The following is a 44,548-nucleotide window of genomic DNA, read 5'->3' on the forward strand; positions in this document are numbered from 1 at the left end:
ACGAGAATTTCTTCTCATTAATGTCTCAATTACTTGAGACGCTTCAATCACTCGTTGTTCAGTTTTCAAAGGACAATTTGTAAGTTTCTATCGTACTTTGTCGCTTCGCCTCGTTTAGCGGCGACTTGACTACTATACCACATTTGGACTTAGTAATGCAAGTACTTTTTTTCAAGCGCTCCTTTCGTTGTTAGCGGCTTGTCCTTTGTTAGCAACTTGCCTTCCGAAGGGGCGAAAATTAATTTACCATGAAACCTATTATGAAGTCAACCCTTTTGCCTATTGGAAAAACATGACTGGCTCTAACGCCTTATTTATCAAGGTTTTTGAAGCATCAAAAAAAGAAAAAGGCCGCCTGTAAGGGCCGCCTGACTTCCTCAACCCGTTTCGGTTGAAGTTAATTTTTGAATAACGTATACCGCAGCAAAAGCTGTGAACATTCCGCGTCCGCAGGAACAGCCACTTCTTTGACCAATGTTTTTTTGACGAGTTTATTAAGAAGCTGATGAAGATTGTTACCCAGAATTTGAATTTCGGGCTGTTCCAGAAGTTCATTCGCACTCCACGGTTCCGGCCTTGAGTCCAGACGCTGGATGAGCGGCTTGCAGCAGCGCTCCATTTTGGACATGACCGAAAATTCGCATGCCAGAAGAACAAGCTGGATTCTTTGTTTCAACGTTTCCTTGCTCGTAGTCAGCTCTTCATACAATTTGTATACGCCGCTGTTTATTGAACGGACTTGATTCCAGACCGCTTCCTGGACAGTTTCCCCTTCTTCGATGATGACAATGCGTGCCCAGTGCTGCAAAGCTTCCAGCACGTTCTGGTAAGCGTCGAGCAGATGTTCCTCGAGTATGTAGGATTTGCTTTTCAAATACTTGTTCAGAAAAAGCGAGAATTCCGACAGCAGCTGGCGGTCGCGCAGCTCTTCCGGCAGAGAAGGCGTACGCTCCCGAGAGTCTTCCAAATACAATTGACGATCCAATTGGATCTCCCCTTTCAAAGACCGTTAACGATATTCGATCTAATCGCTGCAGCAGCCCTGTTCAAATACGGACGAATTCAACCATCTTCCTTGTATACGATGATTGTCTTCTATATAATGATGTATGGAGTTGTAAGTGTCCGGATGATTGGTAGTAAACCAGCAGAAGGATCGCACATCCTTCTGTGATGAAAGCAACCTGCTGCGGATAGCGAGACGAATTACCACGCTGTAACGGAGTCCGGGAAATACGCGCAAAGATAGATAACCTCCCCGCAAAAGTATTCGCAGAGTCTCCGAAGCCATCATTCGTTCGTTAGAAAAGTAATTCTACTTTCCTCAGCCGTTTCCTGCTTACATGAGAACGAATTGTGTTTTAATTCCGAAAATGCCTGTAGAAAGAGGGGAACACCGTTGCTTTTAAAATCAAGTAAAATCAATGAATTCCGCTTATGGGGTCTGCTGCTGACCATGGGCGGCATGCTTATTATGATCATCGGCCTGGCCGGAGTCGTGTTCGACTGGGGCGCCGTCGGGCGAATTATTGCCGTTATCTTCTTGATTCTCGGGATGATCAGCATGCTCGGAAGTATGGCCATTTACTTCTGGGCGGGCATGATGTCAACCTCCGCCGTGGCGCTCGATTGCCCTGAGTGCGGCAAAAGAACGAAGATGATCGGTAAAACGGACCGCTGCATGTTCTGCAAAACGATTTTGACGGTCGATCCTTCGATGGCACCCGCGGAAGCCGAAATCTCGGATGAAGGAAATATCCGCCAGCCGGAAACCGGTTCTGCCCCGACCGCAATCGACTCATCTAAAAGTTAATGTAAAAAAGCTGCCTTCCATTACGGATGACAGCTTTTTTTGTAGGAATTTAATGATTGCGGGCGGTGCGGCCAGCGTGCGGAATTTTAAACTTGCATGGATTCAAACTTCACCAATAAAGCTCGACGGCCTAACCCTACTTCAGGGCATCGGCCATGACCTTCCATATAGCCGGTTCTTCAAAACCGCGCCGCCAAGAAGCGACCCCCGCCAATTTGTATTTACTCACAATCTCCAGACGAGCTTTCACAGACGTTTCGTCCTCCAGCCAGATCCGGTTAAGTTTTCCGTCTTCTTTGTATTCGACGTAATTTTGTCCGGTATCTTCATGAAATTCGGGAGTCAGGCCCTTCTCCTGTATAATCTTGCGGGGCTTCTCCATAAATACAGCCTTCGAGCTGACTTTCGTACCGTCATCCTTCTGTTCTTCGGTCCAGATGCGCGTATAAAAAGGAATGCCCAACACAAGCTTGGAAGGCGGTACTTTGTCTTCATCCAGAATCTGCTTAAGAGAACGCTCCACCCATGGGAGAGACGCGACTGAGCCCGACTTCGGACTCGACGCCCAGTGCTCGTCATAGGCCATGAGCATCATGTAGTCCACGGCAGCGGCCAGAGCCGGCCGGTCATATACACGGCTCCAGGCATCGCTGCCCGATTTTGCCGTTACGTCGATGGACAGAATCAGTCCCCGCTCATGGAGCAGCGGAGCCATTTCTCTCACGAACTGGACCAGATTAGGCCCGTCCGATTTGTTCATATTCTCAAAATCAATGTTGATGCCCTGCAAATTATACTGCTTTGTAAAAGTCAGAAGCTGGTTGATCATGTTCAGCCGGGTTTCATAACTTTCCAGCGCCTTGCCCGTCATTTTCGGTTCAAAAGAGTTGTCGAAAAGGGCCCAGATCTGGTAATTGCGGCCGTGCGCCCATTTGATGTAATCGGAGTCGGCCTGATTCTTGATGGTCCCCTTCTCGTCAGCGAGATGAAACCAGGTAGGGCTCACAACATTGAGGCCGGGCATCTCAGGAATGGAGGCCGTTTTGGGCGTTGCCGCGACGACATGTTCCCATGTCATGTTGAGCTTGCCTTGGGGTTTCCATCGCGGCTTCGCGGCGAGAGGCTGAAATTCGGGAATCTCCTCCCCTTTTTCTTCCGTCACAAGAGAGGCCTTAACGAAACCGGCACGTCCGCCGGTCTGCTGAACTTTGTACCAGCCGTTCTGTTCGCCCCAAATCATAACACGCTCGCCATCCCCCAAGTTGCCCGTGATCGGATCACGAATCGAGCTGCCGCTGCGCAGTTCGCCACCTTCTTTTCCGCGAAATGTCCCCCAGCGTATCTTCTCCCCGGGATTAAAAAGCGATACGGCGCCGGTTACCGCATCCTCCCTGACTTGTATTCCGTACAGCTCCTTAAGAACGGAAACGGGTACGTAGAACTCTTTCCCCTGCTTTGTCATGGGCGATACAAGGGGGATTTCTTTGAGGTTCCGGGACGCGGAGGCCTTGTCGGCCTGAAGCCGCACTACGGCCTGTTCCGTCGTCAAAATAACGGAATTGCCGGAAGCCTCGCTGCGGACAGCCGGATCGATCCACTCGGCTATGAGTCCCAAAGGGAGTTTCATGGCTTCTCGGGACCCCAAGGCGGAGCTTTCGTAAGCTTCCCCCTGATAGAACACCGGCTTGTCCAGTTTAGCGTAAAAAGGCGTTATAAGATTGTTATTGGGCAGCCGGTTCATGACCAGATAAGCGATGGCCGCCAGTACGATAAGCAAGAGAATAAAAGAACGGAACCGGCTCTTTTTGCGCTTCGAGCCGTGCATGTAGGGCTGCTTCAAAAGCTTCTGCACATCCTTTCAGAAAAAAGAAAAACGTATCGGCACGCCCGATAACGAAGAGCGGCTAATACGTTCGCGTAATTACGTGTATGGAAGTTTGAAAACGACGAATCAATGCGTCGCCTTGCCTACACAATCCGGACAAAGTCCGACGACTTCAAGCCGGTGCCCGCCTACCCTAAAGCCGGTTTGCTGAGCGGCAACGTGCTCGACATCAACGATGGGCGAGTAATCAAAATCGGATATCTTGCCGCAGACTTGGCAACGGGCATGATAATGATCGGACAGATCGGCATCGAAACGGCTGGAATCGTCCCCGTAGGTTAATTCCCGTACTAACCCCGCGTCTATGAACACTTTCAGGTTGTTGTAAACCGTGGCCACGCTCATATTCGGAAATTTGGATTCCAACGCCTTGTAAATCTCATCAGCCGTAGGGTGGTTGAAGGAGTCGAACAAGTACGTCAAAATCGCGTACCGCTGCGGAGTCATGCGAACACCTGTCGTTTTAAGTTTGGCAAGCGCTTCTTCCAAATGTTCGGACATGATTCTCACCACCTGTTAGTAAGGGGCAGTACTGTGTACTCGGTGGACACAGATACAACCTTTCTTCTATTGTACGTGTGAGAAATTGCACTTGTCAACGCCTGATGCAGGCGGGATGCGTTTAATTTATCGTTTCCAGGGAAATCTCGCCATCCGTCCGGATCGCAAGAATATGTTCGCCGCTTCCCACAGTACCGCTCAGTTTCTCCTCCTCCAGCCGGACCGGGAGCCCCGTATGAAGTACCCTCGCGGAGCCTTGAACCTTAAAGCCCGCTTCCCCGGGGAGGCGGATCGTAATCCGGCCGTTATCGGTGCTGGCCTGCCAATCTCCGGCCATTTCGGCGGATTCGAGCCGTACCGCGCCGTTCTCGGTATGCGCTTCGACGCGGCCGGAGACATTTTTGATTGTTATACTGCCGTTGTCGGTACGAGCCACCGCGTCCCCTTTAATCGAGGAAAGGCTGACTTTACCATTGGAGGCGGCAACGTTAACCCCCGCTCCCGTGTCCCGCACAACGACCTCGCCGTTGACAGATTGCGCTTTAACGGCTCCCGAGATGGAACCGGCACTGATTTTACCGTTCTCCGTAACCGCTTCAACGTTTCCCTGAATATCGGTTAATTCCATTGATCCGTTGCTCGTATGCGCGGAAAACAGGTTGAGGGTCCGAAGGCCTGCCGCGCGAATGGAGCCATTTTCCGTTTCGGCCAAATAATCGAGAGACGCCGTTCGCGGCAGCGTAACGGTAATATCTATTCTCGCTTTATTTTTGACAAACCAGGCCTTCGTATATTCTTCCCCGACCGCTTTAAGCGTTAATTCAGCCCCTTGGATGCTCTGCTCGACATGTGAAGCATCCGCGATTTTGCGGGCTTCTTGCTCATCGTCGTCATTCACCCAGACCGTTGCCTGTATCCGGACGGCATCCCCGTCTCCAGCAGCCAGCTCAATGCGGCCGTTCGTGTTGATTGCGTGAATTCGGGTTACCGCGGGATCCAGGGTGAACTCCGCCGGTTCCTTATCAAAGCTGCGGCCCTGCACCGCACCGACATTGAAGTTGAACGCGGACAGCAGCCCCTGGCTGAATCCCTGGGAGCCGGCGACAACGGCACAGATCACCACCGAGAAAAAAATAGCCACCGGGTCCAGCTTGACGGCCGTTTCCCGGGACTTTGACAGAAATTGCAGCACGATCAATTCCAGCCCTGCGGCCACAAACAAAAAGGGCCACCATTTTATCAGCTGCCCCACCATATGGGTGCCTGCGGCCCGGTCCAGAAGCATGGATACGCCAACAGTGACAAACAGCACCGCTGCCGTAAATCTTCCCGCTTTAATCAATCCGATCACCCGATCTATTGTTTTCTTTTCGTTTCCCAGACAAAGAGAGCAATTCCGCCGATAATCAAAACGATCGCTCCGAAATAAGAGCCGAACAGCTTAAAGAATGATTCCAGCCAAACCGGTTTGCTGCTGGCCAGAAAAAGGAATCCGCCCGCCGCAATCAGCAGGATACCCAAGTTTCCGCCTTTAGCCAGCTTTTGCAGAGGATCGGTCAACTCCTCGGATTCTCCGTAAAAACGGCGGCGGTTTACGATATCCGTAAGCTGCAAGGCTTCAAATACGTTGTAGAAGTAAATGACCGGCAGAATGAGCGAGAACAGCGTGATCATGGCCACGTTCGTTCCTTCATCCCGTGTTGCGAATAGCACAATCGCGAAAATATCCATAATGACGAGCATCATGATAAACAATCCGCGCTGCATCATTCCCACATAAAATTGGCCGGTTCCCGGCATCATCAGGGAAAGGAGCATGGCCAGCCATTTCTTCTTGGGCGGCTGTTGAAAATACGGGGGATATGGCGGCGCGCCGTAAGGGGAGCCAGGCGGATAATTCCGCCGCTGCTCCTCGTAAAAGTGCGGATCTTTCAAGTCATCCATCTCGGGCGAACCTCCTGGGGTGTAAGAGAATTGTTGAGACATTCCGTACCTCCTTGCTGCATGGTCGTTCATGCACGTTATCCTATTCTGTTGGACAAATGTTGGACGAATTCGGACCAGTCGGCCACATGTGAATTCAAAAGTTTCAAAAGCCCGGAGTTGATAAATATATAAGTAGCCGCTGTGGCGACAAAAAGATTGACGAGTTCCGAATGCCTTCGTTTCTTCGGCGCTAAGGGCCGAAATCCAGGCACGGTATTCCCCGCGGCGACATCCTTCATCACCCGGTCGGTGAAATTGGCGGAAGGTTGGAGCAACTTCATGCCGTTTAGTTCGGCTTGGAGTGCGGGCGGAAGTTCCGGGCTATTGTGAAGCGCGTGAAGCCGGGGCGGACTGGGACGTCTGGGCGTTTGTTCGGGCATCTGGATACACCTCCAACCATTTTTCTTTAAGCATGGCTTTGCCGCGGTATAAGCGCGTCTCGATTGTCTTTAAGGGAAGATCGGTCACATCCGATATTTCCTGGTACGACAATTGTTTGAAGTGATAAAGATACATCACCAGTTTGTATTTCTCCGGCATTTGGGCGATCATCCGGTGGAGGGAGTCGCTCTCTTCATGACGGATCGCCTGCTGTTCGGGCTCGGTCCTGCGGTCGGCCAACCAGGTCTTGAGCTTGTCGAGCAGCGGAACGACAGGACGCCTGCGCTGGGCGCGGCGGTAATCGGTAACGAGGTTAACGGTCATCCGGTACAGCCATGTCGTGAACTTGCTCTCCCCTCTGAAATGGGATAAAGAGCGGTACAGCTTCAGAAACACTTCCTGGGACAAGTCTTCGGCGGTTTCGCGATGGTTCACCATGCGGTAAATCAGCGTATACACGTAGCTTTTGTGCCGATCGACCAATACGCGATAAGCTTCCGCTTGACCCCGGTTAATCTGCTCCACCAGCTGTTCGTCAGTCAGGTGCTCCATTGCTTCACCGCCCTTTCTCTTGTGCCCTCTTTACTATAACGCGCTTAACATCCGATTTACATATCTTTTGACGATACTAAAAAGATTCCCCCTTCAAATCGGATAAAAAAAGAAAAAGCAGGGCTGATTCGCCCCGCTTGACGTTTCCGATTATTCCATGGTTACTCCCACCACGCCGTCCAGATGACGGATATCATCCAGCAGCAGAGGAACCAGGTGGTAATCCGGTATGATGACATTCAGATAGATCATAACCGTCTGCCGCTCCTCTCTTTCTTCTTCATCCACGCCGAATTTGCGTATCTGCACTTTATTCTTTTCGAGGATGTCGGAGATTTTACCGAGATTGCCGGGCCGGTCCAGTGCATGAACACGGATCAGATGGCGTTTCTTGGCGCCGAAATATTTGTGCTCGATTTTATTTAAAATCCACAGAGAAAGGACGACCATGATCGTGGATAGGATGGCCGCGTAGTAAAACCCGGCTCCCGCTGCGAGGCCGATTGCCGCAACGACCCAAAGCGAGGCTGCCGTCGTAAGCCCCGAAACGGAAAAGCCGTTGCGTATGATCGTTCCGGCGCCAAGGAAACCGATGCCGCTGACTACTTGCGCCGCAAGCCGGGAAGGGTCCATACGGACATTCAATTCTTTGGAAAACGCGCTGAATCCGTAGATGGAGAGCAGCATGATCAAAGCGGAACCGACACAGACCAGGATATGCGTCCGGAAGCCGGCCGCCTGGTTGCTCAGTTCCCGTTCGAAGCCGATCAATCCTCCAAGCACCAATGCCAAAATCAGTCTAATCGTCAAATCGAACTGCCCGATAACCCAAGGATCATTCAACTTCGTTCCCACGCTCCTTAACTTTTCGCAACATGTCCCTGTTTCTGTTTCATTGTATGCCCCGAATTTTTTCAAATGTCACCAAAGCGATGGAAGGGGCAATCGTGCGTTTGCCGGTCCGGTGAAAACCGAATTTCTCGTAAAGACGGACGGCGGGCAGGTTCGCTTCTCCCGTAGACACGACAAATCGGCCCGCCTGCGGGTTGATCGTGAGCGCATGCCGAATCAATGCGGAGGCGATTCCCTGGCGGAAATGACGGGGGTGGACCATCAACCGCGTAATCGTCAGTTCCGTTCCTTTTTCTTCCCAAGCGATTGCGCCCGCGAGTTCTTCCCGCCCCTCCTCCCGGTCATTGACATAATACCCCGTAAACGTCTCTTTGGAACATCGCAGGGTTAACGGGCTATCCCTAAGAGGCGGAATGTCTTTGTACCCGATTAACTCGGCCTCCACGAGATAAGCGGTTGTCTGCAATGCAAGCAGCTCCAGCACGGCTTGAACATCGTCCAGAGGGATTTGTCTCATCATCGTTTTCATCTCCTCATGCCCGTTTAATACCCTTCATATTATAAAAAAACGGCATATCCTGATGGACATGCCGTTCGTTGTGCCTAAAATTCTTTCGCTGTTCGGCTTATTGCGCCTGCAAAGTCTCCACGATGAGCTTGTTGACCAAGCCTGGATTGGCTTTGCCTTTCGTTTCTTTCATAACCTGGCCGACGAGGAAGCCGACCGCCTTCTCTTTGCCCGCTTTATAATCGGCTACGGATTGCGGATTGCCTGCCACAACCTGCTCGACTACGGATTTGATGGCGCCTTCGTCACTGATCTGAACAAGCCCCTTCTCTTCGACAATCTGCTGTGGCGCTTTGCCACTTTCGATCATCTCTTTAAAAACGGTTTTGGCGATTTTGTTGGAAATGGTGCCTTTTTCGATCAGACCGATCATTTCACCGAGTCCTTGACCGGTTATTCGGATTTCGCCGAAATCGAGTCCGCCGGCATTGAGATACCCGAGAAGGTCGCCCATGATCCAGTTGGAAACAGCCTTCGCGTCGGACGTATATTTCAAGCTTTCCTCGAAGAAATCGGCCATCTTCATGGAAGCGGTAATCACCTCGGCATCGTAGCTCGGAAGACCGTACTCGCTTACGTAGCGTGCTTTACGGGCATCCGGAAGCTCCGGAATCGACGATTTTACGCGCTCTTTCCAGGCGGCATCGATATGCAGGTTCACGAGATCCGGGTCCGGGAAATAGCGGTAATCATGCGATTCTTCCTTGCCCCGCATGGAAATCGTTTTGCCTTGGCCTTCATCCCAGCGGCGTGTTTCTTGGACGACCTCGCCTCCGCCGTCCAGCACTTCCGCCTGGCGGATTTCTTCATATTCGAGACCGCGCTGTACGCCGCGGAAGGAGTTCATGTTCTTAAGCTCCGCGCGTGTGCCGAATTTCTCCTGGCCTACCGGACGGATAGAGATGTTGGCGTCGCAGCGCAGAGAACCTTCTTCCATCTTGACGTCGGAAACGTCGCAGTAAAGCATGATGGCGCGAAGTTTCTCCAGATACGCACGAGCTTCTTCCGGAGAGCGGAGATCCGGCTCGGAGACGATCTCGACCAGCGGCGTTCCGACCCGGTTGAAGTCAACGAGCGAAGCGTAACCGCCGTCGACGTGAGTCAGCTTGCCCGCATCTTCTTCCAGATGCAACCGGGTGATGCCGATACGTTTCGTCTCCCCGCCCACTTCAATGTCGATCCAGCCGTTCTCGCCGATCGGCTTGTCGAACTGGGAAATCTGGTACGCCTTGGGCGAATCCGGATAGAAATAGTTTTTGCGGTCGAATTTCGTCACGTCCGCGATCTCGCAGTTCAAAGCCATGGCGGCTTTCATCGCATATTCGACAGCCTGCCGGTTAAGTACCGGCAGAACGCCGGGATGCCCGAGACAGACCGGGCACGTATGCGTGTTCGGAGGCGCGCCGAACGAGGTGGAGCAGCCGCAGAAGATTTTGGAATTTGTATGCAGTTCAACGTGAACTTCAAGCCCGATCACGGTTTCGTATTTCGTTTCAGTCGCTGACAAAAAGATCCCTCCTGTTACGCGTTATAGCTGCGGACGCTGCTTGTGATAATCGGTGTTCTGCTCGAAAGCGTGAGCTACGCGCAGCACGGTGGACTCGTCCAGCGCCTTCCCGATAATTTGCAGTCCTACAGGCAGGCCAGAGGCCAGACCACACGGTACGCTGATGGCCGGAATACCTGCCAGGTTGACCGGGATGGTCAAAATATCGTTCAAATACATCGTAAGCGGATCGCCTACCTGCTCTCCCAGACGGAACGCCGTCGTAGGAGCCGTAGGGCCGATCACGACATCGTAGTTTGCGAAAACTTGATCGAAATCCTGCTTGATCAGCGTGCGGACTTTCTGCGCCTTCAGATAATAGGCGTCATAATAGCCGGAGCTGAGCGCGTAAGTCCCGAGCATAATCCGGCGTTTCACTTCCGGACCGAAACCTTCGCTTCTGGACATATGATACATTTCCAGCAGGTTGTTCGCGTTGTCCGTGCGGACGCCGTAGCGGACGCCGTCGTAACGCGCGAGGTTAGAGGACGCTTCCGACGAAGCGAGCAGATAGTACGCCGCGACGGCATACTCGGAATGCGGCAGGGAAACTTCCTCGACCACCGCTCCCAGCCCTTCCAGCACACGGAGCGCTTCCAGGATCTTCTCCTTCACCTGAGGGTCGACACCGGCACCCAGGTATTCCTTCGGCACCGCGATGCGGAGCCCTTTGACGTCGCCGGTCAATGCGGAGACGTAATCGGGAATCTCCACGTTCGCCGACGTGGAGTCCTGCGGATCGTGGCCCGCAATCGACTGCAGGACGTAAGCGGAGTCTTCGACGTTCTTCGTGAGCGGACCGATCTGGTCCAGCGAAGAGGCGAACGCGACAAGTCCGAACCGGGACACGAGCCCATAGGTCGGCTTCAAGCCGACTACGCCGCAGTAGGCGGCCGGCTGGCGGATCGAGCCGCCAGTGTCGGAGCCCAGCGAGAAATACACCTCGCCGGCAGCCACGGAAGCCGCAGAGCCCCCGCTGGAACCGCCGGGTACGCGGTCGAGATCCCACGGGTTGCGTGTCACGTGGAACGCGGAGTTCTCGTTGGAGCCGCCCATGGCAAACTCGTCCATGTTCAGCTTGCCGACGGGAAGCGCCTGGGCTTCCTTCAGCTTGCGCATTACAGTCGCATCGTACACGGGCGTGTAGTTCGACAGGAACTTGCTCGCGCACGTGGTCGTGACGCCTTCGGTCACGATGTTATCCTTGATGCCTGCAGGCAGACCGAACAGGATTCCCCGGGATTCTCCCGCGGCAATCTGCTCGTCCAGCGCCTTGGCAGAGCGGCGGGCATTTTCCTCGTCGAGCTTAAGGAACGCTTTTACTTTGCCGTCCACTTCGGCGATCCGCTTGTAAGACTGATCGACCAGCTCCGCGACGGATACTTTTTTATCCAGAAGCTGTGTATGTAATTCTTGTAATCTCAACTCAAATAGCGACAACGTAAGGTGCCTCCCTTCAAATAACAGACAACCGTGCAAACTCCAAGATCTGGTTAAACGTTCTTATTACTCCATAACGGCGGGCACTTTGAACTGCCCGTCTTCTTCTTCCGGAGCGTTCAGCATCACTTTGTCCAAAGGCAAGGACGGACGGACTTCATCCTCCCGCGTCACGTTCTTGACGGACATGGCATGACTCGTCGGCTCCACATGTTCCGTATCCAGCTTTCCAAGCTGTTCGGCGTATTTCAAAATAGCGTTAAGCTGCTCCGTAAACTGTTCCTTCTCTTCGGCAGAAAGATCAAGGCGGGCCAGCTTGGCCACGTGTTCGACATCCTTAATAGTAATGCTCACAGACGATTCGCACCTCTCTTTGTATGTACACGCCAAATTCATTCTACCTATTATAGCCTAGTTATTTTTTGATCTCAATTGATTCGCGGCCGAAACCGCAGAAATAACCCGAATTTTGCGGTTTTTCGGTAACCGCGGGAATGCAAAAGTCAAACCGCAAAAAGAGCCTCTTCCGGGTCAACTAAGACGGAAAGGCTCTGTTTGCAATCTTTTGTACGGGAAACAAGCCCCGAAGCTCTTCAAACGATCATCTATATCCAAGCGCGAAGGTTCACCTGTTTGATGAAATCCTCGGCGCTTTGAACTTCTTTGCTCTTCTCTGCAACGATTTCAACCGATTCGCCGTTCATCACTCGGTTAAACAGTTCTTCGTTGCGCGTCGCCAGCGCGAAATCGATCAAGGCTTCCTTCTCCAAACGGTCGACTTCCTGACGAAGCAGGACTTCTTCCAGTTCGATATCTGAGGCGGGCACGAAAAAATGTTTATTCAGCTTCGGCACTCGGATGACATAGTCGAACAAATTGTCGTTGTTGCGGTCATAAGCGATGATGTAGGCGTAATCGCCGATCGGCAGATTCTGCTCGAGCCGGTCCTCTACAATGATCACGCGAGCTCCCAAAGACAGCATCCGGATTCCCCCTTTCCCATGCAGAGCGGGCTGAGCTGCCCTGTTCCGATTTTCTCAAAGCGATGCGGAACGCATAAACTCTACCTTCGAATCTAGCATGGACTAGTAACATCGTACTAAAAAAAGAGTACGCTGTCCATAAACGTCTCCCTGTTTTCCGGACGATTTGGGGGAGTTTTTATTGACCTCCGGTTGAACCCCCGCTGCGGACGCAGGCTGTTGTCAGAGAACGAGGACACCCTCCCGGGATACGGTAAGCTTCTCGAATCCGGTTTCCGTAATGGCATATGTATTCTCGATCCCGACAACACCCAGTCCGGGGAATGTGAATTTCGGCTCCACGGCGATGACCATGCCCGGCTCAAGCTTGTATTTAAACCCTTTGGCCAACACCGGAAACTCGTCGATTTCCAGACCGATTCCGTGTCCGAGAAACTTAACCTGATCAATCCCGTACCCCATAAAATGGCCGCCCAGTCCTTCGGCAGACGCCGTATTGAGCGATTGCAGGTAGAGATGCTCGGCAACGGTGCCCGGCTTCATCATCGCTTCGGCTTCCTTCAAAATTTTCTCCGAAATTTCGTATGCGCGCTGAAGCTCATCCGGCAAAGCGCCGATCACCGCGGTACGCGTCTGATCGATCACATAGCCTTCGATGTTGCAGCCGATGTCGATAAGAATAGGCTCGTTGCGGCCGATGGGCCGGCTGCCCGCACTTTGCGGACTTGCCGGGCTGAGCCCCCTGCCGCCTGCCGGACCGTCAAAATAAGTCGGCTCGGCCGCAGCCGCCCCTGCCGCCACGCAGCCGGTGATGAGCTCGGAGTTATACGCGCGCATGCGCATGAGCCCTAGATGGCCTTGGAGGCGGTTCTCCCGCTCGATGAGACTCATCAGCTCGAACTCGGGCATCCCTTCCCGGATACCGGCGAGCGCCTTCTCCAGCGTCCGGTCGATAACGCCCGCGGCCTTGCGAATAAGCGCGATTTCATCAGGGGACTTGATCATCCGCAGTTCTTTGACGAGCAGCGAGCCGTCTTTCCACTTCACGCCGGGAAAAGCCCCTTCAAGCCGCTGGAACTGCTGAACGGGGAGCACGTCGAACTCCGTGGCGATGACGGGCTCTTTCCCCGAAGCGAACACGCCGGGATAGCGCTGGGCGAGCCGGTCTTTAAACGTACGGAGGGAGCCGAATTCCTCTACCTCCGCGAGCGATTCCTGCTGTGCTCTCGTGATGCTGCGGCGCACAACGAACAGCGGATTGCCCTCAGCGGGAACGAACAAATACCCGTTTTGCATGGAGCCGTTAAAATAATACAAGTCCACATGATGGTTTACCAGGAAGGCGTCGATACCGCCGGCCTGCATCGCCTTCTGCAGCCGCTGCTGCCTTTCCGCGTACGGATGATCTGTTCTGTTCATTCATATCCATCCCTTCTTACGGTTCTTATACCGTCATCATACCCCGCTCCGGCGAGGAGGCGCAAACAGATTTCGAGCGGCAAAACGCACACGGGACAGCCGGGGTGAATAATGGACGCGGGACAAAATCCTCTGACGGACAGCGGGCTTGGGGTTGACTTTACTGCACGGCCGAACGTATGGAAGGTCCAACGTTTTTGAATCTTGTATGCGACCGAAGGTCCAGGGTCTATAAACGATCCGGAGGGGTTCTAAGTTCGTCCCTGTTCGTTCGGGAATGACGCGAGGATGGTCCGGGGCTGCAAAAATGAAATCATGCAGCCTTTAAACCGAACCGATGAAGCGCATTATACAGCGAGGGAATGAAGCGACTGGCGGGGTTAAAACGGGGAATCTGCCCGAAACACCGCTTTAAGCGGCGGGGTTTTTGAAGCATGAGGGTTATGAAATTCACAAAACGAAACTAAAAAAACGCAAACTCGCGGCTTCTGCCGAAAGTTTGCGTTCTTCGCAAACAAATCTATTCGTTTCGTGTCTTCTTTTTCCAAAATATCACATTTTCGCGGTGCAGGCAAGCTTTTTATCGCAAGTCGGTCCGGTATTCCTTAGCCGGCGATTCGGGCGGAGATATTCCGTCAAAAAAAGAACCCGCACGCTTTCGCATTCGGATTCAAAAGAATTGCACTTAATTAGGCGTTCCTTGCGGAAATCTTCCGAACTAACACCTTTTGGCGTAACCGAAACCGCTTGAAATGATAACGAGAAGAATAAAAAGGACGAGAATACTGGCGGAATTGTCGGGCCGGCATTTCTTCGCGACCGGTTTGATCGGATGACAGACGGGATGATGCGGCTTGAAACTTACTACAATTACCGGCTTGACGATAGGCATAGGCGGCGTATGAATGACCGGTGACGGCAGCGGTCCGGGATAAGGCAGCGGAGTCGGCAGCGGCATCGGGGCCGGCAGCGGCATTGGCATGGGCAGGGGCGCTACGGCTTGAGGCATAGGACCCGTTTGTTTGGGGGTGTAGACGGGACCGGTGTACGTTTTTTTAACATGTTCCATTAGTATTCCCTCCTGTATGTTATCGTTCCGTATTTAAGTTGCCTTGCACGGAAAGTAGGCTTACAGCCTTACACCAACAGTCTATGGGTTTGTTCCCACCCGGAACACGGTATACACCCAGCCCCTTGAAATTAGGCATTCGCATGAAAAAAGCCTCCGGTTGCCATGCCCCGGCGAATGCCCGTCCGCCGGCGCGGATGTCCCGAAAGATCCGCTGTCAGCAAAAAGGAGGTCGCCCGGCTTGCATTCCGGAGGCTTTTTGGGGCGGTAAAGGATTACTGCCCTTAAATATAAGGATTGTTCTGTTTTTCGTAGCCGATCGTCGTCTTCGGACCGTGGCCCGGGTAAACCGTCACGTCGTCGTCAAGCTCAAAAAGCTTGCCGTGAATGGAGTCGAGCAGTGTGTTCCAATCGCCGCCGGGAAGGTCCGTACGGCCCACGGACAGACGGAACAGCACATCTCCGCCGATCAGATGGTTGTCGAACAGGAAGCTGACGCTGCCCGGCGAATGGCCCGGGGTGTGAAGCACTTTGATCTTGGCGCCGAGAAATTCGAGCACCTGTCCCTCGTCAAGGGCGTACTCCGCCGGCTCGACCACAATCGGGCCCGTAACGTCCGGCCAGCGCGCGGAGCCGTTCAGCTTAGGGCTGCCCAGCCAGTCGCTCTCGGCATCATGGAGATAGACCGGGCACTTCTTCAGCTCCCGGAGCTCCTGCACGCCTCCGATATGATCGAGATGCGCATGCGTGAGCAGAATGGCTTCGATCTCCATGTCCTTAATGCGCTTGAGCAGCGGTCCCGGTTTCATGCCGGGGTCGATGACTACGCCCTTCTGCCCGCTTTCGTCGGTCAGCAGGTAAGCGTTCGTCTCCATGGGACCGAGCTTAAATGTTTCGATGCGGATCATGCGTACCCCTCCTGTCAGAACGTGGAAAGCAGCTCGCGGAGCTCGCTTACGATGACGGACTGATAGCCGACGCCTTCGCCGTACTGGCGGAGCATTTCCGCGCGTACCGCCTGGATTTTATCGTTGTAATCGGGCGCTTCGCGGTCCGGATTTCCTTCTTTGAAGGCTTTCATGACAGCCTGTACCCGTTCAGGACGAGGCCCCCATTTGCCAAGCACGTGGCCGCCCGTATCCGTGAAAATAACGACCGGAATAGAGCGTCCGCCGAAAGTCAAGAACTGGTCCATCACATCGGTATGTTCCTCCATAATGAGGACTTCTACCGGCATTCCGCTGTTTTCCAGCGCCTTGAATACGACCGGAATGTTGCGCACGACATCGCCGCACCACTCCGCCGCAATAATGACGCAGCGCAGGTCGTCACGGTTGTTCAGGGATTCGAAAAATTCCCGGTCGTCCTCTGTCTCCCACTGAAACTTCCCGTACCAGTCAAGAAACGCTTCCTGGTTGCGCTGCATGCTGTCGATGAACTGCTGCGGCGTTAAGCCTTTGCCGATGACGGCGGATAAGTTGGTGCTCATAAAATCCATCCCTTCTTTGGCGGCAAACTGCGTTATTTACGCTTTGCCCGCATTTTTTTGGCTACCAGATAAATGATCATAAGACCGATAGCTGCGATTAGAATCGGAACTGTGTATTTGCCTGCAATGTCGTCGATGCTCTCCCAATTGTCTTTCAGGGTCATCCCGAGATAGACGAACAGCATGGACCACGGAATAACCGCCAGCGTCGTGTAGAACGTAAACAGTCCCAGAGGCATTTTGGCAAGCCCCGCCGGTACCGAGATCGCATGTCGGACGACCGGTATGAAACGGGCCGTAAAAATAACGCCTGTTCCGTATTTGTTGAACCAGTTCTCCGCAACGTCGATGTGGTGCTTACTAATGAATATGTATTTGCCGTACCTTTCCAAAATAGGACGTCCGCCGTAACGGCCGACCCAGTAGACGAAAATCTGGGCGATGACTCCACCCACGGTGCCGAAAAAGACGGCGCCTGCAAAACCGATCTCGCCTTTGGCTACCAAATAGCCCGCATACGAAAGTACGATTTCACTCGGAATAACTTCGATCATCAGCCCGAGCATGACCCCCCAATACCCGAGGCCTTCAAAAAATACCAAAAGCGAATGAATAAACTCTCCCATCTCCAACCTACTTTCCCCAGCATGATTGTCGATTCGCGGGTCTTCCCGCGCCTTCTTCTAGTAGAATCTCCCCTATTCTACCATAGAGAAAGGCCGTCAACCACTTAACAATGCGGCCGGGCCGTAAAGGAGACGATAAAGAAGCTTTCGCGGGGAGCCGATACAGCCGCGGGCCTCTTTCGGACTAAGCGAAATCCGGGGCAGGCGAATTGCCGGCGAACGTATCAACAGACGGACCCCGCGGATAACTTTTACTTGTCCCGTTATTTTCATCATGAGCTGACAAGCCCGCGCATATAGTGTACAAACTGGTCTGGGGGGAAAGCTCATGTTCAAATCTTTTGTGCTCAAAAAATATCACTTCGTCATGTTCCTCGGGTTTCTTTGCGTAGCGTTCGCGGCAGTCCTGTTTTTCCGGAATCCGCAAATCCTGTCTACGGCGGCGGAGCCGGCCACGGCTTCGGAACGGACGATCCAGCTCGTTACCGGAGAATTTTCCACGAAACTGGAGAACGGCAAAGAAATCGAAGCTTACCGCTGGGATCCCGGCACGATTGTGGTGCGTAAAGGCGAAAATATCCGGCTCAGCATTTACGGGGTCAACGGAGCGATCCATCCTTTTATTATCGAGGGTCTGAATATTAAGGGCGAAGTAAAAAAAGGCAAAGAAACGGTCGTCAGCTTCAAAGCGGAAAAAACGGGAACCTACCGGCTCATCTGCATGACTCACACGGATATCGCCCACAGCGGCCCGATGATCGCCTATATCAATGTCATCGACTGACAGGAAGCCTGGGGCTTCCTTTTTTTAATGTTTATCACGGCGCCTCAGGCTTCTTCTACTCCCTTTCCTCCTCACTTCCGGCAAGTCAGCCGCATACACTGAAACAGAGCAAGGAGGCGATCCGGTTGAAAAATAAAACCAACGAGAAGCACAAACCGCAAATTCCTAACGCCAGGGGAATTCGCCGTTCATGCAGCCGCGAGCTTTACCGAACCGTCAAACGGCTGAAGGTGTACATTTCTCCGGAAAAAATCGAAGAAGCGGAGAAATTATATACCCGGAAAGTAGCCCAGAACATCGCGTTCATCGTGGAGCATTCGGATAACCGCAAAGTCCAGGCGGACTGGTGGGAGGAACATGTCGCTCCAGAGATAGCCGTCCTGTGGGGCGTGAACGCCGATACGCTGTCCAAAGCGTTCCGCAGCGCTTACGGGGGATAAAAATGTACGCCGGACCGCGCTTGCGGAACCGGCTTTTTTTGCCGAACAGCCTCCGGAAAGCCGGATGAAATGGAGATGTAAGGGCAGGCTAACCCATATCCGACATGCAAACCGACAGGAGGATCAGTCAGCATGAGTAAGATTTCCGGGTCTGTCAAGGCCCTTCCCTTGCGGCGGACGGCTGCAGCCTGCGCCGTTTGCGTCATGTTCACCCTGGCACCCGCTCCCGCACTCGCATCCGACGGTCTTCACGCCTCAAGCGGGCCAACCGTTTCCGCACCCCGGGCGGAAGACGTAAACGGACTGCAGCTCCGTTTATCCGCTTCACCGGCTTCGCCGATACCGGCGGAGAAAGTTCCGCACAACGCTGCCGCCAAACCCCGGGATCGGGATTATTACGAACAGCGCGGAGAAATCGTCTGGGAGGTCCCGTCCGCAGGCAAAGTGATTGCACTGACGTTCGACGACGGACCGGACCCGGTACAGACGGTGCAAATTTTGGACGAGCTGAAAAAGTACGGGGCGAAAGCCACGTTTTTCGTAGTCGGAAAAAGGGCCGAAAGGTTTCCCGAACTGATCAAGCGAGAGGCGGCCGAGGGGCACGAGATCGGCAATCATACGTACAGCCACCCTTTTCTGACCAACAACCGGTCCACGGAAAGCATCCGCAGCGAAATCGCGGCGACCCAGAAGGTGATCAAATCCATAAACGGAACGGCACCCGTCCTGTTCCGCCCACCGGGCGGCTATTACCATGAAAGACTCGTTCATGTCTCTCTGGCGGAAGGGTGTCTGCCTATTCTATGGTCCTGGCACCAGGACACGGAGGACTGGAAAGCTCCCGGTGTGAACCGGGTCGTGAACAAAGTGCTGAACAACGCCCGCGAAGGCGACATTGTCCTGTTCCACGATCATGTTCAAGGTTCTTCGAATACGGTCGATGCGATCCGTAAAATTTTGCCTGAGCTGTCCAAGCGAGGTTATCATTTTGTCACCGTATCGGAGCTTCTGAAACTGCGCGGCTCAACCAGCGGAGTAAGTAAACCTTCCGATTCCAAAACGAAATAAGCGGTCCTCAATTTCATCTGTCCTCCTTCCCTCTTCCGATGTACAATTGGGGAAAGGTACCACAGGTTGGAGGACGGTGGCTTTACATAATGGAAGCTTTAAGCTGGGAATTGCTGCTTTTTCTGATTGTGACCGGATTTTTGGCCGCTTTCGTGGATTCGGTTGTCGGCGGGGGCGGTCTGATTACGGTTCCGGCCCTGCTGTTTACGGGTCTTCCGCCCGCGCTCGTTCTCGGAACCAACAAGCTGGCGGGAACGATGTGCTCGCTGACCAGCATGACTTCGTTCCTGCTTTCCGGAAAAATCCATTTCCGGCTGGCGGCGGTGCTTTTTCCGCTGTCCCTGGTCGGTTCGATGCTCGGCGCGCTGCTGGTACACCGGATACCGTCCGAGTTTCTTAAACCGCTGGTCGTGGTGCTGCTCATTGCCGTGACGGTCTACACGCTGCTCAAAAAAAACTGGGGAGCGGCATCCACTTTCAGCGGCCTTACGTCCCGGAGCAGGTTCTGGCTGGCGGTCGGAGCCTTCGTTATCGGCTTTTACGACGGCTTCTTCGGGCCCGGAGCGGGCTCGTTCCTTATTTTTCTGTTTCTGCTGCTCGGCTTTGATTTCGTGGGAGCATCCGCCAATTCGAAGGTGCTTAATTTCGCCAGCAATATCGGTGCGCTGGTCACCTTCTTCCTGCTGGATTCCGTAAGTCTCACATACGGAATTCCGATGGGGATCGCCATGATCGGAGGCGCGCTGGCGGGAACGCGTTTCGCCATCCGCAAAGGCGCTTCCTTCGTCAAGCCGCTTTTTCTGATCATGACTACAGTGCTGATCGGCAAACAGTTATGGACGCTGATCATGTCCTGACACCCCTTCCGTGCAGCATGCAAGCAAACGAAAAGAGCCTGACCGTTCAAACGTGAACGGCCAGGCTCTTTCGCGTTAAATCTGATGCGATTCGTAGATGCGGATACTTTCAGGTTTCTGCTTGGCGGCCTCCGCCATCCCCGCAGCGACCCGCTGAGCCGGTATCGGCTTATATTTACGAAGACCTCCCGCCATCAGGAAAGAGAAGGCTTTCGCGGCAACGGCTCCCGCTTTCTCGCCGAAACGGAATTCTTCTTCTCTGTCTCCCAGCAGGAGGGAAGGTCTGAATATTCGCAGTGTACGAAGTCCCAGTTTGGATAAACCGTGTTCCAGATCTCCTTTGACCCGGCTGTAAAAAAATTTCGAATCCCGCTTCGCGCCCATGGCGGAAACGACAAGAAATTGGCGGGCCCCGTATTTCTTCGCCAGGTTGCCCAGAATCATCGGGTATTCATAATCGACTTCACGGAACTGTTCCTGTGTCCCGGCTTTCTTGATCGTGGTGCCCAGCGCGCAAAACACATCCGCCTGTTTCAATTCTTCCCGCAAAGCTTGCTCCAGCTGCTCCGGGTTCCAATCCGTCACGATTTGATGAAACTTACTTTCACTATCCCGTCCCTCGATTCGCGTGCGGACCAAGACAATAATTTTCTCGTAACCGGGATCGGCGATAAGGACAGAGATCAGCTCTCGGCCTACCAGTCCCGACGCGCCGGCTATTATGGCAGTTTTTTTCATTAAGCAGCACTCCTGGTTTAAAAACGTAAAAATGGGTTAAGTACATGTGGATTTTGCCGTTTGGCGGTTTCTCATCCTTTGAGACACGTTAGACACGGAATTAAGCAGACGGCGCCTCTACAAATATAAACAGCCCCGAAGCGGGGCCGTTATCCTATAAACGAATAAAAGTACGTTAAAGTTTCAGAATCTTTCCCTAGATGAGCGTTTCGCCTTCGAAATACGAAAGACGCGCTTTCGGTTTCATCTCCTGGCCTCCATGGCCGCCGTGAGAACGTTTGAAAACCTCGCTTTGGGTGTACGCCTCGAACGCTTCTTTATTTTCCCATTTCGTGATCACTTTAATCGCCTGTTCGTCGGTCCAGACTTCCAGTCCGAGAAAGCCTTGGAGTTCTTTCATGTTAGGCGCCTGCTTGCGGAACATTTCGACCATTTGCGGTGGATTGGGAACTTCAATGGTATTTACGGCAATGTACATCCTGGACATCCTCATTTCTTAATTAGAGTACGAAACCATATGTATAGTGTAGACCATTGAGAGCGGAGAAACAAATAAACAGAGATTATAACCATTATTTGTCTTGTAAAATAATTAATAAGTTATATAATGATCAATATTTAATTATTAATCAATTTATAAACAAAGGAGAGAAAAATTTGAAGCTTCCCAAGTTAATTACCCTGGTAACCGGCGCAGCCCTCTGCGTCTCTTTATGGACGGCCCCGGCCTCGGCCGAAGAAACCTTGAACTGGGTGGAAGGTCCGAAAAAAGTGGAACTCGGACAAATCGCCGAGCTGGATCTGGGCAAAGATTTTGTGTTTCTGAATGATAAAGACACCAAAACATTTGAAAAGCAAAACGGCACCATGACCAACAATCGGGAGATCGGATCTGTTTTTCCGAAGGATGAAAAACAAAATTGGGCAGTCATCTTTGAGTATGAGGAATCCGGTCACGTCAAGGACGACGAGAAAGACAAAATCGATGCCGACGATCTGCTCAAAAGTTATAAAAAAGGGACGGAAGAGGCCAACAAAGAGCGCAGCGAATCCAATCAACTGTTCGTCGACGGCTGGGATGTGAAGCCTTTTTACGATAACGACATACATAGCCTTTCCTGGTCCCTGCTGGGACACGATTCGAAGAACGAAAAATTCGTCAACTATAACGTCAACGTACTTACCCGGAAGGGCGTAATTTCCGTCGTTCTCGTGACCGATCCGAAAAATCTTGCGGCGGACCGTAAGGTGCTGACCACCTCCATCCTGCCGAAACTGCAGGTTAAGGCCGGAGAACGGTACGAAGAGTACAACTCCAAAACGGACAAGCTGGCCGAGTACGGTCTGTCAGGCTTGATTCTCGGGGGCGCGGGCCTTGCGGTCGCCAAAAAGGTCGGTCTGATCGGCCTGCTGCTCGTCTTCCTGAAAAAGTTCGGCGTCATTCTTGTCGCCGCCCTCGCTGCCTTGTGGCGGTTCCTCCGCGGCAAGAAAAAGAAAGCGGCCGCCGAGCAGGCCGCAGAGGCGCAGGCCGCCGAAGCGAGAGCGGCCGAGCTGACGGCAGCCGGAAGCGCCGGTCCTTCGGCCGATGCGACGGCGCAGGACGCGGACCCCGCTCCCGGGCCTTCGGCGGAGACGGCGGCGCAGCCTGCCGGCGAAAGCGGGCGACCGGTGGTGCGCATGCTGTCCGGCGGCGAAGCTCCGGCGGACCCGGCGCGGGAGCCGGAGCCTTCCCGCTCCGAGGCGGCTCCCGCTTCCGAGTCCGGTGCCGGCCATACACCTCTTACGGAGGAAGATTCCCTCCGCAAGCCCGACCGGCCGGAAGATCCGGACAAGAGCAAGTAGCCTGCGGCCGCGTTCACGGCGCGGCGCGGATTCATCAAAAGGCAGTTCCCGTTCGAGGACGGGAGCTGCCTTTTTTCTATCCCGCAACCGGAACCCTGTCCGCGGTATGCCCCCGCTTTGTCCCCGTAATGCCGGTCCGGTATCCCCGTTCTGGCTATAGCCCGAATATTCCACCCGGTATATCTTTTATAGTGTAAAGGATTTACGGAGGTATCCGACTCAAGCGGAGGTGAACGTACCGAACATACAAAAAGCACAAAAACCGGAAGCTCTTTATTATTTTGACGGAACATGCCGCCATTAAATCCACTTAATTTAGGAGGGAATTTATTTATGAAGCTTAAAAAAATGATCACTTCTCTGGTTTTGATTTCCGCTTTTACGACGACTACGGCTTTTGCCCAAACATCCCCCGCAGGCGTCAAAGACGACCTTTATCAGAAGGCCGTTCAGAAGGAAGTCGAAAACTTTGTCAAAAAAGCCTATACGCCCTATTACACGATTAACTCCATTCAATTATCCACTTCGGATTACTCGGTTCAAGACAATCAGTTGACGGCCCGCGTGAACATTTCCTTGAATAAAACGCTCAAAGCGAAATCGGTCGATGAGCTGCCTTACGTGAAAGGATTGAAAAGCAAGCTTAACGTCTTGAAGCTGCGCAAAGACGCAAGTTCCACGGATGCGGAACAGGTCGTCAACGACCGCATGAAAGATCTGCAAGAATATATCGGAACTTCCACGGACCAGAACGATTCGTTCCGGATTACGGCTCCGATCGTAAACGGCAGTCCGGACCTTAAGAACGCCAATCTGGAATTTCTTAACGGACTGGTCGACTGGATTCCCGCGGATTATTTTATTCCTTCCAATGAGTCCAGCATGATCGAAAACGGCGAAGAGTTTGTGACGGAAGCCGTAACGACCAACAAAAACTTCCTCGTCAAAAGCGCGGCGGAAGCTTCGCTGGTCCAGCCGCTTGCCGCCGTCACCTACGACAGGATTGCCGCCAGGGATTATGCCAACAAATGGACCTCGAACACAACGAACGCGTCCGGCTACGACACGAGCAAATGGAATCCGAAGTATGCCAAGCATACCGAAAACGGCGGTGTCGACTGCGCCAACTACGTTTCTCAAGCGATTTATGCCGGCGGCATCCCGACGGACAGCACCTGGAAACCGGAAAGCCTCGCCTGGGTCAATACAGGCCGTAACATCTCCAACGGTTTGAAGCAGTATATGGTGGATACGAAGGGCTATTTCTACAAGACTACCAAAACGACGACTCCCGCAGGCGGCTTCATCAGCGCCTTAAAGTACTCGCACGTTATGTTCGTGGTAGCCAACGATACGGTCACGATGCAGTTCAGCGCTCACACCAATGACAGACTTAAAGCATCCTTCGCGAACTTCTCCGCTTCGGACTATGAGTTCTACTATATTAAATCCACGTATTTAAAATAAGTGCCGCACCCGAGGCGAACAGCCTGCGGCAGTCGGCCGGCACCAACCCCTATCCCGTATACTAGCGGGACAGGGGTTTTATTTTAGGTGCGGGGTAACGGCGTACTCCGCGGCCTCCCGTTCTTTGACATACATAAATCCCCCCAATTGCCGGGAGGAAATCAATACGCGGGCGGGCCCCAGCTTGTTCTTCATTCTGGCGATCACCTTGGAGATTCCGTCCGGCTGGATGTACCCGCCCCACAGCTTTTCCGCGATGGTATGCTTGGTTACGACAATCCCTTCGTTCTCCACAAAGAACGAAAGCAGCGCCGCTTCTTTCTCCGAAAGCTCGATTCTTGTACTGCCGTATTTGATACAGAACTGTTTCGGATGAAAATAGGTTCCTTCCCCGATGTAGACCAGCTCGGAACCGGCCGCCGTTTCGTACAGACCCGGGCAGACCAGGACAGAGATCAGCTTATCCGGCGTTTCGGCGACCTTGTTTCTAAGACGGGCAACGGGGTCCATCAATATTTCTCTCACGCCGATTTCTTTGGCATAGACCGTTTCCAGCGGAGTCATAGGTTCACGGATCATCAAATAGGTTGTTGTTCCCTGTTTTACGGAACGTTTAAGCCGGAACCAGTCTTTCTCGTCCGGGCTGCCCACAGCCAGTATCGCCTGCCCGCCGCCCGGTTCCGGGAGGCCGCCGAGATCAGATCTCGCGTGAACGGAACAAACCGTCTCGTTAAAAAAATAGGAAAGCACGTGGGCCATATCCGGGTCATCTGTATAGATCGCGATTGTCATCAGCGGAGCCTCCCCCTTGCGCAGTTTATGAAACAAGCCAAGTTTTCAACGGCGTTAGCGGTTAACCCCGTAAACTTAAAAGGATATTCTTATCCTATAGATACCAGAATCGGGAAATAGTTTCAATTATTTTTAAAAAATAACTCCTTTTCATAAGCATAAAAAGAAAGATTATACCTGAATATAATAAAAAAGCAGCCCCCGTTCTAGAACGGGAACTGCCTTTCTTAATGCCTATGCGTGGCCGGCCGTTTGGACGGCCCTTGCGCAGCCGGAGTCCGCCCGGCTTCTCTTACTCCGCTTGAGCGGCAGCCGCTTCCGGCTCGACGTCTACGACGATCTTAACCGCTCCGCCGATAGGAGGCAGGCTTTTCGTCATGACGCCGTTGTAGAAGCCGATGACTTTCGCGCCTTTAACGAGCGCTTTTTTGTCGGCTTTGGCGCCTTCTTTATCAACGACTTCCGTCGCATCGGAAAGACGCAGCACAATTTCGCTTTGAGACTGCTCGGTTAGCCCTTGACCTTTGATGGTCAAGCTTTGGCTGCCGTTCTCATCCGTGCGCACTTCTTCCACGGTGCCGGAGGTTCCGAGCAGCTTCTCGGCATCCTCCGAGTAACCGGAGACGGTGATCTTGTATGTAGGCGTTTGAGGCGGCAGACTCATAGTCATGACCATCGAGTGCTCCGCTTCGACGATTTGACCGAGCGCAAGCTGATCGAACGTAAGCTTGTCTCCCTTGTCGGTGACAAATACCGTGTCGTCGCCCACGTTGAGAACGAGTCCGGCCGTGCCGAAACCTTGAATTTGCACCGCTTTATAGCCGTCCGCGCTGCGAACGGAAGTTACAACACCTTTCGTCAGGACGTTCTCCTTCTTCTCGTTGAATGAGATGGAGACGGCGCTGCCTTGAGCGTTTACCGTTCCGTGAAGAATTTCGCTGGCAAACGAAGCCGGTACGTACAGCTTGCTGTCCACAAGTTCAGGAGCCGTTCCGAGCGGCTTGTACATTTTGTTCAGCACATAACGGTCTTCGCCGGTTTTAACGAGCGTCCAGATACGGTCCTTGGACAGTTCGACGGAGTAATCCTCCTGGTTCCATTTCAGTTCCATGCCGATCGCTTCCGCCACGGCGCGAAGAGGAATCATCGCCTCCTTGGCTCCCGCTTTCACATATCCATCGGCTTCCAGTACTTGATTGTTAACGGTCACTTGTACGGACTGCGACACTTCCGCGCTGATCGGGACGAGGTTGTCCGCTTTCGTTACGACAGCCGGCGAAGCGTATGCCGCCCCCGTGGTCATAACCATGGATACGGCCAGAACCGCCAGTCCTTTTTTCATTCCATTGTTCATGCTGTTCTTTCCCTTCTGTATGTGATGAAAGTGACTTACTTCTTTTCAGACGTAAATCATGCACAATTGTTGCATAAACATACAAAGTTATAAGGAATGTACTGGATATTCAGGGCCGAAAAGAACAAAAAAATTGTATATACCTTGTCGGTATACACACTTTATAGGGCTTAATTTCCATGCGCCAGAACGGCCGAATCGTCCAGTTCGATCTTACGGATCTGGTTGCTCATAAACTCCTTCATGGGATCGAGCACCCGCATCGGGTTCGGCACGTCCCTCATGTCCTCCCACTCGCATTCCACGCCTTTGCCTCCCGCAAAGCCCGCAAACATCTGGCAGCCGCTGCAAAAATCGCTCTTCTGCCGGTCGTCCAGCTCCACGACTTTATTTCTCAGACAGCAGTACACCTCATTATGTTCGTTCCGGTAGTTTATATGATGAATCGTTGTCATCGTCAACACTCCTTTTGTTCGTATATAGGAACAGCGGAGCCGAAGCTACCGGAAAAGCGGAACCAGAAAAGACCCGCGCCGCAGCGGGGCCTCCTGACCCTTTCTATGAGAGCTACTGAATGGGATCGGGAATCAGTCCGGTTTGCTTCAACTCGCTGTTGGTTTTCATTTTTTTCATTTCGTTGCCCAGCCTGCGGATATCGTAAGAATCCGTTGCCATATACCCGTTGCTTGCCGTCTCGACGGTATGAGGGCGTTTGTTCGGCTGGTTCAAATAATCGGCAAGCTCTTTCATCCGGCAAATGGCCGCTTCGACGACACGGGAAGGCGGCAGCTCTTCCGTTTCGAAACGGGTGTGGCCGAGATACACTTCCGTATGCCCGTTCTCCAAAAGCCGGGTCGGTATGGCCAAGGTATATACACGCTGCGTAATGGAATCCGCAAAGGTGGTGACATATAGTTGGTTCTCATGGGTCCGGGGACGCACGAAACCAAACTCGCTTAACGTCTTGTGCACAAAGGAAAAAGGCCTCGTCATCGTTGCCAGCGTCTTACTGAACTCCTTCATTGGAAATTCCTCCTTTGAATTCGTTACAGTACGCATCTCCCGCCGTACTCCGAAATATCCGATTGGAACCATCGGTGTTCTTTGTTTGGATTCAAGGGGCCGTTGTGTCATGCGCCTGACCGTTTAAATTGCGTCCGGTACAGACGTGCGTAGAGACCGTCAACTTCCATCATTTCCTTGTGGGTGCCGGACTCCACTATTCTTCCTTTCTGCAGAACCAGAATGCGGTCCGCATGAAGAATAGTCGAGAGGCGATGCGCAATAACCAGCGTCGTCCGGCCTTTCATCAGCTGCTCCAAAGCAGCCTGAACGAAAGCCTCGGATTCCGAATCCAGGTGGGAAGTCGCTTCGTCCAGAATCAGGATGCGCGGATTTTTGAGCAGGGCTCTGGCGATTGCCAGACGCTGCCGTTCTCCGCCCGAAAGACGGTGTCCGCGTTCACCGACCATGGTGTCGAATCCCTGCGGCAGAGACTGCACAAAGTCGTAAATGTACGCCTGGCGGCAGGCATCTGCCAGCTCTTCTTCCGTAGCGTCTTCTTTGGCGAAGAGCAGGTTTTCCCGCACGGTGGCGTGAAAGAGAAACGATTCCTGCGTAACGTAGGCAATCTGACGGCGGAGCGACGACAGACTAACCTTTTTCACATCGAATCCGTCTATCTCTACAGTGCCCTCCGACGGATCATGGAGCCTTGCCATCAGACTGATAAGGGTCGATTTGCCCGCTCCGCTGGGACCGACCAGCGCGACAACTTCACCCGCTTCCGCTTGGAAGGAAATATCGGATAGAACCGTATTACCCGGCGAGTAAGCAAATGAAACATCACGGACCGATATGCTTCCGCGCACCGGAGGGAGTTCGGCCGCTCCTTCCGCCTCCTCCACTTCGGCCTTCATGTCCTGGTAATCGAAAATACGCTGGAAGACGCCCAGCGCGGTCGCCACCTCCACATGCAGGTTAAGCAGGGTCCCGACAGGACTGTACAGCCGTCCGAGATAGGCCGCGAAGGCGACGATTCCGCCTATGCTCATACTTCCCTGAATGACGGAGTATCCTCCGTACATATAAATGACCGCGGTGCCGAGCGGGCCCAGCACCCCGAGAAACATCATATACCAGCGGCCGATCAGATTGAGACGGAGCTCCAGATCCATTACCTGCTGGTTCATTCCGCCAAAACGCTCTTCCTGCTCTTTTTCGCGCGTGAAAATGCGAGTGAGCATAGCGCCGGAGACGCCGAAAATTTCGCCGAGCTGCGCCGACATATCGGCGCGGACTTTTTGCGTTTCTCCGCGCAGGCGCTTGCGGACGCCGGAGACTTTGCGTACCGGCAAAATGAAGGCGGGCAGGATGATGAGCGCCACGATGGCCAGGCGCCAGTCAAGGGCGAAGAGGATGCCGACGGTCGTGATGACGATGACGATCTGGGTAATCGACGACACGACGAGGCTGGTGACGACAGTCTGGACCGCCTGGATGTCCTCCGTCAGCCTCTGGACCACTTCGCCGGCCCGGGCCGCGGTAAAGAAGGACATGGACTGCCGCTGGAGATTGCGGAAAAGGGTCATCCGCAGGTCCCGCATGACGCCTTGGGCGACTTTGGTGTTCAAGTGGTTCTGCGCCACTCCGAGCATGCCGCTGAGCAGCGGCAGCGCCACGAGCAGAACGGCGAAGACGGCAAGGAGCCGGAAGCTTTGCTGCGGGATGGCGGTGTCTATGATTTCTTTCATAACAAGCGGAGGAACGAGGCCGAGTACGGCTCCTCCGAGAGCCAGCAGGACGATTACGGTCAGTTGTCCCCGGTAAGGCCGGAACAGTCCCAAAATGCGGCGCAGGGATACATCTTTGAGGATCGCTTTGGGCATTTTTCCCCCGTTTCGTTCGCCCAGTCCTCCGCCAAATCCGTTTCTCATGTGTATGGTTCATCTCCCTGTTTTATTCGTGTGTGCGGGTAAAAAGTTTACAAAAGCATACAAGCCTGCGGCTGGTTGTCCGCGTGTTTTATCGGGCGGACTCAGGGACGCAGGCTTCGCAACATTGCGGAAGCAAATGTATAATAAGAGCATACTTAAGCGGCCTTCCGCCGGAGATTGTGCACGGCGGGCTCCCGGGGGAGCGGCTGTCGTTCCGCCGGGCACGCCGGGCCGGCGCGGGCGCTAAAGCGCCGCACAGCCGTCGCTTAGGCAGGGTCCCGGTGTGCGGCGCCCCGCGGGCGCGAGAGTTCGCGCAGCGATCCGCCGCCGAACGGACGTCCTAAGCGCGGACCGGCGGGAACGCCGCTTGAACGGCGGCGGCGATTTCCTTCGCCATGCCGATCACCCGGTTCAGCGAGGTCGTCTGCAAGACGGCATACTGCCGGGGGCCGTCGGCGTTCACGATCGCGGCGACGGTGTAGTCGCCGACGAGCGGAAGGTTCTTGCCGAGCGATTTGCCCGGGAAAATCGGCCGGTTCGACACCTGGTACAGCCCGACGGAAGACGGCTGTCCCAGACACGCGTCGATGCCGACGACCGGGACTTCCGCCGGGATTTCCGCGAGGCGCTGCACAAGATTGCTCGCATCGCAGGGATGCTCCAAGGTGCCGATGACGCTGTAGCCGGCTTCGGCCAGCATGGAGCCGACGAGCGGGCCGAGTGCGTCTCCCGTCGAGCGGTCGGTGCCGATGCACACGAACACGCACGGAAGTGCGGCGCCCGCTTCTTCCCGGATTTCCGAAAAGAAGGCGGGAAGCTGTCTTCCGGATACTTTTTTCCAGTAGCCGTCTTTGGAGGCTTTGGAGGCATTGCTGGCCGGTGGTTTGGCAAGGCTTGCGGCGGCTTCCCCTTCGCTTCGGGAAATGTCCATGCGGAGGTCTCCTTTCTTTGATACACTGTTTTGACAAATCGTTAAGACTAGCTGCTATGTCCCCGTTCTATGACGTACCGATTTGATGTACATACAAGTACACGGTGCTGTTCTCACCCGGATAAAAAAGGCCGGACAACCGGCATGAAAAAACCAGTTTTCCTGCCGTGCTTTCTGAGTGCAATCGGTTATTTTCCACTTTTCCAGAAAGAGTCCTGTTTATACCATCACGGGCAGCTCTCTTTCCCCTAGTTCCCTATTATTGTTCCACAAGGAGGCCGCTCATGTCCATAGCCGGAATATTGGCTCTGCTTATCCTGCTCTACTGGCTGGTCATGCTGGCGGATCACCTGCGGGGCGCAAGGCTGTTTCGCGAACTGCCCCCTGCCGGTCCGCTGCCCGATCCCCCGCCTCTCGTCTCGGTTATAATCGCTGCCAAAGAGGAAGAAACGACAATTCGCGATACGGTGCGGCATCTGCTCGCGCAAACTTATCCCCGGCTGGAGCTGATTGTCGTAAACGACCGCTCGCAGGACGGGACCGGACGCACGCTGGACGAGCTCAAACGGTGGTCCGAGGAGGAGCGCGGGGATATCCGCATCCCCATGCGGGTGATCCACGTGACGCGTCTGCCGGGCGGATGGCTCGGCAAAAACCACGCCCTGTACCAGGGCTACCGGCAGGCCCGCGGTCAGTGGCTGCTCTTTACCGACGCCGATATCCGCTTTCACCCGGACACGGTCCGGGAAGCGGTCGGCTTTGCGCTGAGCGAGCATGCGGACCATCTGACGCTCACGCCCCACATGACGGCGCCCACGTTCTGGCTGCGCAGCTTCATCCGCCACTTCCTCTTCTCGCTAAGCCTGTTCACGCGCCCCTGGCGCGCGAATCTGGACGGGGAGCGGAGCGGCGGCATGGGCATCGGCGCGTTCAACCTCATTCACCGGCGGGCCTATGAAGCGATCGGGACGCACGAAGCGATCGCCCTCCGGCCGGACGACGACCTCCAGCTCGGCGCGCGGGTGAAGCTGGCCGGTCTCCGCCAGCGCCTCGCATCGGGGCGGAGCAGGCTGCAGGTCGAATGGTATCCGAGCATGAGGGCGGCCGTCCGGGGACTGGAGAAAAATCTGTTCTCCGGCTTCGGCTACAAAGTTTCTTTGGCGGCTGCGGCCGGAGCGGGTCAGCTCCTTCTGTTTACGTTTCCCTGGCCCGGCATGCTGCTCTACGGAGATTGGCGCAGTCTCGTCCATCTGGTGAGCGTGCTTATCATGACCGCCCTTTATCGGAAGCAGATCCGGATGATGGCAGGTTCACCTGGCCTTGATACCCTCGCCATTCCGGCAAGTGCGGCTCTCCTAGTCTATGTGCTTGTCCGGTCCGTGGGACTGGCGCTCAAACAAGGCGGCGTCTACTGGCGCGGGACGTTCTATTCGCTGAGCGACCTTAAAAAAATGAAATAAAGAGCAATTGTGAAAGAAACCATTACAGAATGTTTACAACTGAAGCATTTAGTTTATTGTATAATGAAGAGGAATAAAAAAGAGGAGGAGAGTCTTCCATGTCCACTGTGCCGACAAGAATGTACAAGTACGCCTTTGGCGCGCTGCTCCTTACGGTCAGTCTGCTTACGGCTTACACAAACATCCAGCCGTAATAGGAAAAGCGGGATAAAGACGACGATTCGGTCTTCCTGCAACAGCTGCCCGGCTTAACCACAGTTCGTACCCCTCATGATCGAATATGCAAAAAAGGCTGCCTCACTTTCCGTGGGGCAGCCTTTTTTGCTTGCCCGAACTACGGGTGGCGAGCGAGTGGCGGATGAAGTTCGGCCAACCGGCGCGCAAATCCCCGGCCCGCTTGGGTGGCTCCCCGTGAAGGAGAGTCAAACCCATTTACCCGGCGTTTGACTCGCAGGAACAGTCCGGCGGCAGCGCCATGCAGACAGGCCGGTTTCTCCCGCGAAGGAAAAACCGGCCTGTTTGCAGAAGCCGCTTCAAGGGCCTGGGAGAGCCCACGGCAGAGACTGCTGCCAGGCGATCCCGGCCGTTCGTTGTCATCTCCGGGAAGCCGCCTCCGCCCCTTCAGCCTGGCCCCCCATCCGAATCGGAGAGCCTGTCCGCTTGTCCGCTAACAACGCGCCAGTATGTCGCGGATCTCCCGGATTTTCTCGGCGGCGATATCGTCTTCCACACCTTTAGGGCCGCGGACGGCACCGCCGAAATGGACTTCCGTCACGCCGGTGTCTTTTACGAAAGATTCAAGCGATTCCGCATTCAGTCCGCTGCCGGCCAATATCGTGATGTGAGAATCGCGGCTGAGTTCCACCAGTTCCTTCATCCGGTCAACGGCATCCAGCGCGCTAGGCTTGCCGCCGGATGTCAGAATGCGGGTGATCTGCTTGTAGCCGGAGAGCTGCCGGAAGGCCGCAATCTGATCCGGCACGGCGTCGAACGCCCGGTGAAACACCACTTCAAGTCCGCTGGCTTCCTCCAGCAGCGCTTCCAGCACCGGAACGTCGATCTCGTTCTGCGGGGTAAGCGTACCGATCACGATTCCGGCTGCGCCGGTTTCGCGGATGAGCCGGATATCTCTCCGCATAGCGCGCACATCGTCCTCGTCGTAAACAAACGACTTGCTGTGAGGCCGCACCATGACGGCGGAAGGAATTTTCACGCTCCGCACCGTGCCCTCGATAAGACCCGCGCTCGGAGTCAATCCGCCCTCTTTCATGCCGGTCACCAGCTCCAGCCTGTCCGCCCCTGCCTGTTCGGCCGCGATTGCGTCGCCGACTGTTGTTGCGATCACTTCCAATAACATAACGATCTCCTCCTGATCCGTTCTGGTCATCGGGCGCAAAAGCGCCGGTCGACTCTTATTTTATCACGGGAACGGCCCGGATTCTTCCTTTTATCCAAAAAATTCAATTCTCCGTCCATTCCCTGCGGAGGATGGAATAAAGAGCCATGTCGCGCTTGCCGCTCTCTTTAACCTCCCATTCTCTCATCACGCCTTCGAGCGTAAAACCGAGCCGCTGCGGTATAGCCCGGCTTGCCGCGTTCTCGACATCCGCCATAATGACTATGCGGTTGAGGTTCTTTTCGGACCACCCATATCCGATGAACGCCCGGCACGCGCGGGTCATGATTCCCCGGCCCTGATGAGCTTTACCGAGCCAATACCCGATTTCGGCTCTTCCGTGAGCGGGAACCATCGCGTGATAATCAATGACCCCGGCCAGTTCTCCCCGGACCATAATGGCGGCGGCCAGCGATTTGCCTTCTGCGAACGCGTGCAATGTAGACTGGATAAATGCGACGGAATCCCCGACTTCTTTCGTGTCGTATGCCCAGAACAGCCACTGTCCGAGCTGCTCCCGGTTGTCGTCCGTCAGGCGGAACAAGGCTTCCGCGTGCTTGAGCTCCAATAATTCCAGACTGATTTCCTCGTCGACCTGACATATTCTCATCTCGGCGTCCCTCCTGTAAATTTTTTTCTACTTTAGGGGCTTTACCACTTCTTGTCAAGGAAAAAAACCTCAGCTTCCGCCCGCAGTAAACGGGCAAGCAGTCCGGTTTGTTCGGAATTGGTTTTGATCACGCCCATAACCGATCTTCGCCTTCCGGGTGTACCCGCCGCCGCGAGGGGAGCGCCCAAAACAGCCGGATGCCCACGCCCGGCAGGGCGTCCGCACATAAGCTGGAGGAAAGAGAACGGAAAACGGAGGGACGCCAGCCATGTACAAAGAGGATTTTTATTGTTTGTGCAAATCGTATATGAACCGTCACGTCCGGGTGCAGACCAAATCGGGCCGCACTTATGACGGGATGATTATCGGAGTGGACCCGAATTATGTCCGACTGAAAGTATCCGGCGGGCAAGTCCAGGGGTACGGTTATGAACCTGACATGGGATACGGGCAGGGGTATATTGCCGGCCATGTTAACGGCTATGGTAGAACAGCACCATACGGGCAGCCGCTTGATGAATCCGAGGAAAGAGGATTCTTTCCCCCTGGCCCCGGCTTTCCGGGATATCCAGGCTTCCCAGGGTATCCGGGTTTTCCGGGATATCCCGGTCCGAGCAACGAGACGATTCTCACGCTGGCCCTGTTCGATCTGCTGACTCTTGTTCTATTGATGTAGAACAAGAGTCAGCGGCGGACGCGGGTGTTCCTCCCCCGCGTCCTTACAGTGCTCGAAAGCCGCCCGCTGCACAAAAAGCACCGCCTTCGGGAACGGCTAGCTTGACGCGGCCGACTCGTTGGCGGTGCTTTCCGGCTCCGGCGGCTTCCCGCCGGGGATTGAGGCCGTAAGGGCGAATTTCCCTTACGGCCTCAGGTACTTCACGCGGCTTTCGAACGGCCGCTCCGGGCGCCGCTTCACAGGGGCGCTACTCTGAGCTTTCCGCACCGCTCGTGCCGAAAGCGGTCTCAAACCAGGCCCAGTCCGCTCCCACGTGCTCCGGCTTATGCGTATCGGAGCCGTAAATCAGCGGAATGCCCCGGCTCGCGCAGGCGGCGAGAAACCACCGCGGCACGTAGGTCTGCCCGCAGGTCGGCACCCGCAGACCGGCGACGTTCACGTCGATGCCGACGCCAGTCTCCTGGAGCTTGGGCAGCAGCGCGGTCAGCCTGCGCTCGATCAGTTCCGGGCTGATCGGCGGAAGCGCCTCGCGGAACTTCTCGATCAGCTGCACGTGGCCGAGGCGCTTGCGCATAGGCAGCCCGGCCGCCCACTCGATCGCTTTCTCGACGTGGTCGTAGTACTCTTCCGCTACCGCATCCATACTCCCGTAATGAGCGAGCAGACCCTCCCGGAAGTCGTCCGCGGTGAAGTCGATGCAGCGCATGCCGCCCGCTCCGGGTAGATAATGGACGGATACGACGACGTCCTCGAGCCGGCTTCCGTACCGATCCAGCAGCGCGTCGGAGAAATCTTCCCTGCCGTACAGGTAATCCATCTCGAGGCCCACGGTCACTTCGATCCTGCCGGCATATCTCGCTTTCATCTCTTCGGCATAGGCCAAATAGTCCGGCAGCTCCTCCATCGGCATGGCCAATTCCGCCATGAGCCGCGGATTGTCGATCCATTTATCCGGCAGCGGCGGATGCTCGCTTATGGTATAGCGCTCGAAGCCGAGCTCAATCGCCCGGTCCAGGTATGCCGGTTCCTCGGCGGGATTTCCGTGATAGCAAAACTTCGTGTGCGTATGACCGTCCCATTTGAATGTCATGGCGTACTTATCCCCCTCAGTCTCTGCGGCTTGTCTGACTTGAGTATAGCGCGGCCCGGTTAGCACGGCAACGCCGGACTTCTTACCGGCAAAAAAGCCCGGATGATTTCCATCCGGACCCGTTCGCTTACTTCGAAAATCATAACGATACCCGACGCCGGGGCTATTCCACCTGGAGTTTCACCTGCGGCATCGTGTGCATCGTTCTGGCCGTGACGTGGGAAATAATCAGATACGTTCCCGGCTCGTCAAATTTCTTTTTTAAGGTATACAAGCCGTCCTTGCCGTGGGTCCCTTTAATCTTCTCGTGCTTGTCGCCCGGGGCGCCTTCTTTCCATACTTCGAAAAGTACCTCGTCCGCATCGTCCACCGGTTTACCGTCCTGGGTGACGGTGACTTCGACCGCCGCTTCCGTCCCTTGTTTAACCGGTTCTTCCGGCAGCTTTACTTTGGCCACGATCGGATTCAGCGTGTCGATTGCCCCTTGGCCCGCGCCTTGACCGCCATGTCCTTCATGTCCGCCGCCTCCCGAACCGCAGCCGGCAAGCGCCGCTGTCAGAACCAGCAGAAGAACGGCCGTGCCGACACTCCTGCGCCTGAATGTTAACTTCAAACCGGAAGAACCGGCGGATTTTTCCTGTTTATGCGCATTCATTTATGTTCAATCCCCCTAAACTGCATGGCCTGCCGCCTTTACGGCTGCTCTCATCTTTTCCCATCAATTAAACCTATTATACCGGGATGCCTGCAAAAGAGGGATAGCTCACCTGGGCCCTATTTGTAACGATTCCGTGAACAATCCGGCGCAGGCCGGCTTAATCCGCACAGTAAAAGGACCTACAACCCGTTGGCTGCAAGTCCTTTTATATGTCGAATTAGATGTCGAGATCACGTTTATCGTCTTAACTGCGTCCGCCTTTGCGTCCCGCTTCCTCGCGGCTCATCTTGCCGTCGCTTCTGCCGCTGTCGTTTCCGCGGGATTCGCCGCCTTTACGTCCGATTTCCTGGTAGAAATCTTTGTCGTGCGTGCGTGCGGTTTCTTCTCCGCCTTTGCGTCCTGCTTCTTCTCGAGACATTTTGTCAGCCATGATGATCCACTCCTCAAACGGTAAATTTGCAGGCCTCTTAGGAAGTCTTGTTTAACTGCCGCCTACGTCTATTACTTACCCGGATGAGAGATTCCGAAACGGAAAACCGGTCATTCGCCGGTAAAAATCAATTGAACCGCTCCGGTGAAAAAGGAGCCAGATCCAGAAAGGACCTTCCACCCACGGTCAGATCCCGCAAAATTTCGCCCACGACACTCGCGAATTTGAATCCGTGTCCGGAAAAGCCCGCCGCCACGCTCACATGCGGATGCCCCGGCAGTCGTCCGATAATAAAGTCTTCGTCCGGCGTGCGTTCGTACAGGCAGACCTTGCCCTTCAGCAGCGCACCCGAGGCGCCCGGGAGGTACGCTTCCATAAAGGCGCGAAGCTCCTCCTCGTCCGCGGCCGTTCGTCCGAACGGATGCTTCGGCTCTCCGGGACTCAGGGGAATCCCCTCGTCGTGCCGGCCTACCTTGACTCCCGAACCGTCGAAGTCGGGGAACCCGTAATATTCCCCCAGCCCCGTATGAACCGTAAAACCCGGAAAGCCGGGGGACCGGTACAGCCCGCTGTCGGCACGGAACCAAGCCACTGTTTTGCGGACCGCCGACACGGGAAGCGGCCGGCCCGGCAGGATGCCTGCGGCCGCGGCTCCGGCCGTGACGATCAGACGGCCGGACGAGAAGGTTCCGGCCGGTGTCGTTACGACCGCTTCGCCGCCGTCGAGCGACACGGACCGGACAGGCGTATCCGTCAGCAGCTCCGCGCCCGCTTCCAGCGCCAATCTCCGGTAGACGCGCAGGCAGGCTTCGCTGAGCAGCACCCCGCCGTCCGGCTCGTAGAGGCCGCTCCAGCCCATCGGCAGGGAGAAGCCCGGCCACCGCCGGTGGATCTCGGCGGCATCGAGCTCTTCCAGCGGAACGCCGTACCGCTGCGCGTTGGCGATCTTGCTCCGGTGGTTGGCCGTCTCTTCGCGGCTCACGTTGAGCACGCCCGTAGTCCGCAGCAGCGTCTCGCCGGATAGGCGCTCCAGCTCTTTCCACAGCTTCTGGGCGCGCAGCGCAAGGGGCACGTACGCGGAAGCTCCGCCGTAGGCATGGCGGAGCTTCCGCGTTTCCCCGTGATGACTGCCCTCCTCGTGCGGGGGATTGCCCGCATCGAGGAGCAGCGTCCGAACGCCGCTTGATGCGAGCTGATAACCGGCGCTCAGGCCCATCGAGCCGGCCCCGATAATGATCACGTCGTGACGGGTGCGCATGGCGGTATCTCCTTCCTTGCTCTTCATTACCTTGACGTTAGCATCCCGCTCGAGATGGTGTCAATGTGCAGCCAAGTACGGAGCATATTAGCCAAGCCCCAGCTGTTCCACACATGTCTAACCGTAACGCTACCTATACTTACCGTCATGCCCATACGGGATGTCGCCGACAACCGGAATACCCGCATTTTGTATTCGCCGCCTGGAATTTCAATGGAAGATTTCATGTAAATCGCCCCGTGCCTCCAGCGCTCCGTTGGCCTCTAACGGCTAACCCGAAGACCCTTCCGGCCAAGCTGCTCCGGAAGGGTCTTCGGGATCTTTTTCAATTGCCCGCCGACAGGACCTGTCAGGAAGGTTCCGGCACGGTGGAGTGTTTTTCCTCGTAACGATCGTGAGCAACTTTGTTGCCTTCTTCCAAAATAACCACTTTGGGCACGTGGTCCGCCGCCGCTTCTTCACTCATCAACGCGTAGGAAATAATGATGACGACATCGCCCGGCTGCACAAGCCTTGCCGCCGCCCCGTTCAGGCAGACGCATCCCGATCCCCTGGGCCCCGTTATCGTATACGTCTCCATCCGAGATCCGTTGTTAAGGTTCACGATCTGAACCTTTTCATTGGGCAGGAGGTCCGCAAGCTCCATCAGATCTTCGTCGATCGTGATGCTTCCCACATAGTTCAGATTGGCCTCCGTAACGGTGGCCCGGTGGAGCTTGGATTTCATCATCGTTCTGAACATGCCGCGCGTCCCCTCTCCTCGTTCTTTACTGACCTTCGCCGTAAGCCATGATGCGGCGGTACATCGTTTTGTCTTTGAGCTTCACGAAATGAGACATGGCCGGGTATAAATTCCCTTCGAAAATCCATACATTTCCGCGCTTGTCCAGCCCGATATCAATGCCGTAGATGACCTGCCTCGGAAAATGTTCCGTCAGCGTCTTCGCACATGCGAGAGCGACCCCATCGATCCGTTCCCGCAGCTCTTTCCGGGATAGCCTGTGAAGCGAAGAGCGGCCGAGCGCTTCGTCCAGAAGCAGGAGCTGGCCCTTTCTGGATGTGTTTGAAACGAAATAGCCGCTGCCCACGACTTTCGCCACCCGCCCGGTAACCACCCAACGGCGCGAATTTTTTTTCCGCTGAACGATAATACGCAGATCGAAAGCCCTCTCCCCGACCGTCGCCCTGTCGATACTCTGCTGGACGATGTAGCTTTGAGAGCCGATTTGCTTACTCAGAAAAGCGTAAGTTTCCCTCCTGCCCGCCAGTTTGATCTTGCGGTTTTCATGCTGCACTTCGTACCGACCGTCGGGCAGGCACGACACATGGAAAATGCCCTGTCCCTGCATCCCGTCAACGGGTTTGACAACAACCCGGCCGTATCGTTCCGACATTTCCCGGAAGGAACGTTCCGACATCAGACTCGTTGCCGGCAGATAAGGGACAAGCTCGGCGGCATTTCTCATAAACTTGTATTTGGACCACTTGTTAAACCTCGCGATAACCGCCATGCTTTCGGCCACCTTTCCGATCCGGATAAACTCTCTTTCAATAGACCGCTCCTTTATATGTATGACAGCGGGTACCGGATGGAAAAGGCGTCTGTTCTACCGGCCGTTGTGCAGCCGACCTTATTTTTCAAAGATCGGGAAAGGGCCTTCAAAATGATAGTGCAAAATAGTTTCTTATCCGTTTCAAAGCCTGAACGGCCTCCGTAAACTAAAGTAATGTTTTTCAGGTGTGGCAGCGAAACGGAACCCCTCTATAGAAAAGAAAGAACGTATGAAGAAACTTTTATCCTAATCTGGGAAAGAAGGATGGATAACGGTGAGTCATTATCAAGTCATATGGATCGGGCCCGTGCTGGGCGACAACGGAATCGGAACGGCCAGCCGTGAATATGTGCTTGCACTGCACCGGCTGGGCGTTCATGTCAAAGTAACCCCCTCGCGCAGGCGTTCGTCCTTCTCCACCCCATCCAAAAGGCTCATGCTTGCCTTGGCCCGCAGACCTCTGGTCCGGAAGAAGCCGAAGGTGCTGGTTTATCACCGCCTGCCGCATACTCTGAATATCGCGCAAGCGAGAAAAAAGTACGATTATCTCATTTTGAATGCGGTCTGGGAAACGACGAAAATCCCCCGGAACTGGCTCCCGAACATCAACCGGTTCGACGCCGTTTGCGTGCCGTCCGTGCAGAACAGAATCGCCATGAAAAGAAGCGGGGTTCGCGTCCCCGTATACATCGTTCCGCATGGTGTGAATTCCCGCGCGTTTAACCCGCGGAACAAGAAACTGTCCCTGAAAAAAAAGGGCGACTTCCTGTTCGTCTCCGTCTTCACCTTCCAGCACCGCAAAAATCCCGAAACCCTGCTCAGAGCTTTCTGGGAGGAATTTTCCGCCCGGGACCGCGCGGCGCTGCTGATCAAAACGAGCGGATTCAGCGCGAGAGAATCGGGCGCATGGATCCGCGGCCGCATCGCGGCTTACAAAAAAAAGCTGGGAATCCGGCACAAGACGGCGCCTCTTCATCTCCTGACCGGCTCTACCAGCCCCCATGCGGTGCGGGGAATCTATACCGCCGGCGACGCGTTCGTGCTTCCTACGCGCGGAGAAGGCGTCGGCCTGCCGTTCCTGGAATCGCTGGCCAGCGGAACGCCTGTCATCGTGACAGGCTGGGGCGGCCACATGGACTTTGTGACAAAGGCCAATTCCTTTCTCGTCCCCTATAAGCTGAAACCGCCCGCAGCCGGTATGAATAAAGCGATCTCCCGCTCTTTCCGCCGTCTGTTTGTCCAGAAGGGGCAGCTTTGGGCGGAGCCGGATCTCGGCGCTCTGAAAAAACAAATGAGACGCGCTTACGAACATCCCGAGCTGTGCAGGCGCAAGGGACTCCGGGGACGGAGGGATATGAGCCGATGGACATGGACGCGTGCCGGACACGCGATGAAAAGAGCCATCGAGAAGACGATCGCCTCCAAACGGCGGCGTTGAGGCTGAACGGCGCGTGAAAGCGGAGGGTGCGTGGAAGCGGAGGGTGCGTGTAAAATCAGGTGAGCTCAGGCAAAAATCGCCTGGTGCAGCAGCAAAAAAACGTTCCCGGGTCGGAAGCGACCCGGGAACGTTTTTTTGGGAGAGATGAATTCACTCGTCTCGAAAAAAAGCACCCTGCCGGAAGTTTCCGGCAGGGTGCCCAGCCCGGAGCGGCAAACGATTACTGCTCCGAAACGATATAAGCCTGATACTGATCGGCGGTCATAAGCCCGTCCAAGGCTTCTTTGCCGGAAATGTCGATTTCGGCGACCCAGCCTGCGCCGTACGGGTCCGTATTCACCAGCTCCGGGGATTCTTCCAGAGTGTCGTTGATTCGGGCGACTGTTCCGATAACGGGACTAATCAGGTCGGAGACCGTTTTGACCGATTCCACACTGCCCAGCATATCATCGGCCTTGACGGAAGCGCCCGTTTTCGGCAGTTCGACGAATACGATGTCGCCGAGCTGCTCTTGTGCAAAAGGGGTCATGCCTACACGGATTTTCGTATCGGAAAGCACTTCGACCCATTCGTGTTCTTTGGAGTATAACAATCCGGATTTTACTTCGCTCACGTTATTACCGCCTCACTTTTGACTGCCGTTAATAAATTTAGCTTACCCGAATGAAAACGGCGAAGTCAAGCCGGGAGCGGGCAAAGTTCTTTCCTTGTATTGACAGCTTATTTAAAGGGTGATACCATCCTGATAAATTCCTACTTTTCTGATTGGAATAAATAATTTCAAGGAAGGGGTTCATTCCATGTACGCAACTACACGACTTAACGCCACCCGGTTCGGCTCCGTCCTTGCCGCCGGCACTCTGCTTCTGACATTGTGGTCCGGCCAAGCTCACGGGCAGGGAGCAAGTGTTACGGCAGCAGCCGCTCCGCTGGCCGCAGAGCAAACCACTCTTTTGTCCGAGGAATACCGGCAGTTCTTGAAAGACCAGTTCGGCTATACGCTGCCGTCCGCACCGACAAAGGGCGACTTTGTTAAAGTTTTAGCCGCTGTTCTTAACCTGGAGCCGTCAGGCAAACCGAATCCTTTTCAGGACATTAACGAAAGCAGTCCCTATTACAAATCCGCTCTGGCGTTGTACGAAAAAGGAATCCTCACGCAAGACCGGCTCGATGGCGATCAGCCCCTCACCCAGAGTACCGCCGTATACATCGCCGTGAAAGCGGCCGGTTTAAAAGAACTCGCCTATACCTATCCCGCCGAGAAAACGGCACGTTCGCTCGCCAAGCTTCATGCGGACGATGAAATCTCGCAGTTGACGCCGCAGGCCGCCCAGGAACTCGCGGCAGCCGCGGATACGGAGCTTCTGCCCGCCGGGCTGCACGAAGCTTTTCAGCGTAATGAGCCCGCTTCCGCCTCTTACGCGGAAATTTTGCTCGGACGCGTGCTGGAATTGCAGGGCCTGTACAAGCATGAGCTGGGCCGGGTCTCCGATCCGGGCATCCTCCGCAAGGTACGCGACGCATGGAATGTGCAGAACCTGATCCAGCAGCCCGACCTGCAAAACATCGTGGACCAAGCACTGCAAGCCGATCTGATAACCGGCTACAACGTAAAAGACGACCGATATACGCCCCGCTTTGACAGCGCGCGTTCCCTTACATACGGACACAGCGAAATTGACCACGCCCTTCAGCTGATCGGACTCCTGCGCAGTGAGAATATCGATGCACGCGTCCAGCTCGAGCCGAAAACCTCCGCTTTTATCTACTTGAAAGAATGGGGAGAGCCGGTTCAAACCGACGATTACAAAGTTGTGCAGATCGACAACGGGAACTACATAGCCTACGCCAAGGAATATGACCTTTCATTTGAATTCGCGACAGCCGGGCAAAAAGACCGGTTCCAGGAAATCGTCCTGAAATACGCCAAAAAGAACAGCGAAGACCAAAACGGCCTTATTGCTCATTCTTGGTGGCAGCCGCTTTATTATTCCCGGACCGAGCTGCCGGATTACAAAGTCATTGCCAACAATAAAATCACTAAAGGCCACTACTATGCCCAAACCTTTTCCCTGACCGACAAACCTGAAGCCATTGCCGAGGGCATCCGCAAAATCAGCCCGGCTACCAAGGTTGAGTCTTACCGGTTCTGGGTCGACGAGCCTTTTTACAACTATTTGATCGGAGAATATAAGTAAAAAAACATCCGTACACACTCAGTCTATCCGTGAAAACAGAACCCTCGGAAAGAGAAAAGGCGGCGAGCCGATTCTCCTTCCGAGGTTTTTTTGTGCGAAAAAAAACTCTCTGCCGCAAGACAGAGAGCCCGGAAAAAATCACATACGCGGGTTAATCCAGTTTTTCTATCGTGATCTGGGCGTTCGTTCCCGTGCCGCTGAGCGTTAACGCCAACCCGGACACAGAAACCGTAAGGCTTCCCGTCGTTACCGCTTGGAAGAGCAGGTCCCCTGTCAATACGCCTCCCGCCAATTCCAGTGAGAATACCGAGGCACTCGGCTGCGGCACTGCCGTCCCGCTGAAACTTGCGGCTACCGAAGACAGCAGGCTGAGCGTTCCCGTATAGATGAGAAAACTTACCCGGTAATAGCCCGGCTCGTTGATCAGAAAAGTCGTCGTCGGATCAGTTGGACTGAACGTAATAGCCGTCCCGTATTGGACGCCGGCCGTATTGAACGGAACCAGTCCTCCTGCGGCGACCGATGTCCCTCCCGTATTTGTCCGGCTGGCAAACGAGGTAAGACCGGTTCCCGCAGTACCGTCGGCGCCTGTGGCTCCAGTCGGTCCGGTAGGTCCTGTCGCTCCATCAGCTCCTGTTGCACCCGTCGCTCCGTCGGCTCCTGTGGCACCTGTCGCTCCATCGGCCCCCGTTGCACCTGTCGCTCCATCTGCTCCATCTGCTCCAGTTGCTCCTGTCGCTCCATCGGCTCCGGTTGCTCCTGTCGCTCCAGTCGGCCCGGTCGCACCTGTCGCTCCATCGGCTCCTGTGGCACCCGTCGCTCCGTCAGCTCCTGTGGCACCTGTCGCTCCAGTCAGCCCGGTCGCACCTGTCGCTCCAGTCGGCCCGGTCGCACCTGTCGCTCCGTCAACTCCCGTTGCACCTGTCGCTCCATCGGCCCCAGTTGCTCCTGTCGCTCCATCAGCTCCGGTAGCACCTGTCGCTCCATCGGCCCCAGTTGCTCCTGTCACTCCATCGGCTCCTGTGGCACCTGTCGCTCCTGTCGGCCCGGTTGTTCCTGTCGCTCCGTCAGCTCCCGTTGCTCCTGTCGCTCCATCGGCCCCAGTTGCTCCTGTGGCTCCATCGGCTCCTGTGGCACCTGTCGCTCCAGTCGGCCCGGTTGCTCCTGTCGCTCCATCAGCCCCAGTTGCTCCTGTGACTCCATCGGCTCCCGTTGCACCTGTCGCTCCATCGGCTCCTGTGGCACCCGTCGCTCCGTCAGCTCCTGTGGCACCTGTCGCTCCAGTGAGCCCGGTCGCACCTGTCTCTCCATCGGCTCCGGTGGCACCTGTCGCTCCAGTCGGCCCGGTTGCTCCTGTCGCTCCATCTGCTCCTGTGGCACCTGTCGCTCCATCAGCACCAGTTGCTCCTGTCGCTCCAGTCGGTCCGGTCGCACCTGTCGCTCCATCAGCCCCGGTTGCTCC

The 44,548-nt window shown here is 54.9% G+C and carries 46 protein-coding genes and 1 pseudogene; 11 read left to right on the forward strand and 36 right to left on the reverse strand.

What is annotated here, in order from left to right:
• Positions 1–397: 397 nt before the first annotated feature.
• Positions 398–985 carry a hypothetical protein gene (locus KVT34_RS22970; protein ID WP_217561480.1) on the reverse strand — a complete coding sequence of 196 codons (588 nt, stop codon included), beginning with the start codon at positions 983–985 and terminating at the stop codon, positions 398–400.
• Positions 986–1,399: 414 nt separating this feature from the next.
• On the opposite strand from KVT34_RS22970, the gene KVT34_RS22975 reads away from it, so the two are divergent.
• Positions 1,400–1,813 (forward strand): DUF2614 family zinc ribbon-containing protein, encoded by a 414-nt coding sequence (locus KVT34_RS22975; RefSeq protein WP_217561482.1) that lies wholly within the window; start codon positions 1,400–1,402, stop codon positions 1,811–1,813.
• A gap of 136 nt (positions 1,814–1,949) precedes the next feature.
• On the opposite strand, the gene KVT34_RS22980 is transcribed toward KVT34_RS22975, so the two are convergent.
• The 16 genes from KVT34_RS22980 to uptA form a co-directional block, all read right to left on the reverse strand.
• Positions 1,950–3,653: a glycosyl hydrolase family 18 protein gene (locus KVT34_RS22980; RefSeq protein ID WP_254635085.1), complete on the reverse strand. Its 1,704-nt coding sequence runs from the start codon at positions 3,651–3,653 to the stop codon at positions 1,950–1,952.
• Positions 3,654–3,764: 111 nt separating this feature from the next.
• Positions 3,765–4,199: a Fur family transcriptional regulator gene (locus KVT34_RS22985; protein WP_042234478.1), complete on the reverse strand. Its 435-nt coding sequence runs from the start codon at positions 4,197–4,199 to the stop codon at positions 3,765–3,767.
• Between the two features lie 121 nt (positions 4,200–4,320).
• Positions 4,321–5,550: a DUF4097 family beta strand repeat-containing protein gene (locus KVT34_RS22990; protein ID WP_217561484.1), complete on the reverse strand. Its 1,230-nt coding sequence runs from the start codon at positions 5,548–5,550 to the stop codon at positions 4,321–4,323.
• Positions 5,551–5,555: 5 nt separating this feature from the next.
• The gene (locus KVT34_RS22995; RefSeq protein WP_217561486.1) at positions 5,556–6,185 is read right to left on the reverse strand and encodes a hypothetical protein; all 630 of its coding nucleotides are present in this window, start codon (positions 6,183–6,185) and stop codon (positions 5,556–5,558) included.
• A 321-nt stretch (positions 6,186–6,506) separates the two neighbouring features.
• On the reverse strand, positions 6,507–7,118 hold the full coding sequence (locus tag KVT34_RS23000) for an RNA polymerase sigma factor (protein ID WP_042234486.1): 612 nt from the start codon (positions 7,116–7,118) through the stop codon (positions 6,507–6,509).
• A 150-nt stretch (positions 7,119–7,268) separates the two neighbouring features.
• Positions 7,269–7,961, reverse strand: coding sequence for an MgtC/SapB family protein (locus tag KVT34_RS23005; RefSeq protein ID WP_217561488.1), 693 nt, complete (start codon positions 7,959–7,961; stop codon positions 7,269–7,271).
• 49 nt (positions 7,962–8,010) lie between these two features.
• On the reverse strand, positions 8,011–8,490 hold the full coding sequence (locus KVT34_RS23010) for a GNAT family N-acetyltransferase (protein WP_217561490.1): 480 nt from the start codon (positions 8,488–8,490) through the stop codon (positions 8,011–8,013).
• 106 nt (positions 8,491–8,596) lie between these two features.
• Entirely contained in the window at positions 8,597–10,045 is a 1,449-nt protein-coding gene (gatB, locus tag KVT34_RS23015) for an Asp-tRNA(Asn)/Glu-tRNA(Gln) amidotransferase subunit GatB (RefSeq protein WP_217561492.1), read from the reverse strand.
• A gap of 21 nt (positions 10,046–10,066) precedes the next feature.
• Complete coding sequence (gatA, locus tag KVT34_RS23020; RefSeq protein WP_217561494.1) at positions 10,067–11,524, reverse strand: Asp-tRNA(Asn)/Glu-tRNA(Gln) amidotransferase subunit GatA; 1,458 nt, start codon at positions 11,522–11,524, stop codon at positions 10,067–10,069.
• Between the two features lie 66 nt (positions 11,525–11,590).
• On the reverse strand, positions 11,591–11,878 hold the full coding sequence (gatC, locus tag KVT34_RS23025) for an Asp-tRNA(Asn)/Glu-tRNA(Gln) amidotransferase subunit GatC (RefSeq protein WP_042234499.1): 288 nt from the start codon (positions 11,876–11,878) through the stop codon (positions 11,591–11,593).
• Positions 11,879–12,129: 251 nt separating this feature from the next.
• On the reverse strand, positions 12,130–12,507 hold the full coding sequence (locus KVT34_RS23030; RefSeq protein ID WP_217561496.1) for an ATPase: 378 nt from the start codon (positions 12,505–12,507) through the stop codon (positions 12,130–12,132).
• A 222-nt stretch (positions 12,508–12,729) separates the two neighbouring features.
• Complete coding sequence (locus KVT34_RS23035) at positions 12,730–13,926, reverse strand: M24 family metallopeptidase (RefSeq protein WP_217561498.1); 1,197 nt, start codon at positions 13,924–13,926, stop codon at positions 12,730–12,732.
• 718 nt (positions 13,927–14,644) lie between these two features.
• Positions 14,645–14,995 (reverse strand): hypothetical protein, encoded by a 351-nt coding sequence (locus KVT34_RS23040; RefSeq protein WP_217561499.1) that lies wholly within the window; start codon positions 14,993–14,995, stop codon positions 14,645–14,647.
• 284 nt (positions 14,996–15,279) lie between these two features.
• Complete coding sequence (locus KVT34_RS23045) at positions 15,280–15,903, reverse strand: MBL fold metallo-hydrolase (protein ID WP_217561501.1); 624 nt, start codon at positions 15,901–15,903, stop codon at positions 15,280–15,282.
• Between the two features lie 14 nt (positions 15,904–15,917).
• The gene (locus KVT34_RS23050) at positions 15,918–16,484 is read right to left on the reverse strand and encodes a thioredoxin family protein (protein WP_042234513.1); all 567 of its coding nucleotides are present in this window, start codon (positions 16,482–16,484) and stop codon (positions 15,918–15,920) included.
• 32 nt (positions 16,485–16,516) lie between these two features.
• Positions 16,517–17,110, reverse strand: coding sequence for an undecaprenyl phosphate transporter UptA (gene uptA / locus KVT34_RS23055; RefSeq protein ID WP_217561503.1), 594 nt, complete (start codon positions 17,108–17,110; stop codon positions 16,517–16,519).
• 328 nt (positions 17,111–17,438) lie between these two features.
• Here uptA and KVT34_RS23060 point away from each other — a divergent pair, with 328 nt between their 5' ends.
• The 4 genes from KVT34_RS23060 to KVT34_RS23075 all read left to right on the forward strand — a co-directional run bounded on the left by KVT34_RS23060 (position 17,439) and on the right by KVT34_RS23075 (position 20,259).
• Positions 17,439–17,894, forward strand: a complete 456-nt coding sequence (locus tag KVT34_RS23060) for a cupredoxin domain-containing protein (protein ID WP_217561505.1) — start codon at positions 17,439–17,441, stop codon at positions 17,892–17,894.
• Positions 17,895–18,019: 125 nt separating this feature from the next.
• A complete protein-coding gene (locus KVT34_RS23065; protein ID WP_217561507.1) occupies positions 18,020–18,334 on the forward strand; it encodes a dehydrogenase in 315 nt (104 codons plus the stop codon).
• A 132-nt stretch (positions 18,335–18,466) separates the two neighbouring features.
• Positions 18,467–19,402, forward strand: coding sequence for a polysaccharide deacetylase family protein (locus KVT34_RS23070; RefSeq protein ID WP_217561509.1), 936 nt, complete (start codon positions 18,467–18,469; stop codon positions 19,400–19,402).
• 89 nt (positions 19,403–19,491) lie between these two features.
• On the forward strand, positions 19,492–20,259 hold the full coding sequence (locus KVT34_RS23075) for a TSUP family transporter (protein ID WP_217561511.1): 768 nt from the start codon (positions 19,492–19,494) through the stop codon (positions 20,257–20,259).
• Between the two features lie 75 nt (positions 20,260–20,334).
• Here KVT34_RS23075 and KVT34_RS23080 read toward each other — a convergent pair whose 3' ends face one another.
• Together KVT34_RS23080 and KVT34_RS23085 are read right to left on the reverse strand one after the other, a co-directional pair.
• Positions 20,335–20,997: an NAD(P)H-binding protein gene (locus tag KVT34_RS23080; protein WP_217561513.1), complete on the reverse strand. Its 663-nt coding sequence runs from the start codon at positions 20,995–20,997 to the stop codon at positions 20,335–20,337.
• 196 nt (positions 20,998–21,193) lie between these two features.
• Positions 21,194–21,475 carry an antibiotic biosynthesis monooxygenase family protein gene (locus tag KVT34_RS23085; protein ID WP_009673274.1) on the reverse strand — a complete coding sequence of 94 codons (282 nt, stop codon included), beginning with the start codon at positions 21,473–21,475 and terminating at the stop codon, positions 21,194–21,196.
• Positions 21,476–21,654: 179 nt separating this feature from the next.
• Between KVT34_RS23085 and KVT34_RS23090 the strand changes: the two genes are divergently transcribed.
• Together KVT34_RS23090 and KVT34_RS23095 are read left to right on the forward strand one after the other, a co-directional pair.
• Complete coding sequence (locus tag KVT34_RS23090) at positions 21,655–22,839, forward strand: DUF2167 domain-containing protein (protein WP_217561515.1); 1,185 nt, start codon at positions 21,655–21,657, stop codon at positions 22,837–22,839.
• A gap of 333 nt (positions 22,840–23,172) precedes the next feature.
• Entirely contained in the window at positions 23,173–24,306 is a 1,134-nt protein-coding gene (locus tag KVT34_RS23095) for an amidase domain-containing protein (RefSeq protein WP_217561517.1), read from the forward strand.
• Positions 24,307–24,384: 78 nt separating this feature from the next.
• Here the strand turns inward: KVT34_RS23095 and KVT34_RS23100 are convergent, their stop codons facing one another.
• From KVT34_RS23100 to yyaC, 6 genes are all read right to left on the reverse strand, one after another.
• A complete protein-coding gene (locus tag KVT34_RS23100) occupies positions 24,385–25,098 on the reverse strand; it encodes a winged helix-turn-helix domain-containing protein (RefSeq protein WP_217561519.1) in 714 nt (237 codons plus the stop codon).
• A 292-nt stretch (positions 25,099–25,390) separates the two neighbouring features.
• On the reverse strand, positions 25,391–26,452 hold the full coding sequence (locus KVT34_RS23105) for a copper amine oxidase N-terminal domain-containing protein (protein WP_217561521.1): 1,062 nt from the start codon (positions 26,450–26,452) through the stop codon (positions 25,391–25,393).
• Between the two features lie 170 nt (positions 26,453–26,622).
• A complete protein-coding gene (locus KVT34_RS23110) occupies positions 26,623–26,907 on the reverse strand; it encodes a hypothetical protein (RefSeq protein WP_217561523.1) in 285 nt (94 codons plus the stop codon).
• 112 nt (positions 26,908–27,019) lie between these two features.
• Complete coding sequence (locus KVT34_RS23115) at positions 27,020–27,475, reverse strand: hypothetical protein (RefSeq protein ID WP_009673267.1); 456 nt, start codon at positions 27,473–27,475, stop codon at positions 27,020–27,022.
• Positions 27,476–27,582: 107 nt separating this feature from the next.
• Complete coding sequence (locus tag KVT34_RS23120) at positions 27,583–29,388, reverse strand: ABC transporter ATP-binding protein (protein ID WP_217561525.1); 1,806 nt, start codon at positions 29,386–29,388, stop codon at positions 27,583–27,585.
• A 340-nt stretch (positions 29,389–29,728) separates the two neighbouring features.
• Positions 29,729–30,319 (reverse strand): spore protease YyaC, encoded by a 591-nt coding sequence (gene yyaC, locus KVT34_RS23125; protein ID WP_217561527.1) that lies wholly within the window; start codon positions 30,317–30,319, stop codon positions 29,729–29,731.
• A gap of 284 nt (positions 30,320–30,603) precedes the next feature.
• Between yyaC and KVT34_RS23130 the strand changes: the two genes are divergently transcribed.
• Complete coding sequence (locus KVT34_RS23130) at positions 30,604–31,779, forward strand: glycosyltransferase family 2 protein (protein ID WP_217561529.1); 1,176 nt, start codon at positions 30,604–30,606, stop codon at positions 31,777–31,779.
• A gap of 667 nt (positions 31,780–32,446) precedes the next feature.
• Here the strand turns inward: KVT34_RS23130 and KVT34_RS23135 are convergent.
• Together KVT34_RS23135 and KVT34_RS23140 are read right to left on the reverse strand one after the other, a co-directional pair.
• On the reverse strand, positions 32,447–33,136 hold the full coding sequence (locus tag KVT34_RS23135; RefSeq protein ID WP_217561531.1) for a copper homeostasis protein CutC: 690 nt from the start codon (positions 33,134–33,136) through the stop codon (positions 32,447–32,449).
• 103 nt (positions 33,137–33,239) lie between these two features.
• Positions 33,240–33,785, reverse strand: coding sequence for a GNAT family N-acetyltransferase (locus KVT34_RS23140; protein ID WP_217561533.1), 546 nt, complete (start codon positions 33,783–33,785; stop codon positions 33,240–33,242).
• Positions 33,786–34,053: 268 nt separating this feature from the next.
• On the opposite strand from KVT34_RS23140, the gene KVT34_RS23145 reads away from it, so the two are divergent.
• Positions 34,054–34,461 carry an LSm family protein gene (locus KVT34_RS23145; protein WP_217561535.1) on the forward strand — a complete coding sequence of 136 codons (408 nt, stop codon included), beginning with the start codon at positions 34,054–34,056 and terminating at the stop codon, positions 34,459–34,461.
• A 247-nt stretch (positions 34,462–34,708) separates the two neighbouring features.
• Here KVT34_RS23145 and hisJ read toward each other — a convergent pair whose 3' ends face one another.
• The 6 genes from hisJ to KVT34_RS23175 all read right to left on the reverse strand — a co-directional run bounded on the left by hisJ (position 34,709) and on the right by KVT34_RS23175 (position 39,408).
• Positions 34,709–35,551: a histidinol-phosphatase HisJ gene (gene hisJ / locus KVT34_RS23150; protein WP_217561537.1), complete on the reverse strand. Its 843-nt coding sequence runs from the start codon at positions 35,549–35,551 to the stop codon at positions 34,709–34,711.
• 163 nt (positions 35,552–35,714) lie between these two features.
• On the reverse strand, positions 35,715–36,206 hold the full coding sequence (locus KVT34_RS23155) for a FixH family protein (protein WP_217561539.1): 492 nt from the start codon (positions 36,204–36,206) through the stop codon (positions 35,715–35,717).
• A gap of 247 nt (positions 36,207–36,453) precedes the next feature.
• Positions 36,454–36,639: a KGG domain-containing protein gene (locus KVT34_RS23160; protein WP_009673287.1), complete on the reverse strand. Its 186-nt coding sequence runs from the start codon at positions 36,637–36,639 to the stop codon at positions 36,454–36,456.
• Positions 36,640–36,766: 127 nt separating this feature from the next.
• Entirely contained in the window at positions 36,767–37,897 is a 1,131-nt protein-coding gene (solA, locus tag KVT34_RS23165) for an N-methyl-L-tryptophan oxidase (RefSeq protein WP_217561541.1), read from the reverse strand.
• 349 nt (positions 37,898–38,246) lie between these two features.
• Positions 38,247–38,639: an aspartate 1-decarboxylase gene (gene panD, locus KVT34_RS23170; protein ID WP_217561543.1), complete on the reverse strand. Its 393-nt coding sequence runs from the start codon at positions 38,637–38,639 to the stop codon at positions 38,247–38,249.
• Between the two features lie 25 nt (positions 38,640–38,664).
• Positions 38,665–39,408 (reverse strand): YheC/YheD family protein, encoded by a 744-nt coding sequence (locus KVT34_RS23175; protein WP_217561545.1) that lies wholly within the window; start codon positions 39,406–39,408, stop codon positions 38,665–38,667.
• A gap of 316 nt (positions 39,409–39,724) precedes the next feature.
• Here KVT34_RS23175 and KVT34_RS23180 point away from each other — a divergent pair, with 316 nt between their 5' ends.
• Positions 39,725–40,888 (forward strand): glycosyltransferase, encoded by a 1,164-nt coding sequence (locus tag KVT34_RS23180; RefSeq protein ID WP_217561547.1) that lies wholly within the window; start codon positions 39,725–39,727, stop codon positions 40,886–40,888.
• Positions 40,889–41,108: 220 nt separating this feature from the next.
• Here KVT34_RS23180 and gcvH read toward each other — a convergent pair whose 3' ends face one another.
• Positions 41,109–41,501 carry a glycine cleavage system protein GcvH gene (gene gcvH / locus KVT34_RS23185; RefSeq protein ID WP_009673270.1) on the reverse strand — a complete coding sequence of 131 codons (393 nt, stop codon included), beginning with the start codon at positions 41,499–41,501 and terminating at the stop codon, positions 41,109–41,111.
• Between the two features lie 187 nt (positions 41,502–41,688).
• On the opposite strand from gcvH, the gene KVT34_RS23190 reads away from it, so the two are divergent.
• Positions 41,689–43,086, forward strand: a complete 1,398-nt coding sequence (locus KVT34_RS23190; protein ID WP_217561550.1) for a hypothetical protein — start codon at positions 41,689–41,691, stop codon at positions 43,084–43,086.
• Between the two features lie 151 nt (positions 43,087–43,237).
• Here KVT34_RS23190 and KVT34_RS23195 read toward each other — a convergent pair whose 3' ends face one another.
• Together KVT34_RS23195 and KVT34_RS23200 are read right to left on the reverse strand one after the other, a co-directional pair.
• Complete coding sequence (locus KVT34_RS23195) at positions 43,238–44,095, reverse strand: BclA C-terminal domain-containing protein (RefSeq protein ID WP_217561552.1); 858 nt, start codon at positions 44,093–44,095, stop codon at positions 43,238–43,240.
• Positions 44,092–44,548: pseudogene (locus KVT34_RS23200) on the reverse strand (hypothetical protein); the annotation flags it as partial. The gene KVT34_RS23195 and the pseudogene KVT34_RS23200, both read right to left, overlap by 4 nt.

This window comes from Paenibacillus sp. GbtcB18, from assembly GCF_019091125.1.
Lineage (GTDB): Bacteria > Bacillota > Bacilli > Paenibacillales > NBRC-103111 > Paenibacillus_F > Paenibacillus_F chitinolyticus.

Bases quoted from the DNA above. Each gene is read 5' to 3' on its own strand.
- KVT34_RS23140 (WP_217561533.1), bottom strand. From the start codon at position 33,785: ATGAGAATATGTCAGGTCGACGAGGAAATCAGTCTGGAATTATTGGAG.
- KVT34_RS23000 (WP_042234486.1), bottom strand. From the start codon at position 7,118: ATGGAGCACCTGACTGACGAACAGCTGGTGGAGCAGATTAACCGGGGT.
- KVT34_RS23080 (WP_217561513.1), bottom strand. From the start codon at position 20,997: ATGAAAAAAACTGCCATAATAGCCGGCGCGTCGGGACTGGTAGGCCGA.
- KVT34_RS22985 (WP_042234478.1), bottom strand. From the start codon at position 4,199: ATGTCCGAACATTTGGAAGAAGCGCTTGCCAAACTTAAAACGACAGGT.
- hisJ (WP_217561537.1), bottom strand. From the start codon at position 35,551: ATGACATTCAAATGGGACGGTCATACGCACACGAAGTTTTGCTATCAC.
- KVT34_RS23155 (WP_217561539.1), bottom strand. From the start codon at position 36,206: ATGAATGCGCATAAACAGGAAAAATCCGCCGGTTCTTCCGGTTTGAAG.
- KVT34_RS23160 (WP_009673287.1), bottom strand. From the start codon at position 36,639: ATGGCTGACAAAATGTCTCGAGAAGAAGCAGGACGCAAAGGCGGAGAA.
- KVT34_RS23190 (WP_217561550.1), top strand. From the start codon at position 41,689: ATGTACGCAACTACACGACTTAACGCCACCCGGTTCGGCTCCGTCCTT.
- KVT34_RS23110 (WP_217561523.1), bottom strand. From the start codon at position 26,907: ATGACAACGATTCATCATATAAACTACCGGAACGAACATAATGAGGTG.
- yyaC (WP_217561527.1), bottom strand. From the start codon at position 30,319: ATGGACATTTCCCGAAGCGAAGGGGAAGCCGCCGCAAGCCTTGCCAAA.
- KVT34_RS23145 (WP_217561535.1), top strand. From the start codon at position 34,054: ATGTACAAAGAGGATTTTTATTGTTTGTGCAAATCGTATATGAACCGT.
- KVT34_RS23075 (WP_217561511.1), top strand. From the start codon at position 19,492: ATGGAAGCTTTAAGCTGGGAATTGCTGCTTTTTCTGATTGTGACCGGA.
- KVT34_RS23045 (WP_217561501.1), bottom strand. From the start codon at position 15,903: ATGATCCGCATCGAAACATTTAAGCTCGGTCCCATGGAGACGAACGCT.
- KVT34_RS23095 (WP_217561517.1), top strand. From the start codon at position 23,173: ATGAAGCTTAAAAAAATGATCACTTCTCTGGTTTTGATTTCCGCTTTT.
- solA (WP_217561541.1), bottom strand. From the start codon at position 37,897: ATGCGCACCCGTCACGACGTGATCATTATCGGGGCCGGCTCGATGGGC.
- KVT34_RS23050 (WP_042234513.1), bottom strand. From the start codon at position 16,484: ATGAGCACCAACTTATCCGCCGTCATCGGCAAAGGCTTAACGCCGCAG.
- KVT34_RS23060 (WP_217561505.1), top strand. From the start codon at position 17,439: ATGTTCAAATCTTTTGTGCTCAAAAAATATCACTTCGTCATGTTCCTC.
- KVT34_RS22995 (WP_217561486.1), bottom strand. From the start codon at position 6,185: ATGTCTCAACAATTCTCTTACACCCCAGGAGGTTCGCCCGAGATGGAT.
- uptA (WP_217561503.1), bottom strand. From the start codon at position 17,110: ATGGGAGAGTTTATTCATTCGCTTTTGGTATTTTTTGAAGGCCTCGGG.
- KVT34_RS23040 (WP_217561499.1), bottom strand. From the start codon at position 14,995: ATGGAACATGTTAAAAAAACGTACACCGGTCCCGTCTACACCCCCAAA.
- KVT34_RS23135 (WP_217561531.1), bottom strand. From the start codon at position 33,136: ATGTTATTGGAAGTGATCGCAACAACAGTCGGCGACGCAATCGCGGCC.
- KVT34_RS23120 (WP_217561525.1), bottom strand. From the start codon at position 29,388: ATGAGAAACGGATTTGGCGGAGGACTGGGCGAACGAAACGGGGGAAAA.
- panD (WP_217561543.1), bottom strand. From the start codon at position 38,639: ATGTTCAGAACGATGATGAAATCCAAGCTCCACCGGGCCACCGTTACG.
- KVT34_RS23010 (WP_217561490.1), bottom strand. From the start codon at position 8,490: ATGATGAGACAAATCCCTCTGGACGATGTTCAAGCCGTGCTGGAGCTG.
- KVT34_RS23175 (WP_217561545.1), bottom strand. From the start codon at position 39,408: ATGGCGGTTATCGCGAGGTTTAACAAGTGGTCCAAATACAAGTTTATG.
- KVT34_RS23035 (WP_217561498.1), bottom strand. From the start codon at position 13,926: ATGAACAGAACAGATCATCCGTACGCGGAAAGGCAGCAGCGGCTGCAG.
- KVT34_RS23105 (WP_217561521.1), bottom strand. From the start codon at position 26,452: ATGAACAATGGAATGAAAAAAGGACTGGCGGTTCTGGCCGTATCCATG.
- KVT34_RS23085 (WP_009673274.1), bottom strand. From the start codon at position 21,475: ATGTACATTGCCGTAAATACCATTGAAGTTCCCAATCCACCGCAAATG.
- KVT34_RS23130 (WP_217561529.1), top strand. From the start codon at position 30,604: ATGTCCATAGCCGGAATATTGGCTCTGCTTATCCTGCTCTACTGGCTG.
- KVT34_RS23070 (WP_217561509.1), top strand. From the start codon at position 18,467: ATGAGTAAGATTTCCGGGTCTGTCAAGGCCCTTCCCTTGCGGCGGACG.
- KVT34_RS23030 (WP_217561496.1), bottom strand. From the start codon at position 12,507: ATGCTGTCTTTGGGAGCTCGCGTGATCATTGTAGAGGACCGGCTCGAG.
- KVT34_RS23115 (WP_009673267.1), bottom strand. From the start codon at position 27,475: ATGAAGGAGTTCAGTAAGACGCTGGCAACGATGACGAGGCCTTTTTCC.
- KVT34_RS23100 (WP_217561519.1), bottom strand. From the start codon at position 25,098: ATGACAATCGCGATCTATACAGATGACCCGGATATGGCCCACGTGCTT.